This window comes from Mesorhizobium sp. B2-8-9 (genome assembly GCF_006439475.1).
GTDB lineage: Bacteria > Pseudomonadota > Alphaproteobacteria > Rhizobiales > Rhizobiaceae > Mesorhizobium.
In genome coordinates, this window is sequence record NZ_VFTQ01000009.1 from 53830 (window position 1) to 108492 (window position 54663).

At 64.4% G+C, this 54663-nt stretch carries 61 protein-coding genes (2 of these 61 cut by a window edge); 32 read left to right on the top strand and 29 right to left on the bottom strand.

Annotated elements, in window-relative coordinates; all coding sequences use genetic code 11:
- Together FJ423_RS13460 and FJ423_RS13465 are read right to left on the bottom strand one after the other, a co-directional pair.
- Nucleotides 1-233, bottom strand: the start of a protein-coding gene (locus FJ423_RS13460; protein WP_246680162.1) for an NAD(P)/FAD-dependent oxidoreductase. The gene continues 1030 nt to the left of window position 1, outside the view; only the first 233 of its 1263 coding nucleotides appear in the window; its start codon is at nt 231-233; its stop codon lies beyond the left edge, outside the window.
- Entirely contained in the window at nt 140-844 is a 705-nt protein-coding gene (locus FJ423_RS13465; protein ID WP_095767186.1) for a class I SAM-dependent methyltransferase, read from the bottom strand. The genes FJ423_RS13460 and FJ423_RS13465 overlap by 94 nt, the downstream gene beginning before the upstream one ends.
- A 335-nt stretch (nt 845-1179) precedes the next feature.
- On the opposite strand from FJ423_RS13465, the gene FJ423_RS13470 reads away from it, so the two are divergent.
- The 18 genes from FJ423_RS13470 (at nt 1180) to FJ423_RS13555 (ending at nt 18278) form a co-directional block, all read left to right on the top strand.
- The gene (locus tag FJ423_RS13470; protein WP_348642893.1) at nt 1180-2196 is read left to right on the top strand and encodes a type III polyketide synthase; all 1017 of its coding nucleotides are present in this window, start codon (nt 1180-1182) and stop codon (nt 2194-2196) included.
- On the top strand, nt 2196-3413 hold the full coding sequence (locus FJ423_RS13475; RefSeq protein ID WP_140842372.1) for a sulfotransferase: 1218 nt from the start codon (nt 2196-2198) through the stop codon (nt 3411-3413). Before FJ423_RS13470 ends, FJ423_RS13475 begins: the two co-directional genes overlap by 1 nt.
- Before the next feature lie 48 nt (nt 3414-3461).
- On the top strand, nt 3462-4037 hold the full coding sequence (locus FJ423_RS13480; protein WP_181174792.1) for an ABC transporter substrate-binding protein: 576 nt from the start codon (nt 3462-3464) through the stop codon (nt 4035-4037).
- Between the two features lie 16 nt (nt 4038-4053).
- Nucleotides 4054-4767, top strand: a complete 714-nt coding sequence (locus FJ423_RS13485) for an ABC transporter ATP-binding protein (protein ID WP_140842376.1) — start codon at nt 4054-4056, stop codon at nt 4765-4767.
- A gap of 3 nt (nt 4768-4770) precedes the next feature.
- Nucleotides 4771-5892, top strand: a complete 1122-nt coding sequence (locus FJ423_RS13490; RefSeq protein ID WP_140842378.1) for an ABC transporter permease — start codon at nt 4771-4773, stop codon at nt 5890-5892.
- A gap of 359 nt (nt 5893-6251) precedes the next feature.
- Nucleotides 6252-6737 (top strand): 30S ribosomal protein S6, encoded by a 486-nt coding sequence (gene rpsF / locus FJ423_RS13495; RefSeq protein ID WP_095767001.1) that lies wholly within the window; start codon nt 6252-6254, stop codon nt 6735-6737.
- A complete protein-coding gene (gene rpsR, locus FJ423_RS13500) occupies nt 6737-6985 on the top strand; it encodes a 30S ribosomal protein S18 (protein ID WP_006203718.1) in 249 nt (82 codons plus the stop codon). Before rpsF ends, rpsR begins: the two co-directional genes overlap by 1 nt.
- A 216-nt stretch (nt 6986-7201) precedes the next feature.
- Nucleotides 7202-7786: a 50S ribosomal protein L9 gene (rplI, locus tag FJ423_RS13505; RefSeq protein WP_140842380.1), complete on the top strand. Its 585-nt coding sequence runs from the start codon at nt 7202-7204 to the stop codon at nt 7784-7786.
- 245 nt (nt 7787-8031) lie between these two features.
- Nucleotides 8032-9318 (top strand): cyclopropane-fatty-acyl-phospholipid synthase family protein, encoded by a 1287-nt coding sequence (locus FJ423_RS13510; RefSeq protein ID WP_095766999.1) that lies wholly within the window; start codon nt 8032-8034, stop codon nt 9316-9318.
- A gap of 68 nt (nt 9319-9386) precedes the next feature.
- Nucleotides 9387-9710, top strand: a complete 324-nt coding sequence (locus FJ423_RS13515) for a YnfA family protein (protein WP_140842382.1) — start codon at nt 9387-9389, stop codon at nt 9708-9710.
- A gap of 1 nt (nt 9711) precedes the next feature.
- Entirely contained in the window at nt 9712-10677 is a 966-nt protein-coding gene (locus tag FJ423_RS13520; protein ID WP_140842384.1) for a small ribosomal subunit Rsm22 family protein, read from the top strand.
- A 638-nt stretch (nt 10678-11315) separates the two neighbouring features.
- Complete coding sequence (locus FJ423_RS13525; RefSeq protein ID WP_095766996.1) at nt 11316-12806, top strand: replicative DNA helicase; 1491 nt, start codon at nt 11316-11318, stop codon at nt 12804-12806.
- 22 nt (nt 12807-12828) lie between these two features.
- Nucleotides 12829-13434: a hypothetical protein gene (locus FJ423_RS13530; protein ID WP_140842386.1), complete on the top strand. Its 606-nt coding sequence runs from the start codon at nt 12829-12831 to the stop codon at nt 13432-13434.
- Nucleotides 13434-14837, top strand: a complete 1404-nt coding sequence (radA, locus tag FJ423_RS13535) for a DNA repair protein RadA (RefSeq protein ID WP_095766995.1) — start codon at nt 13434-13436, stop codon at nt 14835-14837. Before FJ423_RS13530 ends, radA begins: the two co-directional genes overlap by 1 nt.
- A gap of 42 nt (nt 14838-14879) precedes the next feature.
- Entirely contained in the window at nt 14880-15557 is a 678-nt protein-coding gene (locus tag FJ423_RS13540) for a CvpA family protein (RefSeq protein ID WP_140842388.1), read from the top strand.
- Between the two features lie 101 nt (nt 15558-15658).
- Nucleotides 15659-17140 (top strand): amidophosphoribosyltransferase, encoded by a 1482-nt coding sequence (purF, locus tag FJ423_RS13545; RefSeq protein WP_140842390.1) that lies wholly within the window; start codon nt 15659-15661, stop codon nt 17138-17140.
- Nucleotides 17141-17163: 23 nt separating this feature from the next.
- Complete coding sequence (locus FJ423_RS13550) at nt 17164-17907, top strand: SDR family NAD(P)-dependent oxidoreductase (protein WP_140842392.1); 744 nt, start codon at nt 17164-17166, stop codon at nt 17905-17907.
- Nucleotides 17908-18053: 146 nt separating this feature from the next.
- Nucleotides 18054-18278 carry a hypothetical protein gene (locus FJ423_RS13555; protein WP_027165524.1) on the top strand — a complete coding sequence of 75 codons (225 nt, stop codon included), beginning with the start codon at nt 18054-18056 and terminating at the stop codon, nt 18276-18278.
- Nucleotides 18279-18292: 14 nt separating this feature from the next.
- Here the strand turns inward: FJ423_RS13555 and FJ423_RS13560 are convergent, their stop codons facing one another.
- Nucleotides 18293-18799, bottom strand: a complete 507-nt coding sequence (locus FJ423_RS13560; protein ID WP_140842394.1) for an OsmC family protein — start codon at nt 18797-18799, stop codon at nt 18293-18295.
- 318 nt (nt 18800-19117) lie between these two features.
- Between FJ423_RS13560 and FJ423_RS13570 the strand changes: the two genes are divergently transcribed.
- Nucleotides 19118-20614, top strand: coding sequence for a peptidase S10 (locus tag FJ423_RS13570; RefSeq protein WP_140842396.1), 1497 nt, complete (start codon nt 19118-19120; stop codon nt 20612-20614).
- A gap of 30 nt (nt 20615-20644) precedes the next feature.
- Here the strand turns inward: FJ423_RS13570 and FJ423_RS34590 are convergent, their stop codons facing one another.
- Nucleotides 20645-20773: a hypothetical protein gene (locus FJ423_RS34590; protein WP_281408968.1), complete on the bottom strand. Its 129-nt coding sequence runs from the start codon at nt 20771-20773 to the stop codon at nt 20645-20647.
- A 9-nt stretch (nt 20774-20782) separates the two neighbouring features.
- The gene (locus FJ423_RS13575; protein ID WP_140842398.1) at nt 20783-21199 is read right to left on the bottom strand and encodes a hypothetical protein; all 417 of its coding nucleotides are present in this window, start codon (nt 21197-21199) and stop codon (nt 20783-20785) included.
- A 171-nt stretch (nt 21200-21370) separates the two neighbouring features.
- On the opposite strand from FJ423_RS13575, the gene FJ423_RS13580 reads away from it, so the two are divergent.
- Nucleotides 21371-22267, top strand: a complete 897-nt coding sequence (locus FJ423_RS13580) for a DMT family transporter (protein WP_140842400.1) — start codon at nt 21371-21373, stop codon at nt 22265-22267.
- A 37-nt stretch (nt 22268-22304) separates the two neighbouring features.
- Nucleotides 22305-23219, top strand: coding sequence for a DMT family transporter (locus FJ423_RS13585; protein ID WP_246680163.1), 915 nt, complete (start codon nt 22305-22307; stop codon nt 23217-23219).
- Between the two features lie 145 nt (nt 23220-23364).
- Here the strand turns inward: FJ423_RS13585 and FJ423_RS13590 are convergent, their stop codons facing one another.
- Nucleotides 23365-24219, bottom strand: a complete 855-nt coding sequence (locus FJ423_RS13590; RefSeq protein ID WP_140842402.1) for a LysR substrate-binding domain-containing protein — start codon at nt 24217-24219, stop codon at nt 23365-23367.
- Nucleotides 24220-24331: 112 nt separating this feature from the next.
- On the opposite strand from FJ423_RS13590, the gene FJ423_RS13595 reads away from it, so the two are divergent.
- Nucleotides 24332-24739 (top strand): 4-oxalocrotonate tautomerase family protein, encoded by a 408-nt coding sequence (locus FJ423_RS13595; protein ID WP_140842404.1) that lies wholly within the window; start codon nt 24332-24334, stop codon nt 24737-24739.
- 25 nt (nt 24740-24764) lie between these two features.
- On the opposite strand, the gene FJ423_RS13600 is transcribed toward FJ423_RS13595, so the two are convergent.
- Both FJ423_RS13600 and FJ423_RS13605 read right to left on the bottom strand, forming a co-directional pair.
- Nucleotides 24765-25271, bottom strand: a complete 507-nt coding sequence (locus FJ423_RS13600; RefSeq protein WP_140842406.1) for an RES domain-containing protein — start codon at nt 25269-25271, stop codon at nt 24765-24767.
- The gene (locus FJ423_RS13605; protein ID WP_140842408.1) at nt 25268-25753 is read right to left on the bottom strand and encodes an antitoxin Xre/MbcA/ParS toxin-binding domain-containing protein; all 486 of its coding nucleotides are present in this window, start codon (nt 25751-25753) and stop codon (nt 25268-25270) included. Before FJ423_RS13605 ends, FJ423_RS13600 begins: the two co-directional genes overlap by 4 nt.
- Before the next feature lie 171 nt (nt 25754-25924).
- Between FJ423_RS13605 and FJ423_RS13610 the strand changes: the two genes are divergently transcribed.
- A complete protein-coding gene (locus FJ423_RS13610; protein WP_140842410.1) occupies nt 25925-28147 on the top strand; it encodes an AMP-binding protein in 2223 nt (740 codons plus the stop codon).
- A 9-nt stretch (nt 28148-28156) separates the two neighbouring features.
- Here the strand turns inward: FJ423_RS13610 and FJ423_RS13615 are convergent, their stop codons facing one another.
- Together FJ423_RS13615 and FJ423_RS13620 are read right to left on the bottom strand one after the other, a co-directional pair.
- Nucleotides 28157-28900 (bottom strand): phosphatidylcholine/phosphatidylserine synthase, encoded by a 744-nt coding sequence (locus tag FJ423_RS13615; protein WP_224525202.1) that lies wholly within the window; start codon nt 28898-28900, stop codon nt 28157-28159.
- Between the two features lie 75 nt (nt 28901-28975).
- Nucleotides 28976-29674, bottom strand: a complete 699-nt coding sequence (locus tag FJ423_RS13620) for a phosphatidylserine decarboxylase (RefSeq protein WP_140700205.1) — start codon at nt 29672-29674, stop codon at nt 28976-28978.
- A 209-nt stretch (nt 29675-29883) separates the two neighbouring features.
- Between FJ423_RS13620 and FJ423_RS13625 the strand changes: the two genes are divergently transcribed.
- Entirely contained in the window at nt 29884-30756 is an 873-nt protein-coding gene (locus tag FJ423_RS13625) for an SMP-30/gluconolactonase/LRE family protein (RefSeq protein ID WP_140842593.1), read from the top strand.
- Here FJ423_RS13625 and FJ423_RS13630 read toward each other — a convergent pair.
- The 4 genes from FJ423_RS13630 to FJ423_RS13645 form a co-directional block, all read right to left on the bottom strand.
- The gene (locus FJ423_RS13630) at nt 30732-31073 is read right to left on the bottom strand and encodes an antibiotic biosynthesis monooxygenase (protein WP_140842412.1); all 342 of its coding nucleotides are present in this window, start codon (nt 31071-31073) and stop codon (nt 30732-30734) included. The two genes, FJ423_RS13625 and FJ423_RS13630, sit on opposite strands and share 25 nt — an antisense overlap.
- 294 nt (nt 31074-31367) lie before the next feature.
- Nucleotides 31368-33251 (bottom strand): ABC transporter ATP-binding protein/permease, encoded by a 1884-nt coding sequence (locus FJ423_RS13635; RefSeq protein ID WP_140842414.1) that lies wholly within the window; start codon nt 33249-33251, stop codon nt 31368-31370.
- Nucleotides 33251-33586 (bottom strand): metalloregulator ArsR/SmtB family transcription factor, encoded by a 336-nt coding sequence (locus FJ423_RS13640; RefSeq protein WP_140842416.1) that lies wholly within the window; start codon nt 33584-33586, stop codon nt 33251-33253. The genes FJ423_RS13635 and FJ423_RS13640 overlap by 1 nt, the downstream gene beginning before the upstream one ends.
- Before the next feature lie 300 nt (nt 33587-33886).
- Nucleotides 33887-35410 carry a LysM peptidoglycan-binding domain-containing protein gene (locus FJ423_RS13645; protein ID WP_140842418.1) on the bottom strand — a complete coding sequence of 508 codons (1524 nt, stop codon included), beginning with the start codon at nt 35408-35410 and terminating at the stop codon, nt 33887-33889.
- Between the two features lie 120 nt (nt 35411-35530).
- Here FJ423_RS13645 and FJ423_RS13650 point away from each other — a divergent pair, with 120 nt between their 5' ends.
- A complete protein-coding gene (locus tag FJ423_RS13650; RefSeq protein WP_095766979.1) occupies nt 35531-36142 on the top strand; it encodes a TIGR00730 family Rossman fold protein in 612 nt (203 codons plus the stop codon).
- Nucleotides 36143-36227: 85 nt separating this feature from the next.
- On the opposite strand, the gene FJ423_RS13655 is transcribed toward FJ423_RS13650, so the two are convergent.
- A complete protein-coding gene (locus FJ423_RS13655; RefSeq protein ID WP_140842420.1) occupies nt 36228-37124 on the bottom strand; it encodes a LysR family transcriptional regulator in 897 nt (298 codons plus the stop codon).
- Between the two features lie 115 nt (nt 37125-37239).
- Here FJ423_RS13655 and FJ423_RS13660 point away from each other — a divergent pair, with 115 nt between their 5' ends.
- Nucleotides 37240-37530, top strand: a complete 291-nt coding sequence (locus FJ423_RS13660) for a muconolactone Delta-isomerase family protein (protein ID WP_140842423.1) — start codon at nt 37240-37242, stop codon at nt 37528-37530.
- Here FJ423_RS13660 and FJ423_RS13665 read toward each other — a convergent pair.
- The 4 genes from FJ423_RS13665 to FJ423_RS13680 all read right to left on the bottom strand — a co-directional run bounded on the left by FJ423_RS13665 (nt 37503) and on the right by FJ423_RS13680 (nt 39314).
- Nucleotides 37503-37937, bottom strand: coding sequence for a hypothetical protein (locus FJ423_RS13665; RefSeq protein WP_140842425.1), 435 nt, complete (start codon nt 37935-37937; stop codon nt 37503-37505). The genes FJ423_RS13660 and FJ423_RS13665 overlap by 28 nt on opposite strands.
- Nucleotides 37938-38023: 86 nt before the next feature.
- On the bottom strand, nt 38024-38227 hold the full coding sequence (locus tag FJ423_RS13670) for a hypothetical protein (RefSeq protein WP_140842427.1): 204 nt from the start codon (nt 38225-38227) through the stop codon (nt 38024-38026).
- A 29-nt stretch (nt 38228-38256) separates the two neighbouring features.
- A complete protein-coding gene (locus FJ423_RS13675; protein WP_140842429.1) occupies nt 38257-38874 on the bottom strand; it encodes a hypothetical protein in 618 nt (205 codons plus the stop codon).
- A gap of 65 nt (nt 38875-38939) precedes the next feature.
- Nucleotides 38940-39314, bottom strand: coding sequence for a hypothetical protein (locus FJ423_RS13680; RefSeq protein ID WP_140842431.1), 375 nt, complete (start codon nt 39312-39314; stop codon nt 38940-38942).
- Between the two features lie 159 nt (nt 39315-39473).
- On the opposite strand from FJ423_RS13680, the gene FJ423_RS13685 reads away from it, so the two are divergent.
- Together FJ423_RS13685 and FJ423_RS13690 are read left to right on the top strand one after the other, a co-directional pair.
- On the top strand, nt 39474-40244 hold the full coding sequence (locus FJ423_RS13685) for a pyrroline-5-carboxylate reductase (RefSeq protein ID WP_140842433.1): 771 nt from the start codon (nt 39474-39476) through the stop codon (nt 40242-40244).
- 186 nt (nt 40245-40430) lie between these two features.
- On the top strand, nt 40431-41459 hold the full coding sequence (locus tag FJ423_RS13690; protein WP_140842435.1) for a 2OG-Fe(II) oxygenase family protein: 1029 nt from the start codon (nt 40431-40433) through the stop codon (nt 41457-41459).
- Here the strand turns inward: FJ423_RS13690 and FJ423_RS13695 are convergent.
- Nucleotides 41419-41808 (bottom strand): GntR family transcriptional regulator, encoded by a 390-nt coding sequence (locus tag FJ423_RS13695; protein ID WP_140842437.1) that lies wholly within the window; start codon nt 41806-41808, stop codon nt 41419-41421. The two genes, FJ423_RS13690 and FJ423_RS13695, sit on opposite strands and share 41 nt — an antisense overlap.
- 120 nt (nt 41809-41928) lie before the next feature.
- Here FJ423_RS13695 and FJ423_RS34595 point away from each other — a divergent pair, with 120 nt between their 5' ends.
- Together FJ423_RS34595 and FJ423_RS13700 are read left to right on the top strand one after the other, a co-directional pair.
- Nucleotides 41929-42060: a hypothetical protein gene (locus tag FJ423_RS34595; RefSeq protein WP_281408970.1), complete on the top strand. Its 132-nt coding sequence runs from the start codon at nt 41929-41931 to the stop codon at nt 42058-42060.
- The gene (locus tag FJ423_RS13700; protein ID WP_140842439.1) at nt 42047-42829 is read left to right on the top strand and encodes a glucose 1-dehydrogenase; all 783 of its coding nucleotides are present in this window, start codon (nt 42047-42049) and stop codon (nt 42827-42829) included. Before FJ423_RS34595 ends, FJ423_RS13700 begins: the two co-directional genes overlap by 14 nt.
- 31 nt (nt 42830-42860) lie before the next feature.
- On the opposite strand, the gene FJ423_RS13705 is transcribed toward FJ423_RS13700, so the two are convergent.
- The 4 genes from FJ423_RS13705 to FJ423_RS13720 all read right to left on the bottom strand — a co-directional run bounded on the left by FJ423_RS13705 (nt 42861) and on the right by FJ423_RS13720 (nt 45635).
- Nucleotides 42861-43343 (bottom strand): DoxX family protein, encoded by a 483-nt coding sequence (locus tag FJ423_RS13705; protein ID WP_140842441.1) that lies wholly within the window; start codon nt 43341-43343, stop codon nt 42861-42863.
- Between the two features lie 249 nt (nt 43344-43592).
- Complete coding sequence (locus FJ423_RS13710; RefSeq protein WP_140842443.1) at nt 43593-44054, bottom strand: tetratricopeptide repeat protein; 462 nt, start codon at nt 44052-44054, stop codon at nt 43593-43595.
- Nucleotides 44055-44090: 36 nt separating this feature from the next.
- On the bottom strand, nt 44091-45062 hold the full coding sequence (locus FJ423_RS13715; protein ID WP_140842445.1) for an MBL fold metallo-hydrolase: 972 nt from the start codon (nt 45060-45062) through the stop codon (nt 44091-44093).
- 351 nt (nt 45063-45413) lie between these two features.
- Nucleotides 45414-45635 carry a DUF680 domain-containing protein gene (locus FJ423_RS13720; protein WP_140842447.1) on the bottom strand — a complete coding sequence of 74 codons (222 nt, stop codon included), beginning with the start codon at nt 45633-45635 and terminating at the stop codon, nt 45414-45416.
- Between the two features lie 421 nt (nt 45636-46056).
- On the opposite strand from FJ423_RS13720, the gene FJ423_RS13725 reads away from it, so the two are divergent.
- On the top strand, nt 46057-48594 hold the full coding sequence (locus FJ423_RS13725) for an EAL domain-containing protein (protein WP_246680166.1): 2538 nt from the start codon (nt 46057-46059) through the stop codon (nt 48592-48594).
- A gap of 190 nt (nt 48595-48784) precedes the next feature.
- On the top strand, nt 48785-49780 hold the full coding sequence (locus tag FJ423_RS13730; RefSeq protein WP_140842451.1) for a transporter: 996 nt from the start codon (nt 48785-48787) through the stop codon (nt 49778-49780).
- A gap of 3 nt (nt 49781-49783) precedes the next feature.
- On the opposite strand, the gene FJ423_RS13735 is transcribed toward FJ423_RS13730, so the two are convergent.
- The 5 genes from FJ423_RS13735 to FJ423_RS13755 form a co-directional block, all read right to left on the bottom strand.
- Nucleotides 49784-50470 (bottom strand): glutathione S-transferase, encoded by a 687-nt coding sequence (locus FJ423_RS13735; protein ID WP_140842453.1) that lies wholly within the window; start codon nt 50468-50470, stop codon nt 49784-49786.
- A gap of 62 nt (nt 50471-50532) precedes the next feature.
- Nucleotides 50533-51462, bottom strand: a complete 930-nt coding sequence (rarD, locus tag FJ423_RS13740) for an EamA family transporter RarD (protein WP_140842455.1) — start codon at nt 51460-51462, stop codon at nt 50533-50535.
- Nucleotides 51463-51776: 314 nt separating this feature from the next.
- On the bottom strand, nt 51777-53393 hold the full coding sequence (gene cimA / locus FJ423_RS13745) for a citramalate synthase (RefSeq protein WP_140842457.1): 1617 nt from the start codon (nt 53391-53393) through the stop codon (nt 51777-51779).
- A gap of 52 nt (nt 53394-53445) precedes the next feature.
- Complete coding sequence (pip, locus tag FJ423_RS13750) at nt 53446-54411, bottom strand: prolyl aminopeptidase (RefSeq protein WP_246680164.1); 966 nt, start codon at nt 54409-54411, stop codon at nt 53446-53448.
- Nucleotides 54408-54663, bottom strand: the 3' portion of a protein-coding gene (locus FJ423_RS13755) for a GFA family protein (RefSeq protein WP_095767181.1). It continues 221 nt past the right edge of the window; 256 of the gene's 477 nt are visible here — the last part of the coding sequence; its start codon lies beyond the right edge, outside the window — the gene reads right to left on this strand; the stop codon is at nt 54408-54410. The genes pip and FJ423_RS13755 overlap by 4 nt, the downstream gene beginning before the upstream one ends.

A 54663-nucleotide genomic window follows, 5' to 3' on the forward strand; every position in this document is an offset into this window, starting at 1 on the left:
CCCGACATGAATTCGCCGCAGACCTTGCGGCGAGGAAATGCCACCTTCTCCACCATTGCCACCGACCAACCATGTTGGGCGAGTGCAATGGCGGTGGAACTTCCGGCAGGACCGGCACCGATGACAATTGCGTCGTGCATCATTTCGTGTCGAGCGTGCTCGCGCCAACAAAACCTTGCGTAAACAGGCCTCTGCGGCCCTCCATCACGGGCGTTCCACCTGACAGTTGCCACAATTGTGAAAGTTCCGTGCCGCGAAAACCGGCGCGCACACTTTGCGCTGCATCATTCAGCGTTACCGCGCAAGCGCCGATCAATCGCAGGAACCGCGTCGCCACAAGCGGCACCTTGGCTCTCAACGGCTCCGTGGCGACGAGCATCGGGGCCATCGTCATCATCCGAGAAAACAGCTCCTGCAGACGCATGTCGTCGAAGTGGTGGAGGATAAGGTTGGCGCAAACAAGGTCGAAGGGCCTGTCCTGGGTCCAATCGAACAGATCCGCAGTCACGGGCTGCGCCCGCCAGCCCAATTCAGCGAAAGAGCTGCGCAAGTCCTCGCCTATCAAGCCGATCCTGTCGACCATGACGATCTCGACGTCGGGCCAATGGCGCGCCATCAGCCGCGCCACCGCCAGCATGAACTTTCCGTCGCCGGCGCCTATTTCGAGGATGCGCAGCGGCGGCTTTTGCACGTTTTGCCGCATCAGCGATGCCATGATCCTGGCCTGGAACATCAATGCATTGATGCGAACGAGATCGCGACGGGATGCAATCGCACGGGGATCGTCAGCCGGGAGGCCGTCGAGGAGTTCTGGCTCCAGATGCCGGATGTCTATGTCGGTCATGCGATGGATCGGAAATCTAGGTTTCAGCCGGCAATCCGGCAAATAGAATTCGGGTCGTATCTTCATGGCCGCGCGCTGCTGGGCCGCGGAACCCGCACTTGAACCCAACCCGGATAGCGAAGTCGGTCCCCTTCATGCGAGATCGGAGGCTGATATCACAGTTTGCTAATGAGAAATATCGGCACCGCGCAATAAAATGCTCTATGCAGGCGTTTACCTTAGGAATGCTTCTCTAATTCGCAGACCTTATGAGCCCGATTGCGCTCATGCTCGGAGCTATTTTGTCCCCTCAAGCGTATCTGAACGGCATTGCCACGTGTGTCCCCGAACATGACGTGCATCGGTTCTTCCTCGGCTATGGAGCCTCGCTGCTTGAAAACGACGCGCAGCGCCTTGCGCTCTTCGAGCGAATGGTCGCTCTGGCCGGGATCGAACATCGCTATTCCTGCTTTGCGCCTGCCGACGATCCGCGCGGCGGGGCAATCGACCGCGACGGCACCTCGGTCAGAGGCTCGTTCGCCAGCACCGCAATGCGTATGCGGATGTACGAAGCCGCCGCACCGGAGCTCGCGCAAAGGGCCGTCGACAGACTTCTGGCCAACGACGACCGCTCGCTGATCACGCATTTGATCGTGACGAGCTGCACCGGCTTTTCGGCGCCCGGCATCGACCTCGAGCTGGTGCAGCGATGCGGCCTGTCGACGTCGGTCGAGCGCACCATCATCGGCTTCATGGGATGCTATGCCGCCATCAACGCCTTGAAGCTGTCGCGCCACATCGTGCGATCGGATCCGAAGGCCCGCGTGCTGGTCGTCAACATCGAATTGTGCACGCTGCATTTCAAGGAAGCCACGGAGCTCGAGAAGCTGATCTCGTTCTGTCTATGGGGCGACGGGTGCGCGGCCTCGCTGGTGACAGCCGAGCCGCACGGCATCCTGCTCGAAAGCTTCCACGCGATCGTGGCGGCGGAGCGCAAGGAGCTGATGAGCTGGAATATCCGCGACGACGGCTTTGACATGGTGCTGTCCGGGCAGGTTCCCGGTGCCGTCCGTGAGACGCTGCGCAACGAGCATCCGGCCATCCTCGGCGGCAGGCCCGCCAAGGAGATCGATTTGTGGGCGGTGCATCCCGGCGGCCGCTCGGTGCTCGACGCGGTCGAGCGGGCGCTCGAACTGAAGCCGGCCGCGCTCGCCGCATCGCGCGAAGTGCTCCGGCAATACGGCAACATGTCGTCGGCCACCGTAATGTTCGCGATGGCCGAAATGCTGAAGGAGCCGTCGGGCTTGCTCGGCTGCGGCATGGCGTTCGGGCCGGGATTGACCACCGAGACCATGATGTTCCGGACTGCCTGATGAAGTCGAATGCCATGCGGCACCGCGTCCGTGCTTTCGCAGCCCGTTGGCTGGTGCCCTACCTGCCGTATCCGCACTTCATGTGTGTGGCACCTCTTGACGCCGTGTTGCGGGTCCTATGGCGTGCGGAAGGCCGGCTGCCTCCCGTTTATTGGCCGCGCCTGATGCTCCTGTTCCTGATTTCGGGCATCAACACGATCGTCTCCCTGCCGGAGCGCGTGATCCTTGGGGCATGGCTGCGGCTGCGACCTCCCCGGATGGAACCGGATAACGCGCCTGTGTTCGTTCTTGGCTACTTCCGCTCCGGGACGACTTTTTTGCAGAACCTGCTGTCGGCGGACCCGGACCTGAGATCGCCGGGCTGGCCGCAGGTCCTGGCGCCTCAGACATTCGTCCTTGGCTGGGCCCTGCTGCGCTATCTTTTCGTGCCCTTGCTGCCTTTGACGCACCTCGACGCGGTCGTGCCGGTTGGCGCCAGGCTGCCGGCGGAGGACGACTTCGCATTGAACAATCTGGGTGGAATGTCGATCCTGGCGGGACGCGCCGTGCTTCCCCGCCGGCAAACCTTCTTCAATCGATATCAGGATCTCGACTCGCTTTCGGCGCAAGAGCTGAACCGCTGGCGCTCACATCAGCTCGCTTTCGTCCAGAAGCTCACGCTCGTTGCCGGAGGGCGGCGACTTCTGCTCAAGTCGCCGAGCCACACGGCGCGCGTCCGTCACCTTTTGGAGCTGTTCCCTGGCGCCAAGTTTGTCCACATCTCGCGTTCGCCGGAAGCGGTGTTCCGGTCCAACCTTGTTCTGACGCGCGAGTTGCAGCGTGCGTTCGCCCTGCAGCCGCCGCTGCCCGAGCACGAGCAGGAAGAGATCATCGCCTGCGAATATCTCGCGACGGAGATGCACTATCTGGCTGATAGAACCCGGATTCCAGCCGCCGACCTCGCCGAGGTGCGGCTGCAGGATCTCATTGCCGATCCGACGGGCGAGATGAAGCGGATCTACCGCGAACTGGGCCTGCCGTTCTCCCACGACTGCGAGGAGCGCATGCTGCAAGTCGCCGCGACGTTCGGCAAACAGCCGCGCAACCGCCATCCCGACCTGACGGAAGGGCAGAAAGCGCGCGTAGCCCGCCTCGAACCGCTCGCTTCCAATTTCGGGCATGTGCCTGCGCTGCCTCCCGGAACGGTCAATATTGACAGCCAACCGCGCATTGGATGACATGGCATCATGACGGCAGGCCTATTGTCATACGCAAGCTGGGCAGGTTTGGCCCGGCTGTTGCTCGTCCCTCTGTTGCTCAGCATCTGCGCCCCGCCGATCTCGGCGGTTGCCGACGAGCAAGGCGATGCGATCAAGCTGGTTGAGACCGTGCGCCAGGCGGCGCTCGTGCTCGGGCACGGCGGGGCCGCCGAGGCGCAGCTCCGCTCGATCTCAGCGGCCTTCGACGGAAAGGGAATTGCCCAAGCCGTGCTCGGGACGCGTTGGCGCAGCGCGAGCGCGGACGACCGCGCCGCGGTGGTCGATGCGCTTCTTTATGCCATCGCACACGGGCTGGCCGACAAGCTGGAACGGACGCAGGACAAGACTTTCACCGTGCTCGGCACAAAGGCTCTGGCCAATGGCGACATACTGGTGCGCAGCGAATTCCGCCGGCGGCTCCGCGGCCCAACGTCCGTGGACTGGCGTGTCCGCCGCTGCCGCGGGCAACTCTGTATCGGCGATGTCTTTGTCGACGGCGGGTCGGTGACCTTGCGGCAGCGGGACCGCATCGGCCAGATCCTCGCCGGCAATGGCGGCTCGATCCCTGCGCTTGTCGTCGATCTCAGGAAAGGCCGGGTATGACTCCTCGCCGGCGCCCATGTCCTCCCTCGTCGAATTGAGCAATGTCGGCCGCGATTTTGACGGCGGCCGCATCGTCGCCGTCGACGACGTGTCGCTCGCAATCGGGAATGACGAGACCGTCGCGATTGTCGGCCGCAGCGGCAGCGGCAAATCGACGATCCTGAACCTGGTCTGCGGGCTCGACCGGCCGACCCGCGGCGAAGTTCGGTTCGAAGGGCGGGCCGTCAATGGAAGCGCTGCGTGGGCAGCGGTCCGGGCCAGCAGGATCGGCATTGTCTTCCAGAATTTCTGCCTGCTCCCCTCTTTGTCGGCGCGCGAGAACATCGAGGTGGCCCTGCTGGGAAACCTCGGCGGAGCGCAGCAGCGTCGCGCTCGCGCGCTGGAACTTCTGGCGCATTTCGGTCTTGCCGATCGCGCTGCGCTGCGGCCCGCCGAGCTTTCCGGCGGCGAGCGCCAGCGCCTTGCAATTGCGCGGGCGCTAGCCAACCGTCCGAAGCTTCTTCTTGCCGACGAGCCGACAGGAAGCCTCGACGTGCAGACAAGCCAATCCGTCATGGACATCATCGGCAATGCGCATCGCGAGTTCGGGACCGCAGTAATCGTGGTGACCCATGACGAGGACGTGGCCGCATTGTGCGGACGGCGGGTCGAGATCTCGGATGGCCGCATCCGCTCGGACAGCCGGGCGGCGGCAATCTCAGCGCCCGCACCGGCATCGCGGATCGGCTAGCCCATGACGGAGCTGACCCTGCCCTTGCGCGGTCTCATCGCACGTCCGCTGCGCACTTTGCTCACGGTGCTCGGCATCGCCTTGGCGGTCGCCGGCTTCGTGGTGCTTACCGGCCTGACCGCCGGCGTCCAGCGCTCATTTGCGTCGGGAATCGATGAGAACGGCGCGGATCTGGTGGTTAGCCAGCGCAGCACTTTCAATTTGGTGAGCAGCACCGTGCCCAGAGCGCTCGGCCCGGCGCTTTCGGCGGTGCCGAATGTCGAGGCGGTGTCGGGCGTTCTCCTCAACATCACCACCGCCGACGAGGACGCCAATATCGTCATGGCCGGCTGGCCAAGCGGCAGCTTCCTGTGGAAAGACGTGCCGCTCGTGGCGGGGCGGCTCCCTGTGCCGGGGGACCAGTGGCCGGTGATCCTTGGCCAATCGATCGCCGGCGCATTGGACAAGCGGGTCGGCGATACCGTCGAGCTGCAGTTCCAGCCCTATCGGATCGTCGGCATCGCGTCGTTCTCGTCCATGCTGAACCAGAACAGCGCCATCGTTCCGCTCGAGGGGCTGCAGCAGCTCCTGTCGCGGGAGGACGCCTTTACCTTGTTCGAGGTAAGACTGAAGCGCCCGCTCGACGCCGACGGCATCGCCGCTGCCCGAACCCGGCTCGTTGCAGCCGCGCCGGGATTCGTGGTCGTCGACACCGAGCAGTTCGCCAACAGCATTCGCATCTTCGATCTGCTTCGGGCGATCGCCCGCACGATTTCGCTGGTCGTCATGGCGATGGCCTCGGTTGCGGTCGCCAACACGCTGCTGATGGCTGTGAACGAACGGACGTTCGAGATTGGTGTTCTGGCGGCGCTTGGCTGGGCGCCGCGGCGGATTCTTCGGCTCATCCTCATCGAAGGCGTCTTCATGAGCGCAGCCGGCGGCGTTATCGGCATCGTTCTCGGCGCCCTGACCATGGAAGCGGCGGCGAAGACAAGGGTCGCGGCGGGGCTGATCGTGCCCTATCTGTCAGGCTGGTCGATCGCCCAGGCGCTGATCTTCGTCTTCATCGCCGGTCCGCTCGGCGCACTCTACCCGGCTTGGCGCGCCACGCGCCTTCTCCCCGCTGAAGCGCTCCGCAGGATCTGACTTGCCGTGTCGGCCGGGCAGCGCTCCGGTGCCAGCAAAAGCATCGATCTGTCGTGTAAACGAAACGGCCGGTTCGCAGGTCCGCGGCATCGGCGACGCAGGCCGGGCCTTGCCTTCCTGGCGAATTGCTATATAGACCCGCGCAATCTGCCGGTCCTTGCTGGGGGCTGAACGGAGGGCCGTGGCCTTTTCGAAGGTCGCGACGCGAAGCCGGAAGGGCTTCCAGCCTCCCGTGTCTCCGCTCTCGACCGTCTCGTGATGCTCCTTTCTTCCCCGCTCTTTCGCGATCGGGTCAGACAAGTTGCAGAGGCTTAGCCGCGAGGGCCGGTGAGAGAAACGAAGAAAGGCACTTAAACATAATGGCTCTTTACGAACATGTGTTTCTTGCCCGGCAGGACCTGTCGCAGCAGCAGGTTGATGCGCTTGTCGAACAGTACAAGGGCGTCATCACGGCGAATGGCGGCTCGGTCGGCCGGATCGAGAACTGGGGACTGAAGTCCCTCACCTACCGGGTCAAGAAGAACCGGAAGGCTTACTACACGCTGATGGACATCACCTGCCCGCCGGCCGCGCTCAACGAAATGGAGCGCCAGATGGGCCTGTCGGAAGACGTCCTTCGCTTCCTCACCATCAAGGTGGAAGCGCATGAGGAAGGCGCCTCGGCGATGATGCAGAAGCGCGAAGAGCGCTCCGAGCGCGGCGGCTTCGGCGACCGCGACCGTGGCCCGCGTTCGTTCGGCGACCGCGACCGCGGTGACCGCGGCCCGCGTTCGTTCGGCGACCGTGACGGCGGCGACCGTGGCCCGCGCCGTCCGCGCGAAGGCGTTGAAGGAGGTGCAGAATAATGGTCGACATCAACCAGATCCCGACCCGGCGCCCCTTCCACCGCCGCCGCAAGACCTGCCCGTTCTCCGGCGCCAACGCGCCCAAGATCGACTACAAGGACGTGCGTCTCCTGCAGCGCTACATTTCCGAACGCGGCAAGATCGTGCCCTCGCGCATCACCGCCGTCAGCCAGAAGAAGCAGCGCGAGCTCGCCAAGGCGATCAAGCGCGCCCGCTTCCTCGGCCTGCTGCCCTATGTGGTTCGCTGAGGCCTGAAACTTCGATGCGGGCGCTTGGCGCCCGCATCCCCACCCACGGCGACTGCGCCGCGGTTCAAATCAAATCCCGAGTTGGGGCCGGATGGCCTCTAACTGCCAGGACAGGCAGGACAGCGACAAGAGCGGCGAGCGCCGCAAAGAGCTTCCTGAGCTGTTCCAGATCATTGCGCCAGCCTTCCGGCCGGCGCCAACCGAAGGAACGAAACCATGGAAGTCATTCTCCTCGAGCGCATTTCCCGCCTCGGCCAGATGGGCGAGACCGTCAAGGTCAAGGACGGGTTCGCCCGCAATTTCCTGCTGCCGCAGGGCAAGGCGCTGCGCGCCAACGAAGCCAACAAGAAGAAGTTCGAGGGCCAGCGCGCCCAGCTCGAAGCCCGCAATCTGGAGCGTAAGTCGGAGGCCATGCAGGTCGCTGAGAAGCTCGACGGCAAGAGCTTCATCGTGGTGCGCTCGGCCGGCGAAACCGGTCAGCTCTACGGCTCGGTGTCGACCCGCGACATCGCCGATCTGCTGATCGCCGAAGGCTTCACCGTCAACCGCAACCAGGTCGAGCTCAACCAGCCGATCAAGACCATCGGCCTCTCCAACGTGGCGATTGCGCTCCATCCGGAAGTCGAGGTCACCGTGACGCTCAACGTCGCCCGTTCGGCCGACGAGGCGGAGCGCCAGGCCAAGGGCGAGACGCTGACCACCGCCGAAGCCATTTATGGCGAGGACATCAACGACAACGCCCGGCCGGAGAATTTCTTCGACCCGAACGCCGAATTCGAAGGCGGCGAAGAAAACGCCTGATCTCTGGGCCTGATTTGGCATATCCTCCGAAGCCTCGCTTCGGTTCGCAGACGTCCAGGATTTCTGGACCAACGCCCGGGTCTTCGACCCGGGCTTTTTTGTGCCAAAAGGAACTTTTCGACACCCCATATCTTGTGCACATTACAGCGTGGCGCGTCGATTGGACGCGGGCGAGGCGCCGTGGCATTTTCGATCTGGCATTCCAGTCCGATTACCGGGTGATCCGACTGAGGGGACATTTGGTCATGAATATCCTGTTGAAACACGTTCTCGAACGCCTGGTGCGCGCCGGCGACCTCAAGGTGACCGGACCGAAGGGCGCGACGCACAAGTTCGGCGACGGCAGCGGCGAGCCGGTGCATATCCACATCAAGACCACGCATGCCGAGCGCGCCATCACCTTCGATCCGATGCTGGCGGTGCCCGAAGCCTATATGGACGGTGAGCTCGACGTGATCGAGGGCGGCGTTCTCGGCCTGATGCGCATCGCGTTCCAGAACATGGGATCGAGCGGCATCGACGTGACCTGGTCGAAGGCGATCGAGGGGCTGCGCCACGCCTTCCGCCGGCTGCAGCAGATCAACACCGCCGCGCGCTCGCGCCGCAACGTCGAACGCCACTACGATCTCTCGGGCGAGCTCTACAAGCTCTTCCTCGACGAGGACATGCAGTATTCCTGCGCCTATTTCGAACAGCCCGACATGACGCTCGACGAGGCGCAGCTTGCCAAGAAGCGCCACATCGCCGCCAAGCTGAGGCTCAAGGCCGGCCAGACGGTGCTCGACATCGGCTCCGGCTGGGGCGGGCTGGGCCTCTATCTCGCCAAGGTCTTCGACGTCGACGTGCAGGGCGTCACCCTCTCCACCGAACAGCATGGCGTCGCCACCGACCGCGCGCATGCGCAGGGCCTGCAGGACCGCGTGCATTTCGAACTCAAGGATTATCGCCACATCAACGAACGTTTCGACCGCATCGTCTCGGTCGGCATGTTCGAGCATGTCGGCGTCAATCACTACCGCACCTTCTTCGACAAGGCCGCGACGCTGCTCAAGCCCGACGGCGTGATGCTGCTCCATACCATCGGCCGTTCCGGCGTGCCGTGGGCGACCAGCGCCTTCGTCCGCAAATACATTTTCCCGGGCGGCTACATCCCTGCGATGTCGGAGGTGATGCCGGCGATCGAGAAGTCGGGCCTCGTCGTCACCGATATCGAAATCCTGCGGCTGCATTACGCCGACACGCTCAAGCATTGGGGCGAGCGCTTCGCCGCCAACCGCGACAAGGCGAAAGCGATCTATGACGAGCGCTTCTGCCGCATGTGGGAGTTCTATCTCGCCGCTTCCGAGGCCGCCTTCCGCTGGCAGGACCTGGTGATCTTCCAGTTCCAGATCGCCAAGAAGAACGACACGCTGCCGATGACGCGCGACTACATGGCCAAATGCGAGAAGGCGCTGGAGCTGCGCGATATCGGCCACCAGGAGCCGGCGGCGCCGGCGCCCTCCAAGCCGACCCGCCGCAAGAAGGTGGGGTAGCCGCGCAATGCCGCTTGCCATTGCGGCCTGACGCCACGAAAAAGGTCTCGTTCGCGAGACCTTTTTTCATGACCTACCTCATCTACACCGCAGCCGCTCTTGCCGAGATCGCCGGCTGCTTTTCGTTCTGGGCGTGGTGGCGGCTGGAGAAGTCGGCGCTCTGGCTTCTCCCCGGCCTCGTCTCGCTGGCGCTGTTTGCCTTGCTGCTGTCGCTGGTCGGCACGGATGCGGCGGGCCGCGCCTACGCCGCCTATGGCGGCATCTACATCGCCGCCTCGCTCGGCTGGCTGTGGCTGGTCGAAGGCGTGCGTCCCGACCGCTGGGATCTGGCCGGCGCTGCGCTCTGCATCGTCGGCGCCTCGGTCATCCTGCTCGCTCCAAGGGGAGCCTGAGATGGAACTGCCCGCCCCGCTCCGGCAAGGCGTCGACAGCCTCTTGGAGAAGGTACCATTGCCGGCGCTGAGGCAGGCGGCGCGGACGCTCTCGGAGCGCTACCGCGCCGAGCTGCGCGACGGCCGCCTGCATATGGGCGAGGACATGGCCGTCAAGGCCTATCTGGCGACGCGGCTGCCCGCCACCTATGCCGCCGTGCGCGCCAGCCTCGATGCCTTGATCGAGGCTCGCCCCGACTTCCGGCCGGCGAGCCTGCTCGATGTCGGCGCTGGACCTGGCACCATGCTTTGGGCCACGACCGACGCTTGGCCTGAGCTGGAACGGGCGGTGCTGGTCGAGGCAAGCGCTGCCGTGCGCAAGGTCGGCCAGGCGCTCGCGGAAGGGGCGATCACGGCCCGCGCCGACTGGATCGCCGGCGATGCGACCATCGATCTCGACGGCATCACGTCCGCCGACCTCGTCAGCGCCGCCTATGTGCTGGACGAGATCGTGCCTTTATCGCTGCCGAGGCTCATCGACGGCCTCTGGCGGCTCACGGCCGACACGCTGCTCATCGTCGAGCCCGGCACGCCCGCCGGCTGGCAGCGCATCCTCGCCGCGCGCCGGCAACTGATTGCGGCCGGCGCGCATGTTTCGGCGCCCTGTCCGCACGCGGCGCCCTGCCCGCTTGCGCCGCCCGACTGGTGCCATTTCGCGCGCCGCGTCGCCCGTTCGCGCCTGCATCGCCTGGTCAAGGAGGCCGAGGTGCCATGGGAGGACGAGAAGTTCATCTACTTGGCCGCCTCCCGGCAGCCGGCGCCCGCGCATCTGGCACGGGTGATCGCGCCACCAAAGGGCGGCTCCGGCAAGGTGGTGCTGAAACTCTGCCAACCGGACGGCAGCGTCGGCGAGCGCCTGCTCAGCAAGCGCGACGGCGCCGTCTTCAAGGTGGCGCGGCGGGCCGACTGGGGCGACACGCTGGACTGAGGGAGCGTAGGCCGATGACATCGGGAGAAGACGTATCGTCGATGCCCGTCGCTACTTTGGCGATCAGCCGACGCGCACGAACTTCGTCATCCACGGGCGGAGCGACGCGAAGCGGCGCGCGCAGACCCGAGGATCCATTCCGTGACGTTGCGCGAAGAATGAAGGCGGCGCAGAACGGAGCTCGTTCTGGCTCGCCGCGACGCTCACAGGTCACGGAATGGATCCTCGGGTCTGCGCGCGTCGCTTCGCTCCTTGCTCCGCCCGTGGATGACGACTTCACCAACGTTTCGGCTAATCTCGAAGGTGAACGCCCAAAAGAAGCAACTCGCTACTTTGGCGATCAGCCGAGGACGTCCGCGATTCTCTGCGCGAGCGGATGCGGCTGGTCGGTTGTGAGCGAGCGTCGGACGACAATCGGTCGCCCAAAATGTTCTTGCTTCGTTCCACAATTGCAAATAAGAATCGCCGCTTGCCGAGTCAACTGGAATCAGGCCCCCGGAATACTGTCCTGTGGATGGTTTGCCGATCCTGTGAACATTGGGGCGTCAAGCTGGTTGGACCGAGGGTGTTGCAGAAAGGTCAGCATCGAATCTTCCCGTTCTGATATCGAGGACAGCGGGATCGAAACCGGGGATATCATGGCAGAGGCGGCACTGAAATTCGGCGCGGCGGAAACGCCGCTCTATCGCGAAGCACCGAACAACATCGAGGCCGAGCAGGCGCTGCTCGGCGCCATCCTCGTCAACAACGACGCCTTCTATCGTGTCTCCGATTTCTTAAAGCCGGCGCATTTCTACGAGCCGCTGCACCGCCGCATCTTCGAGATCGCGGCCGAGCTCATCCGCATGGGCAAGATTGCGACGCCGATCACGCTCAAGACCTTCCTGCCGGCCGACGAGAAGGTCGGCGACATGACGGTGGCGCAATATGTCGTGCGCCTCGCCGTCGAGGCCGTCACCGTCGTCAACGCCACCGACTATGGCCGCGCCATCTACGACCTTGCGACGCGCCGCGCGCTGATCACCGTCGGCGAGGACATGGTCAACATCGCCTATGACGCGCCGGTCGACATGTCGCCCTCCGACCAAATCGAGGATGCCGAACGGCGGCTGTTCGAGCTTGCCGAAACGGGCCGCTATGACGGCGGCTTCGAGAGCTTCAACGATGCGGTCAAGACCGCCGTCGACATGGCCAACGCCGCCTATATGCGTGACGGCCACCTGTCGGGCATCGCCACCGGCTTGCGCGACCTCGATCGCCGCATGGGCGGCCTGCAGCCCTCCGACTTGATCGTGCTCGCGGGGCGCCCGGGCATGGGCAAGACCTCCTTGGCCACCAACATCGCCTTCAACATCGCCGAGGCTTACGTTCCGGCGCAGCAGGCCGATGGCAGCTTCAAGGCCGCCAACGGCGGCGTCGTCGGCTTCTTCTCGCTCGAAATGTCGTCGGAGCAGCTCGCCACCCGCATCATCTCCGAGCAGACCGAGATCTCGTCCTCGAAGATCCGCCGCGGCGAGATCACCGAGATGGATTTCGAAAAACTCGTCGCCTGCTCGCAGACGATGCAGAAGATCCCGCTGTTCATCGACCAGACCGGTGGTATCTCGATCGCGCAGCTTTCCGCCCGCGCGCGGCGTCTGAAGCGCCAGCGCGGCCTCGATCTCATCGTCATCGACTATATCCAGCTGATGCAGGGCTCCTCCGCGCGCGCCTCGCAGAACCGCGTGCAGGAAATCACCGAGATCACCACGGGCCTGAAGGCTTTGGCCAAGGAGCTCGGCGTGCCGATCATCGCGCTGTCGCAGCTGTCGCGTCAGGTCGAAAGCCGCGACGACAAGCGCCCGCAGCTCTCGGACCTGCGCGAATCCGGCTCGATCGAGCAGGACGCCGACGTGGTTCTGTTCGTCTATCGCGAGGAATATTACCTCAAGAACCGCGAGCCGAAGCTCGGCACCGAGGAATACATCAAGTGGGAAAACGAGATGAATGAAGCGCGCGGCAAGGCCGAGTGCATCATCGCCAAGCAGCGCCACGGGCCGACCGGCACCGTCAGCCTAGCCTTCCACGGCGAATTCACGCGGTTCTCGGATCTGGCGGAAGAGCATCATCTGCCGGAGAGGTTCGAGTAGCGTTTTGTTTGGGGGTAGCTGATTGGACTTCAGCGATATCTATCAACGGATGAAGTTTGAGGCGTACGAAATCTCTAAAGAGGAGCGCATTCAACTTACTGATTATCTGAAATCAGCTGGATCAACTTCTCAAGTGGAGTCGCACGCCGCTTTGCTGGTGTTCTGCTATTCGAGCGATCCGGTAGCCGAGAATGTGAAATTGGTGAGGAAATTCCTTGCCAAGCAAACTGACGACTACGCCCGCGCCGCGGCGGTGACCGGCCTATATCGGATCTGGCGCTTGGGAGCCCCCTCGGACATCGACGATCTACTAGGCGTTTTGGCGCTTTGGTCAGTGGAGTCTCGGTACGACACGTCTATCGCCGCGATCGGGTGTGCATTCCTTCTCATGCACCTGCTTCAGAATCAGCGTCTCTCCTTCGCACTTGGACGCTTGTTGGAAACACTGCACGAAGAAGTCAGGCGTGAGAACGATTTGGCGGTCGGTTTGTTCAGGTATGCATGTTTGTCGGCATACGACAATTGGGCTCAGAGCAACGGACAGCGCCGCACTCATTTCGACACGATTGAGGAGGCCTTGCCGGTTTATTGGGATCGCCAGAAATACTTGTTGGAATCGATGAATTAATGGCCAAATCGCGCGTTCAGTTCATCTGCCAGAATTGCGGCTCGGTGCATCAGCGCTGGGCCGGCAAATGCGATGCCTGCGGCGAGTGGAACACGCTGGTCGAGGAAGGCACGTCCGGCGGCATCGGCTCGGGGCCGGCCAACACGCGCAACGCCCGTAAAGGGCGTGCCGTGGTGCTGACCAGCCTGTCGGGCGACATCGAGGACGCGCCGCGCATCGTGTCGGGCATCGGCGAGCTCGACCGCGCCACCGGCGGCGGCTTCGTGCGCGGCTCGGCGCTGCTGGTCGGCGGCGATCCCGGCATCGGCAAGTCGACGCTGTTGACGCAGGCAGCCGCCGCGCTCGCCTCGAAAGGCCACCGCATCGTCTATGTCTCGGGCGAGGAAGCGGTGGCGCAGATCCGGCTGCGGGCACAACGCCTCGGCGTCGCCTCGACGCCGGTCGAGCTTGCGGCCGAAACCAATGTCGAGGACATCCTGGCGACCATCGCCGACGGCAAGCGGCCGGACCTCGTCATCCTCGATTCCATCCAGACGCTGTGGACCGACCTTGCCGATTCGGCGCCGGGCACCGTCACCCAGGTGCGCGCGGCCGCCCAGGCGATGATCCGCTACGCGAAATCCACAGGCGCGGCGATCGTGCTCGTCGGCCATGTCACCAAGGAAGGCCAGATCGCCGGCCCTCGCGTCGTCGAGCACATGGTCGACGGCGTGCTCTACTTCGAGGGCGAAGGCAATCACCACTTCCGCATCCTGCGCACAGTGAAGAACCGCTTTGGGCCGACCGACGAGATCGGCGTGTTCGAAATGTCGGACAAGGGGCTGCGCGAGGTTTCCAATCCATCCGAGCTTTTCCTCGGCGAGCGCCACGCGAAGTCCCCGGGCGCCGCGGTTTTCGCCGGCATGGAAGGCACGCGGCCGGTGCTGGTCGAGATCCAGGCGCTTGTCGCGCCTTCCTCGCTCGGCACGCCGCGCCGCGCCGTCGTCGGCTGGGACGGCGCGCGGCTGTCGATGGTGCTCGCCGTGCTGGAGGCGCATTGCGGCGTCCGCTTCGGCCAGCACGACGTCTATCTCAACGTCGCCGGCGGCTACCGCATCTCTGAGCCGGCGGCCGATCTCGCGGTCGCCGCGGCGCTGGTTTCGTCACTCACCGGTCTTGCCCTTCCCGCCGATTGCGTCTATTTCGGCGAAATCAGCCTATCGGGCGCTGTGAGGCCGGTTGCGCATGCGCAGCAGCGCCTCAAGGAAGCCGAAAAGCTGGGTTTTGGAAGCGCGGTGCTGCCGCTCGGCAGCGAGGAACTTGCCGGGGGGATCGGGGCCGGCGCTTTCCAGCCCACCGAGCTTGCCGACCTTGTGGCGCGCATAGCCGGCTCACGGCGCGGTCGTGCCGACGACGGGGAGTGATGCGGCTCGTCGGGCCGTAAGACAGGAAGTGGGGCGAGAACCATGCCGATTACGCTGCTTGACGGAATCCTCGTCGGCTTCACCCTGGTCTCAGCAATGCTCGCCATGGTGCGCGGCTTCTCGCGCGAAGTGCTGTCGGTGGTTTCCTGGGCAGCGGCCGCGGCTGCGGCGTTCTTCTTCTACAAGCCGGTGCTTCCCTATGTTCAGCCCTATGTCGACAACGACAAGATCGCGATGGCGGCCTCTGCCGGCATCGTCTTCCTCATCGCGCTGATCGTCGTCTCCGTCATCACCATGAAGCTCGCCGACTGGATCATCGATTCCCGCATCGGCGCGCTCGACCGCACGCTCGGCTTTCTCTATGGCGCGGCGCGCGGCATTCTGGTGGTCGCGGTGGCGCTGCTGTTCTTCAACTGGCTGGCCGGCGCCAAGGCGCCTGCCTGGATCGCCAACGCCAAGTCGCGGCCGTTGCTGGAGACGATCGGCGCCAAGCTCGAAAGCGTGCTGCCGGAAAACACCGAGGAACTGGTCAACAAATACACCCATAAGGGCACGCCGCAGGCCGGCGCACCGGCCACGACTGACCAGCCCGCGGCCGAGCCTCCAGCAGGCGACGACAACGCGCCGGCGCCAGACGACAGCGAGGGCGAGGCGCCTGCCGACGACGAGCCGGCGCCTGCCACGCCAGCGCCCGCCCCGGCTCCAGCGCCGGCAAACTGATTGCTGGCCGGCCTGGTGCCGGTTGTGAATGCAAGAAAGCGTGCGTTGCGTTCGGCGAGAGATCGCCTTATATGGCGGCTTTAGCGGAGCTTGAGCACCAGATGGCAGACTCAACGGCAGATGAAGGCAAGGTCCTTTCCGCCGAGGCCGACGATCATTTTCATGACGAATGCGGCGTGTTCGGCATCTTCGGCCGGCAGGACGCGGCGGCCATCGTCACACTCGGCCTTCATGCCCTGCAGCATCGCGGCCAGGAAGCGGCCGGCATCGTCTCCTATGACGGCACCCAGTTCCATGTCGAACGCCATGTCGGCCTGATCGGCGACACCTTCACCAAGCAGCGCGTCATCGACAGCCTGCAAGGCAACCGCGCTATCGGCCACACGCGCTACGCCACCACCGGCGGCGCCGGGCTGCGCAACATCCAGCCCTTCTTCGCCGAGCTCGCGGAAGGTGGTCTTGCCGTGGCCCACAACGGCAACCTCACCAACGCGCTCACCGTGCAGCGCGCGCTGCAGAAGCAGGGCTCGATCTTCTCCTCGACTTCCGACACAGAGACGCTGCTGCATCTGGTCGCGACCAGCAAGGAGCGCGATTTGAACTCGCGTTTCATCGATGCGGTACGCCAAGTCGAGGGCGCCTTCTCGCTGGTGGCGATGACCGCCAAGAAGATGATCGGCTGCCGCGATCCGCTGGGCATCCGCCCGCTGGTGCTTGGCGACCTCGACGGCGCCTGGATCCTCGCTTCCGAAACCTGCGCGCTCGACATCATCGGCGCCCGCTTCGTGCGCGACATCAAGCCCGGCGAGATGGTGGTGATCACCGCGAAGGGCATCGAGAGCATCTTCCCGTTCGAGCCGCAGAAGACGCGCTTCTGCATCTTCGAATATGTCTATTTCGCGCGGCCGGATTCCTCGGTCGAGGGCCGCAATGTCTACGAGGTGCGCAAGCGCATCGGCGCCGAGCTCGCGCAGGAAAGCCCGGTGGACGCCGACGTCGTCGTGCCGGTTCCGGATTCCGGCACGCCGGCCGCGATCGGTTTTTCCCAGGCCGCCGGCATTCCCTTCGAGCTCGGCATCATCCGCAACCACTATGTCGGGCGCACCTTCATTCAGCCGGGCGATTCGATCCGCCATATGGGCGTTAAGCTGAAGCACAACGCCAACCGCCGCATGATCGAGGGCAAGCGCGTGGTGCTGGTCGACGATTCGATCGTGCGCGGCACCACCAGCCAGAAGATCGTGCAGATGGTGCGCGACGCCGGCGCCAGGGAAGTGCATATGCGCATCGCTTCGCCGCCGACAAGCGCGTCCTGCTTCTATGGCGTCGACACGCCGGAGAAGTCGAAGCTCCTGGCATCGCGCATGTCGGTCGAGGAGATGGCGGAATTCATCCGCGTCGATTCGCTCGGTTTTCTCTCGATCGACGGACTCTACCGTGCCGTCGGCGAGGCCGGCCGCGACAACGACCAGCCGCAATTCTGCGACGCCTGCTTCACCGGCCAGTACCCCACCCGCCTGCTCGACTTCGAAGGCCACGATAATGTGCGCACGCTGTCGCTGCTGGCGAGTGGCGGGTCGTAATCGCACTTTACGGAAATTCCTGAATGACCCTCGACCTTTCCGGCCGCGTGGCGGTCGTAACCGGCGCCTCGCGCGGCATCGGCTATTTCCTCGCCAGGGAGCTGGCGGCAGCCGGCGCGCATGTGATCGCGGTGGCGCGCACCGTGGGCGGGCTGGAAGAACTCGACGACCAGATCAAGGCCGACGGCCGCGGCCAGGCGACGCTGGTGCCGCTCGATCTTGCCGACATGGCCGGCATCGACCGGCTGGGCGGCGCGATCCACGAGCGCTGGGGCAAGCTCGACATACTGGTTGCCAATGCCGGCGTGCTCGGCGTCATTTCGCCGATCGGCCATGTCGAGGCCAAGACCTTCGAGAAGGTGATGACCATCAACGTCACTTCGACCTGGCGTTTGGTCCGTTCGGTCGACCCGCTGCTCAGGCTCTCCGACGCGGGCCGCGCCATCATTCTCTCCTCCAACGCGGCGCATTCGGCGCGCGCCTTCTGGGCGCCCTATGCGGCTTCGAAAGCGGCGGTCGAAACGATGATGCGTTCCTGGGCCCATGAGACCGAGAGCCTGCCGCTGAGGGTGAACGCCGCCGATCCGGGGGCAACCCGCACGGCGATGCGCGCCCAGGCCATGCCCGGAGAGGATCCGGAGACGCTGCCGCATCCGTCCGAGATCGCCAGGCGCATCGTGCCCCTGGCAAGCCCGGAACTGAAGGAAACCGGCCTGATCTTCCAGGCCAAGCACAACCGCTTCGTCGCCTACCGGCAGCCGGAATAAAACCTGGGTGCCTGAGGCGTCGCGACCCCTCTATTCACGGGTCTGTGAACGGGGCGGCGAAAGCGTGTGCCGCCTCGCTGCTTTCGCTGCTCCATGGGAGTTGCTAGGATCGGCCCGACTCCGACATTTCAAAGCGAGGAATTCCCATGGCTGCTACTCCCAGCGTAGCGTTGGTCTGGTACCTGGTGATCGCCGGCCCGCAGGGCGGCATGGTGGTGCTGCCCAGCACCTTCGACACCCGCGAACAATGCACCAACGCCGTCACCGAATATCAGAAGCAGCCGACCCCTCAGGGCTGGGCCGTACAATGCGTGCCGAGCGCCTCGCCGTTTACCGATGAAGGGGATGCGGAAACGCCCTCGGCGCAGTAGCGCGAGGCGTCGCCTCAGCGCTGTGCGCTCACGCTCAACGCCGGCTTGCTGTTGATCGTCTGGAACACCACGCAGTAGCGCTCGGTGAGCTTGAGGAGCGAATCGATGCGCTCCTGCGGCTCGTCGGTGTCGAGATCGAATTTCAGCCTTATCTCGCGGAAGCCGACCGGCGCGTCGCGGGCGACGCCCAGCGTGCCGCGAAAATCGAGGTCTCCCTCGGCCTCGACGGTAGCGTTGCCGAGCTTGAACTCCAAGGCGGTCGCCACCGCTTTCAGCGTCACGCCGGCGCAGGCGACCAGCGCTTCCAGCAGCATGTCTCCCGAGCACAGCTCGAGGCCCGAGCCGCCGGTGGCCGGATGAAGCCCGGCGACAGCAAGCGCCCTACCGGTCTCCACCTTGCAGGCGATCGACTGGTCGTCGAGCGTGCCGCGGGCCTTCAGCGTGATCAGCGCTCGCGCGGCGTCTTCGCGATAGACGTCCTTCAACGGGGCCTGCATGGCCTTGAGTGCGGTTGCGTCCATTGTGTTGTCCTTCCGATCAGCCTTTGATGCCTTGATAGCACTGATATGCCGGCGGGACAGCGCCCCCCTCTGTCCTGCCGGACATCTCCCCCTCTTGGGGGGAGATTGGCAGCTTCTCCGGCGGCGCCCTTTCCGCAGCGTGGGAGATTAGCGAGCGTGGGAGAATGGCGAAGGCCGACGCGACATCTGATCTCCCCCCTCGAGGGGGAGATGCCCGGCAGGGCAGAGGGGGGCGCGAAGGATCGCAACGTTTGCGATTGTTGTTTTGACTTCACACGCCCAGGCCATACCTATTCCGAGACCATTTCCGGAGCCCACATGCGATCCAAGCTCGTCTCCCTCATCCTGCTGGCGGTCGCCGCCTTCGCTCAGCCCACCTTCGCCGAAGCACCCGAGCGTCCAGCCCCGACCGGCGGCGTGCTGTCGCTGTTGCCGCCTCCGCAGGTAACAGAGCATTCGATCACGCTCGGCGGGCGCAAGCTGGATTACCAGGCCAAGGCCGGCACGCTGTCCCTCCTATCCGGCAAGGGCGAGGTGACGGCCGAGATCTTCTATGTCGCCTACTCGCAGCAATCGCCCGCCCCGGCGAAGGAGCGGCCGATCACCTTCGTCTTCAACGGCGGGCCCGGTGCCGCGTCTGCTTACCTGCATCTCGGCGCGATCGGACCGCGCATCGTCGAGACCGCCGCCGACGGCGAGTTCCTGCGGCCGCCGCAGAAGCTCATCGACAACCCCGACAGCTGGCTCGACATGAGCGATCTCGTCTTCGTCGATCCGGTCGGCACCGGTTACAGCCGCGAAGCGCCTGGGCACGAGCCGAAGGAATTCTGGAGCGTCGATGCCGACGCCAGCTCGGTCGGCGCCTTCATCCGCCTCTATCTGGCGCAGAACGGCCGCACCGGATCGCCGCTGTTCCTCGCCGGCGAGAGCTATGGCGGCTTTCGCGCCGCGCTGCTTGCCCGCACGCTGCAGGAGGATGTCGGCCTCAGCCCCAGCGGCATCGTGCTGATCTCGCCTGCGCTGGAATTCATGCTGGTGCGCCCCGACCAATTCGACCAGCTGCACTGGGCGCTGGAGCTGCCTTCGCTGGCGGCAACGCGGCTGAAGGGCGACGGCGTGAGCGGCGACGTGTTGCGCGACAGGTTGGCCGAGGTCGAGCATTATGCGCTCGGCGATTACCTGACGGCGCTGAACAGCGGGCTGGAGCAAGGCGGCAAACTCGCCAGCGGGCGCGTTTCGGAGATCATCGGCCTGCCGCTGGAGCTCGTCCAGCGCAATTTCGCCCGCATCCCCATCGGGCTTTTCGCCAAGGAATTCCAGCGCGCCACGGGCAAGGTTCTGAGCCCCTACGACGCCACCATCGGCACTGCCGACATCGCGCCGCAAAGCGCCCGTGAGGCCGGCCCCGACCCGGTGCTCGACCGCAGCGTTCCGGTGCTGACCTCCGCCTTCGTCGCTTACGCCCGCGACGAGCTGAACTACCGCACCGACGTCAGCTACCGGCTGCTCAATGGCGAGGTCAGCCGCAGTTGGGATTACGGCACATCAGGCCAGGGCTATGCCGGTGTGATGAACGACCTGCAGCGCGCCCGCTCGCTCAACCCGGCGCTGGGTGTCGTCATCGTCAACGGCTATACCGATCTCGTCACGCCCTATCTCGCCTCGCGCTATCTGGTGAACCAGCTTCCTTCGCTATCGGACGCCAAGCCGATCCGCCTCGACGTCGTCGAGGGCGGCCATATGATGTATCTGCGGCCGGACGGACGGCGCGCGCTGAAGGACGCGGCATCGGAGCTCTATCAGGCGACGCAATAATGGCAGGTCACGCGCGCAGGTGACCCGCGCCTACATCAGGGCAAAGCCGGGCAGGTTCGTCGCGCGAATGCAGCGGATTGGCGGCGTTCTCGTCATGATGACCTCAGAAGAACAAAAAGCGCGGTCGAGATTTGGATCGGTAGGCTTGTCGTAGGTCATGCGAACACTTTATTTGCCGTTTGCCAGCGAGCGGCGCAGTTGCTCGTCCAGTTTCTGAAACTCATCGGCCAGCCTGTCGCAGACAGGGCTATCCGTCTCGCAGCGAAGTTCCCGGTTCGCAATCCAGTTGCCTTGCTGATCCTTGTCGAACCGCCTGCATGTCACGGCAGGATAGGCCTTCTCGGAGGGCTTTGTGAAAACCCACTGCGTCAGTCCATCATCCGAAACGAACAAGTCGAACCGCTCTGAAGCCGGGGCTTGATGGAGACTGCCCTGCGCCCGCACGTGCCTGAGAAAATCGCCGCTGTCGGCGCCGTGGATGCCGCACATCGTCGAGGGCCCGTGCTTGTAACGATAGACGGTTTCCGCTCCGGACGTCCCCGCGATCGCGATCAGGATCGCGCCCGCCATAACGACTGCCTTCACCCGACGCTCCTCCGCCTTGCTTTCCCACGCTACCACCCCGTGCCTCGATTGCCATCCCTGCGCCAACGCAAGCGCTGCGCTGGAGCAGCGCAGTGCAAGCTTTCGCCCCTATAGCTGGAGCAACGGTCCCGACCGGGGCGGGACCGCCTCACGCAAACACGCTGAGCCCTTATGGCCGATGTCGTCATCCTGGAAAGCCGCGAAAGGGTGCTGGCCGGCATCCTGTTCACGGCCGCCGCCTATTTCCTGTTTTCGGCGCAGGATGCCTCGATCAAGCTCCTGGTCGCCGGCATGACGGTCTGGCAGATCATGCTCGTCCGCTCGATCACCGTGCTCCTCGCCTGCGGCGCGGTCGGCGGCAGGCGGCTGTTCGCCGACACGATCGATTCGCCGATCGTCAGGCCGATGCTGTTGCGCAGCGCCTTCACGCTCGCCGCCTGGCTTTGCTACTACAACGCCGCGCGCTCGCTGCAGCTTGCCGAGCTCACCACCATCTATTACGCCGCGCCGATCATCGTCACCGTGCTGTCCGTGCTGATCCTGGGCGAGACGGTGCCGCTGCTGCGCTGGCTGGCGGTGTTCATCGGCTTCGTCGGCGTCTTCATCGCCTGCGATCCGACCCGGCTCGGCTTCTCCGTGCCGGTGCTCCTGGTGCTGGCAGCGGCCGTCCTTTGGGGGATCGCCGTGGTGCTGCTGCGCAAGACGGCGCTGCAGGAGCGCACGACGATCCAGCTCGTGCTCAACAATTTCTATTTCCTGCTCTTCTCGGCCGTGCCGGCGCTGATCTGGTGGCATATGCCCGACGGAACGCAGTTCCTCTTGCTCATCAGCGTCGGCGCGCTGGGCGGTGTGGCGCAATACATGCTGTTCGAGGGCATGAAGCGCGCGCCGGTGTCGATTGTGGCACCGTTCGAGTACACCTCGCTGGTCTGGGCCTTCGCGCTGGGCTACGCCATATGGGGCGACTTGCCGCGCACGGAAGTGTTCATGGGCGCGGCGCTGATCATCGGCGCCGGCCTGCTCATCGTCGGCAACGAGCATTTCCGCAGACGGGAGCAGGCCTCATGACGGAAGGCTGTCAGGAGCAACTGGGTAGGCTGGCGCCATGACGGACACGCTCGACATGCCGGAAAAGCTTGCGCCCGCCGCCGACGTCGCGGCCGAGCGCACGCTCGGCATCATCCTGGTGTCGGCATCGGCGATCGCCTTCGCGCTCACTGGCGTGCTGACCAAGTCGATCCATGCCGATCCGCTGACCATCACCTGCTGGCGCGGTTTTTTCGGCTCGATCCTGATCAGCTTCTACGTGCTGTGGCGACGGCGCCGCTCGGGCGGGCGCGAAAGCCTGAAACTCGGCTGGCGGGGCTGGCTGCTTGCGGTCGAGGGCGCCGCCGCCAGCATCGCCTTCATCTCGGCCTTCAAATTCACCTATGTCGCCAATGTCGCGGTCATCTACGCGATCTCGCCCTTCATCGCCGCACTGCTCGCCTTCCTTCTGGTGCGGGAAAAATTCCGGCTGCAGACGATGATCGCGGCGGCCGTATCGCTTTGCGGCGTCGCCATCATGGTGGGCGCCGGCCTCGGCAGTGGGCACCTGTTCGGCGACGCCCTGGCGCTGCTAATGACCGCCGGAAGCGCGCTCTACATGATCATGGTGCGCGCTTTTCGCGACTCGCCGGTCGTGTGGGCGGGCGCTGTCTCGGCCTTCCTGCTTTTCGTGCTCGGCTGGTTCATCACCGATCCGCTGGCCGTGTCCGCCCGCGACGTGGCGCTGCTTGCCACCTTCGGCTGCTCTTTCGCGCTCGCCTCGATCCTGTGGACGGAAGGCTCGCGGCTGATCCCGTCGGCGGAAGCCGGCCTGCTCGGTTCCGCAGAGGTGCCGTTCGCCATCCTGTTTGCCCTGCTGTTCCTCGGCGAAGTCCCACCGATGGCTAGCATCATCGGCGGCGCCATCGTGCTTTGCGCGGTCTTTGCGCATGCCGGACGCGACTGGCTGAAGGTGAAATCGGCGGGTTCATAAAAATATTTCGCCGGTCACGGAACCATCATCCCCGTGGAGCATTATTGGATCGACGGGTCACCCCCCAAGTCCCCCCAAACCCCTCGACCCGTCCGACTAGAAGCCGACCCTCAAAAAGGTCGGCTTTTTCTTTGGGCGACCGGCCTCAGGACGGAAGGGCCAGGCCGCCGGCAAGCAGCTCCGCCAGGTCCCGCGCCGGGCGGGCGGCTTCGCGGCCGAGCCGGATGGCGAAATCGGCCATCGGCAGCGGCGGGAGGTCGAAATCGTCAGGTACCTCGACGATGCCGGAATGGGCGAAACGCCGGGTGCGCGGCGTCAACGCGATGCCGGCGTTGACTGCGGCGCGCAGGCCGGCAAGGCTGGCGCTGCCGGCGGCGATGCGATAGCGGCGGCCGGCTGCATCGAGCGCATTGAGCGCTGCCTCCCTGAAGCCGCAATAGGAATCGAGCAGCGCCAGCGGCACCACCTCCTGTCGCGCCGCCAGGCCTTTTTCCGAGCAGAGCCACAGCATCGGCTCGCTGATCAGGGCCGCTTCATCCAGCGACGGGGCATGGCGCATGGTGATCGCGAGGTCGAGCTGGCCTGCCTGCAACGCCGACCCGAGCTCCAGGGAGCGGCCAACGCGCAGCTCGACCCTGACGCGCGGGTGGCTGGCAGCGAAGGCCCGGAGCAGGTCCGGGAGGCCCTGATCGGCGAAATCCTGCGTCGTGCCGATGGCGATGCGGCCGCCGGCGCGCGCGCCCTTCAGCGCCAGCCAGGCCTCGGTGTGGACGGCAAGGATGCGCCGCGCATGGCCGACAAGATCTTCGCCGGCCGGCGTCAGCCCGCGTCCCCTGCCCTGCGGAATGAGCAGCGGCTCGCCGACGATCTCCTCCAGCCGCTGCATCTGCGCAGTCACCGCTGACGGCGTGCGGCCGACGGTGGATGCGGCCTTGGCGAGCGAGCCGCCGTCGACAAAGGCAAGGAAGGTTTTCAGAAGATCCGGATCGAGCGTTTCCATACTTCAATGCTATCGAACTATTTATCAAAAACAATTCGATTTTATTGATGCTATGCCGATGGCATGGTTCCTCCATCGACGGCGCGAGGCGCCCAACTCGGAGGATAGAAAAATGCCGATCATCAATATCAGCATCACCGGCAAGCCGGATGCCAAGCTGTCCGCCGCAATCGCCAGGGAGGCCACCGATATCACCGCGAAACTGTTGCACAAGGATCCGACGATCACCGCGGTCGCCGTCAACTACATCGATCCGCAGCACTGGTTCGCCGGCGGCAAGTCGCTGACCGAGCACGGCACCAACACGTTCTGGCTCGACATCAAGGTCGTCGACGGCACCAACACAAAGCTCGAGCTCGAAGCCTATCTCAAGGCGATCTTCGAGACCTTCGGCCGGCTGCTGGGCGGCGTGCATGAGGAAAGCTACGCCTTCGTGCACGAAGTGCCGGCGGCGGCCTATGGCTATGGCGGCAAAAGCCAGGAGTTCCGCTTCATCAGCGGAAGGTTGAAGGCGGCGTGAGAGTATTGCTCACTCCCGCCGACAGCTATTTCACAGGAGGGTGAAGCCTCGTATCGAGCGCAAAATCCTCTTGGAGACGCAGCGTATAAAGGCCAGCCGCCCGACCGGGATCGAACACCAGGTTCCAGCTGTGCTGGGATACCGCGCTGGGGATCAGAAAGAAGGGATGCTTGGCCAGCAGAGCATCGCCAAACTGCTGCTGGCCGGCGCCTGGAATGCCGGGACGCAGCCAGTTTGCGTTCGGAATCTCGTCCATTTCCACCACATGAACGTTCAATGGATCGGTGATGTCGAATGCCGTCAGCCCGTGAGGAACGGTATCCAACGTACGAAATCCTTTGTGAACCGCCACCTCGAGAATGGCGGTCGATGGATCAATGGATGCGTAGACGGCTCTGACGCCTTTGCTGTTCCACCTTCCCCCGAGTTTGAAGGCTCCCTCACCGCTGTCCCAAGTTGCCTGGAAGCATTTATGATCAAGTCTCCAGCCGACGAAATCTCCTGTCCCAAGAGAACCCGGCAACGGCGTCACGCGTAGACACCGTAGTCGAGCCGTTCGAGAAATTCCTGCACAAGCATGGTACCCGCCGCTGTCGCCAGCAGATCGATCGGTCGCCGGTTGTCCAAGCCCATGGCGGGCTCAATCATCCATTTCTCGGCCGCTTCCTGGTTTCCGAAAACAGACGTGGCCTTGGTGAGAACCCTGGCGAAATTCCAGGTCCTTGAACCCTGCTCCCGATTGAGCGTCCGGGAGTGATCCGATTTGTGCCGCTGAAATGTCCGCTCGCTCATGCCGAATGCCGCCTCGAAGGCATCTGCTTCGATGACGGTCAGTTGCCTGACGAGGCTTTCCAGAGCCTGGCTTGGAATTCCATGCAGGATCATTTCATGCGCCTCAAGCGGGCTGGATACCGAGGATCCAAGAACCTTCGGCCCGCCGAACAGGTCGATCAGCCGTTCGAACTCCGACTCCATGTGTGGTGCTTCGGCGAACCCCGTCGGGAAAGTAGCCATCTTTACCTCTCCGTCACGTGTCATTTTATTTACGACATGTGTCAGAGCCTTTCAAGTGGAGATCGAGGCACTGCTTCAGTCCGCATTGACCTTGCCCGCACTTCCGCTACCCTCTGCCACCGAAGCGGTCGCTCAAGAGCCGCGCCCTGGAGGAGACTGGGAGAGAGCGGCATGATCCTGACCCTGGCGCTGCTGGCGGGCCTTGTCTTTGCCTGGCTGCTGATTGCCGTGATCGAGCGGTTCCGGCTCGACCTGCGCTTCACCCAGGCGCTGCTCTATGTGCCGTTCAAGCTCGCCTACCGCATCGCCGACAATCGCATGCGCATCGCCCGCAGCGCCAAGACGCCGGTCATCTATGTCGTCTGGCACCAGTCACGCATCGAGCCGGCGCTGATGCTGTCGCTGCTTCCCGACGACACGCTGCATATCCTGGACGAGGCTTCGGCGCGCTCGCCCTGGCTGGAGCCGTGGCGCGAGCTTGCGCGTACCATCGCCTTCAACGCCGAGCATATCTTCGTCAGCCGCCGGCTGGTGCGTGTGCTGAAGGGCAAGGGGCGGCTTGCCGTCTATCTGCCGGACAATGTCGAGCCGGACGTCAAGTCCTTCAGGCTATTTCGTGCCATCACCCGCATCGCCATGCAGGCCGACGCACGCATCGTGCCGATCTTCGTTGCCGGCACGCGTGACCTGCCGGTGTCGCTGACGCCGAAGGAAAAAGCGCCGCGCCACTGGTTCCCGCGGCTTTCGATGAGTGTGCTGGAGCCGATGACCATCGCCGAGCTGGTGGCGCGCAACCCCGACATGGCATCCAACACCAACGCGCTGTTCGACCGCTTCGCGGAGGCGCGGCTCTACGGCACCAATCTCGATCGCGGGCTCTTCCTCGCCATGCGCGACGCCGCCGACCGCATCGGACCTTCGCGCCCGATCATCGAGGATGTGATTTCCGGTTCGCTCAGCTACCGTAAGCTGTTCATCGGCGCTCGCGTGCTCGGCCGCCATTTCGAGGCGGTGACCGCGCCCGGCGAAGCAGTCGGCGTGCTGTTGCCCAACGCCAATGGCGTGGTGCTTACCTTCGTCGGCCTGGTCTCAGCTGCCCGCGTGGCGGCGATGATCAACTACACCGCCGGCCCGGCGAGCGTGACCGCGGCGATCCGCACTGCTGTCATCAGGACGGTGGTTTCCTCCCGCGCCTTCATCGAAAAGGCCGGCATCGACGACATCGTCGCCGCGGTCGAGGCGGGTGGCGCCAAGATGCTGTGGCTGGAGGATGTGCGCGCCAATGTGACGACCCTGGACAAGGTTGCCGCAGCGCTTCTGTGGCGTTTGCCGCTGCAGCGGCAGCAAGCCTCGAAACCCGCTGTCATCCTGTTCACCTCCGGCTCGGAAGGCACGCCAAAGGCGGTGGTGCTGTCGAACCGCAACCTGCTTGCCAATGTCATGCAGGCTGAGGCGCGCGTCTCCGTCTCGCCGGCCGACATCCTGCTCAACGTTCTGCCGGTGTTCCATTCCTTCGGATTGACCGGCGGCACCATCCTGCCGCTGGTGCTGGGCGTAAAGCTGTTCCTCTACCCCTCGCCGCTGCACTACAAGATCATCCCGGAGATCGCCCGCAAGGTGAAGCCGACCGTGATGTTCGGCACCGACACTTTTCTGGCCAACTACGCCCGCACCGCCAAGGACGGCGACTTCTCCAGCTTGCGCTTTGTCGTGGCCGGCGCCGAAGCGGTGAAGCCGGAAACGCGGCGCACCTACCGCGACCGTTTCCAGGCCTCGATCGTGGAAGGCTTCGGGCTGACCGAGGCCGCGCCCGTGGTGGCGGTGAACACCGCCATCCACAGCCGCGACGGCACAGTCGGGCGTCCGCTGCCGGCGATCCGCATGAAGCTGGAGCCGGTCGAAGGCATCGCCGAGGGCGGCCGGCTGTGGCTCGACGGACCGAACATGATGATGGGCTATATGACCGCCGAGCGTCCCGGCGAATTGCAGCGGCTGGAAGGCTGGCACGATACCGGCGATATCGTCTCGGTCGACCGCGAGGGCTTCATCACCATACGCGGGCGGGCCAAGCGCTTCGCCAAGATCGCCGGCGAGATGGTGTCGCTGGGCGCCGTCGAGATGCTGGTGCAGTCGCTATGGCCGGAAGAACGCCACGCAGCGGTGGCAGTGCCCGACAAGAGGCGCGGCGAGCGCATCGTGCTGGTCACCACCGCCGACGAAGCCAATGCCGAGGAGCTGCGCCAGTTCGGCAAGAAGGCCGGCGCGGCCGAGCTGATGGTGCCCAACGACATCATCAAGGTGGAAGAGATCCCGGTGCTGGGCTCGGGCAAGACGGATTACATCTCGGCGCGCAAGCTGGCGATCGACCGGCTGGGGCTGAGTGCGGCGGCCTAGGGCGCAGCGCTACCCGATATCCGACGGCGGCACCTTCTCGCCTTCGCGCATGGCCCGCTTGGAATAGGCGCGCACCGACAACGGCAGGAAAAGCAGGTACCCAGCGACGGAAGCCGTCAGCGTGTACCAGGGATAGGTCATCAGCAAGAGGATGTAGAGCACGACGCCGAGGATGACCGGCAGCACCCTGTCGCCCGGCACCTTGACGCTCTTGCCCGAGTAGACCGGCAGGCGGCTGACCAGAAGGAAGGCGACCAGCACGGTGAAGCCGGTGGCGACGAAGGCGGCCGGCCGGCTGGGCTCCAGACCTAGCCGCAGGAAATAAAGATAGAGCGGCAGCATGACCAGCACAGCACCCGCCGGGGCCGGCACGCCGACGAAATATTCGGTCTGCCAGGCCGGTTGCTCGGCGTCATCGGCCAGAACGTTGAAGCGGGCCAGCCGCATGCCGCAAGCGATGGTGAAGAGAAGTGCGGCGATCCAGCCTGGCGAGCCGGCGCGGTCGAGCAGGAAGGCATAGAGCACCAGGGCCGGCGCCACGCCGAAATTGACGATATCGGCCAGCGAATCCATCTGGGCGCCGAATTTCGAGGTCGCCTTCAGCATGCGCGCCAGTCGCCCGTCGATGCCGTCGAGGAAGGCGGCAAGCAACACCATGACCACAGCGATCTCGAAGCGGTTCTCGAAGGCGAAGCGGATGCCGGATAGGCCGGCGCAGATGGCAAGCACGGTGACCAGGTTGGGCAGCACCATGCGCATCGGGATCTCGCGGATGCGCGGACCGCCGCTGGCATGGGCTTCGAATTTCTTGAACGGCGCGCCCAACGCTCAGGAAACCCTGACCAAGGGCGTGACCGCGGTGCCGCCGAATTCGGCAAGCACGGTCTCGCCGCCGACCGCCGTCTGGCCGACCGCGACGCGCGGCACGGCGCCCGACGGCAGGAAGACGTCGACGCGCGAGCCGAAGCGGATCAGGCCGAAACGCTCGCCTATCGCGATCGTGCCGCCGGTCTCTGCCCAGCAGACGATGCGGCGCGCGACAAGGCCGGCGATCTGCACGGCGGCAATCGTGCCGTTCGGGCTGTCGATGACCAAGCCGTTGCGCTCGTTCTCGGCGCTTGCCTTGTCGAGCTCGGCATTGAGGAATTTGCCGGGCTTGTGCTCGATGCGCGTGATCCGGCCGCGCACCGGAGCGCGGTTGATGTGGCAGGAAAACACGTTCATGAACACCGAGATGCGGGTCATCTCGCCGGAGCCCAGCCCAAGCTCGCTCGGCGGCACGGCGGGGCCGACCGCGGAAATCACGCCATCGGCCGGGCTCACCACCAGCCGGTCGTCGACCGGGGTGACGCGCTCGGGGTCACGGTAGAAATAGATGCACCATGCGGTCAGGATCAGTCCGATCCAGAACAGGACCGAGGAGAAATAGCCGAGGAACAGCGTGGCCGCGGCGAAGGCGGCGATGAAGGGGTAGCCTTCGCGATGGATCGGAACGAACGTATTCTTGACCGAGTCGAGAAGCGTCATAGGGCTTGGGCGGTCCCTGTTTCAGGTTGCGCCTCAATAGCGGAAAGCCCCCCTCCCCGCAACGCAACAATGGGGAGGATAGGCGGGGCCTGGACGGCAGCGCCGGCAAGCCTCATTTTGCTCCTGTTGTCGGAAATCGGCTCCGTCACGCGTCCTTGGCGAGTGGACACCCAAGGAGCCCGCCAATGCCTTCGCCGAAACCGTCTGCAATGAGTGCCAAGGTCGTCACCGAAGGCCTAGCCTTCGGCGAGTCGCCGCGCTGGCATGACGGCCGGCTCTGGCTTTGCAACTGGGGCACCGGCGAGATCGTCGCGGTGAACGACAATGGCCGGTGCGAGGTGATGCTTATCGTGCCGGCCGTCCTGCCCTATTCGATCGACTGGTTGCCGGATGGCCGGCTTCTGGTGGTCTCGGGGCGGGAAGGCCTGCTGCTCCGGCAGGAAGCAAGCGGGACGCTCGTCACCCATGCCGATCTGAGGCATCTGTCGAAGAACCCCTGGAACGAAATCGTCGTCGATGGGCGCGGCAACATCTATGTCAATGGCGGTGGGCCGGCACCGGCGCCGGGCGAGCATTTCGGACCGGGCACGATCGTGCTGGTCGCAGCGGACGGCAGCGTGCGGCAGGTCGCCGAGGATATCGCCTTTGCCAACGGCATGGCGGTGACGCCGGACAACAAGACACTGATCGTCGCCGAATCCCACGCCAACCGATTGACCGCCTTCGACATCGCCGAAGATGGGAGCCTTTCCAACCGTCGCGTCTGGGCCGATCTCGGGAACAATTATCCCGACGGCATCTGCATCGATGCCGAGGGCTGCGTCTGGTATGCCGACGTGCCCAACCGGCACTGCGTGCGCGTGCAAGAGGGAGGCGAGAAAATCGACAGGGTCGAGGTCGATCGCGGCTGCTTTGCCTGCATGCTGGGCGGCTCCGACGGCAGGACGTTGTTCATCGCCGCCGCCGAATGGCGTGGGTTCGAAAACATGGTGAGCGACGCCCGCACCGGCCAGGTGCTGAGCGCCGCTGTTTCGGTGCCCGGAGCCGGGTGGCCTTCCTATAGTTCGGGCACGCGCCGATAGTTGGCTATGTCGGCCTTGACGCCGAGGCGGGCGATGGTTTCCTGCGCGCTGAAGGCGATGCGCTCATGTGCGGCCTTGACGATCGGCACCACCTTGTCGACGGCGGCCTGGCTTTCCCACTCGACCACGGTGACGAAGTTGAACTCGCCGGGGCCGGAGAACTGTTCGAGCAGGAAGTCCTGCACAAAACCCTCCTGCTGGCGCAGCAATTCATGCGTCATCCTGGCCTTGCTGAGGATTTCGTCGCGCGCTTGCGCCGGCACGACGAATTTGTCGACGCGGAAGACGCTGCCGGTGCGTTGATTGTTGGTGCTCATTTCGATCTGTCTCCACTCTTGTACGAGTTGCTTCGCAGGGGCTCAGAGACGGTTTGCAAGCTCAAGATAGGTTGAGGTCAAGGGGATTTTGCGCCTTTCCCTTCTCCCCTTGTGGGAGAAGGTGGATCGGCGCGAAGCGCCGAGACGGATGAGGGGTGCTCCAAGGAACGAGGCGAGAAAAGAATAGATGCTTCAAGCGCTTAGTCTTGTCGTGCGGCGATCCTTCCAACACCCCTCATCCGACCTCGCTTCGCGAGGCCACCTTCTCCCACAAGGGGAGAAGGGGAACAGGCGCTAGCTCACCTCCGACGTCCTTCTCCTCACAATCACCCCAAGCTCGTCGCCCTCGCGCGCGATGCGCAGGCGCTCTTCGGCTTCGGTTGCCTCGCGCTGGCGGTCCCACATCGAGGCGTAGAGGCCGTGCTTGGCAAGCAGCGCCGCATGGGTGCCGCGCTCGGCGATCTGGCCGTCCTTCAGCACGATGATCTCGTCGGCCGAAATCACCGTGGACAGCCGGTGGGCAATCACGATCGTGGTGCGGCCCTTGCTGACCAGGTCGAGGGCTGCCTGGATCTCCTGCTCGGTCTGGGTGTCCAGCGCCGAGGTCGCCTCGTCCAGCATCAGGATCGGCGGCGCCTTGAGGATGGTGCGGGCGATCGCCACGCGCTGCTTCTCGCCGCCCGACAATTTCAGCCCGCGCTCACCGACCATCGACTTGTAGCCCTCGGGCAGCTTCTGGATGAACGGGCCGATCTGGGCGAGCTCGGCCGCCTTGCGCACCTCCTCCTCGCCGGCGCCGACACGACCGTAGCGTATGTTGTAGGCGATGGTGTCGTTGAACAGCACGGTGTCCTGCGGCACCATGCCGAGCACCGCGCGCAGGCTCTCCTGCGTGACGTCGCGGATGTCTTGGCCGTCGATCAGCACCTGGCCGCCCTGAACGTCGTAGAAACGGAACAGCAGCCGGGAGATGGTCGACTTGCCGGCGCCAGACGGGCCGACGATCGCCACCGTCTTGCCGGCAGGCACCTCGAAGGAGACGCCTTTCAGGATCTTGCGGCTGGGATCATAGGAGAAATGGACGTCGCGGAATTCGACCTTGCCGGGCCCGACCTTCAACGGCCTGGCATCCGGCTTGTCGACGATCTCCTGGGGCACGTCGAGCAGGTCGAACATATGCTCGATATCGGTCAACCCTTGCCTTATTTCGCGGTAGATGAAGCCGATGAAGTTGAGTGGCACCGAAAGCTGGATCAGCATGGCGTTGATGAAGACGAAATCGCCAACCGTCTGCCTGCCGGCCTGCACCTCCAGCGCCGACATGCACATGACGATGACCGTGCCGAGGCCGAAGATGAGGCCCTGGCCGAAATTCAGCCAGCCGAGCGATGTCCAGGTTTTCGTCGCGGCGAGCTCGTAGCGTGCCATCGAGCGGTCGAAGCGCTCGGCCTCCATGCGCTCGTTGGTGAAATATTTGACCGTCTCGAAGTTGAGCAGCGAGTCGATCGCCTTGGTGTTGGCGTCAGTGTCGCTGTCGTTCATGTCGCGGCGGATCGAGATGCGCCAGTCGCTCGCCTTGACGGTGAACCAGACATAGAGGCTGACGGTGACGGCGACCACGGCGACGTATCTCCAGCCATAGGTGAAGGCAAATATGCCGGCCGTGAGCGCGAATTCGAGGATGGTCGGCGCCGTGTTCAGCATGATGAAGCGCACGATCGTCTCGATGCCCTTGGTGCCGCGCTCGATGATGCGCGACAGGCCGCCGGTGCGGCGCTCTAGATGGAAGCGCAGCGACAGCTGATGCATGTGGACGAAGGTGCGGAAGGCGAGCTGGCGCACCGCATACTGGCCGACACGGGCGAACAGCGCGTCGCGCAGCTGGTTGAAGCCGAGCTGGATCAGGCGCAGCACGTTATAGGCGATGACCAGCGCCACCGGCGCCAGCAGGAAGGATGGCAGCGGCGGCGGTGTTTTCGAGCCATGGGCCAGCGCATCGGTCGCCCATTTGAAGAAATAGGGGCCGGCGACCAATGTGATCTTGGCGACGACCAGAAGCAGCGTCGCCCAGGTGACGCGGGCTCTGAGATCGGCGCGGTCGGCCGGCCACATATAGGGCCACAGATTGCGCAAAGTGGTGAGGGTGCCGGCTTCGGCGGATACTGTCTTTTCGGCCACTAGTCTTGCCTTATGGGTGAGAGGCTGGGGCAGCAGGAGTTGACGAGCTGGGTGAGCGAAGCGGAGACGCCCGCAAGCGCGGCGTGGTCGACCGCGTAGCGCGAGCGCTGGCGGTCGGCCTCGAAACGGACGAGCCCGGCCTCGACCAGGATCTTCAGATGCTGCGAAACGGTCGACTGCGCGAGATCGAGGTGATCGACCACCTCACGGCAGGAACAGCAGCGGCTGGCCGAGAGATGTTTCAGGATCTCGATGCGCGCCGGATGCGACAGCGCCGCCAGCCGCGCGGCAATGGCGCGGTTTTCGGTGCAGCGGGTCTCGGGGGATTCGGACATCGTTCATCGGCGATAGACGATGAACGGTGAGAGGGCAAGCTAGGCGCATGGGTAGATTTGTTGAAGGAGATCGCAGCCCTCTCGTTCGTCATTCTAGGGCGTAGCGACGCGAAGCGTCGCGTAGACCCTAGAATCCATGCCGGGACGCGCGCGCGAGATGCCGCGATCGAGAATGGAACTCCGTAGGATGCCTGAAAAAGACAGGTCTGCACCGTGGCATCGCCTTTATGTCACGGCATGGATTCTAGGGTCTGCGCGCGTCGCTTTGCTCCTTGCTCCGCCCTAGAATGACGAAGTGCCCTACTCCGTCTTCGCCGGCGCGGCTGTTATCTGCTCGCCCATGGCCTTCATGTCGGCGGCCTCGCCTTCCTTCGAAGTCGACGGCACCTTGAACACCTGGCCCGGCCAGATGCGATCGGGATCGCGGATCTGGTCCTTGTTGGCCAGATAGATCGTCGAGAAGCGCGTGCCATGGCCGTAGACGCGGCGCGAGATGCGCCAGAGCGTGTCATTGCGGCGGATGATGACGGAGCTGTCGGCATGTTCGAGCTTTGGCGCGACCGTTTCGGGCACATCGGTCGAGGGCGTCGCCTCGGCAACCTTGGCAGCGCCCCCGGCGGCCGGGGCGGGCTTGGCCGCTTCGGCCGTTGCTGTGTCGGTCGTGGTTTCGGCGGTCTTGGTCTCGGCCGGCTTGGCCTCGGCTGGCTTTGTGTTGCTTGGGGCGACGGCGGCGACCGACGCGCCGGCCTCGCGCTCGAACGGGACGGCAGCGCGGGCGACGACCTTGACGCCATCATTGTCCAGGCCGTCGACATGGATAGTGTAGCTGCCGACCGGAATGTCGCGCGTCGCTTCGATCAGGAAATGCCCGTCGGCCGAAGTCTTGGCGTCGCCGAGCAGGATGGCGTCGGCATAGGCGCGCACCTTGCGGCCGGGATCGGCCGTGCCGGCGACGAAGATCTTGCTGCCGTCGATTTCGACTGCTTCGACCGCGATCTTGGGTTCCGCCGCGGCGGCCGCAGCCGGCGCGGTCGCCTGGTCTGTGGCGGCCGGCGCGGTCGCGGCCGGCGCCGAGGCCGTGCCCGATGCCGCCGGCGCGGTCGTTGCCGGAGCTTGGGTCGCAGGCGCCGCTGCCTGATCGGTCGCCGCCGGCGCCGCCGGCTTGCTCTCAGTCTCAGGAACGGTGATCAGTTGCGAGGCCTTGCCCGGCTCCTCGACCATGGCCAGCACCTGGCCGGTCGGGCTCTGCGGCACCGACACGACGGCGGTCTGGGCCGAGGCAACGGCAATGCCGCCAACCGTCTGGCGCAGCGTGATCGTATAGTCGCCGGGCTTCAGCGGATCGTCGAGCACGATGGCGAAGGCGCCGTCGGGTCCGGACTCGGTCGAGCCGAGCACCGTGCCGCCATTCAAGATCTCGACCTTGGCGTTGGGCGCGGCGCTGCCGGCGACGACGATCGAGCCATTGCCCTCGACCCGCACGACATCGAAGGTCGGCAATGTCGGGCCGGCGGCGGGCGCCTGGGCGGCCGGCGCCATGGCGTTGTTGGCCGGCGCCATCTTATTGGCGGGCGCCATGGTGTTGGCTGGCGCCATCGTGTTCGCCGGAGCCATTGTGTTTGCCGGAGCCTGGGGCACGCGCGCCTCTGTGCCGGTGCTCGAGGATTCAGCCGGTTTCGCATCGGTCTGCGGCAGCGTCGCGACCTGCGCCGGCTTCTGGTCGTTGATGTAAGGATCGAGCGCGCCCGAGCCGTAGGCGACCGCCGCGACGGCGACAACGCCACCCGCCGCGAACAAAAACGCCTTAGAAGGATTGATCGCCATAATTCCGTATTGCCCCCTTAGCCACCTAACGCCCGGTCTAGCGTGTTTTCCCGAGTCCGACAAGAAAAAGCCCGTCCGCGGGCTTGACCCGGCCGACCGTCCCCATCACCAATCATCGCCATGAACACGATTCGATCCGTCTGCGTCTATTGCGGCTCGTCTCCGGGCCGCGACGAGGCCTATATCAAGGCCGGCCACACACTTGGCCGCTCGCTTGCCAAATCCGGGTTGCGCCTCATCTATGGCGGCGGCACCAAGGGCATCATGGGCGCTGTCGCCGACGGCGCGCTCAAGGCCGGCGGTAAGGTCACCGGCATCATCCCGCGCTTCCTGATCAACAAGGAGGCGACCGAAACCGCGCTCGACAAGCTCGACGAACTCTTGATCACCGACAACATGCACGAGCGCAAGCATAGCATGTTCGAGAAATCCGACGCCTTTGTGGCGCTGCCGGGCGGCATCGGCACGGTGGAGGAGATCGTCGAGATCATGACCTGGGCGCAGCTCGGCCACCACCGCAAGCCGATCGTCTTTGCCAACGTCAAAGGTTTCTGGGACCCGATGCTGACACTGATCGAGCATATGTCCGAGGAAGGCTTCATCCACACCGCGCATAAGGTGAAGCCACTGGTGGTTGACGACCCGGAAGCGATCGTCGCCGCCATCATGGTGGCCGGCTCGTCGGTCGACGCGCCGACTGAAGGGGTGCAGTCGGTGATCGACAAGATGTAGATCTAGGGGAGTAAGGGAATAGGGGAGTAAGGGAGTATGTTAGGTTGCCGCAAAACGGCACCCCGGAAGTGACTCCCCTACTCCCCTACTCCCCTACTCCCCTACTTACCGCCTTCCTCAAATCCGCAATCGCCACCCTCCGATCATTGCGCCGCCAAGCAAGGTGGATCTCAACGCTGCGCTTGAACCAGAACAGGTCCCGGAAGACGATGCCGGGAGGCGCGGTCGAGCGCAGGCTTTCCTGTACCGTCGCCAGGCCCAGCCCGGCGCTGACAAGGCCAAGCGAAGTCAAAGGATCGGCCGTCTCATAGGCGATATCGGGCATGAAGCCGGATTCGGCGCAGGCCGCCAGGAACTGCGCGCGGTTGGTGTCGCCGGGCTGGCGCACGACTGTGATCCAAACGCGGCCGTCGAGATGGCCGGGCGCGATGTCGGCGACAGCGGCGAGCGTATCGCCTTCCGGTATTGCCAGCACCAGCGGTTCGCGCCGCACCAATATGCTCTCGATATCGGGATCGCCCCCAGGCGCCGGCGCATAGACGAAACCGAGGTCGAGGACGCGCTGCCTCAGATCTTCGAATTGCGCCGCCGTCCGCCGGCTGCGCAACTGCAGATGAAAATCCGGCCGCGCGCGGCGGAAATCCCGCAGCATGTCCGCGACCAATCCGGAATGCACCGCGCCCTCCACATAGCCGATGGCCAAGCTGCCTGTGGCGCCGCTGGCAAGGTTGCGGCCGAGCTCTTCCAGCCGCGCGGCATTCGCAAGCAGCGCTCGGGCTTCGGCAAGAAAGGCCCTGCCCTCGGCATTGAGGTGGACACGCTGCTTCGCCCGTTCGAACAAGGCGACACCGAGCTGTTCCTCGAGCTGGATGATCTGCCGGCTCAAGGGCGACTGCGAGATGTGCAACTGCTCGGCGGCACGGCCGACATTGCCGGCCTCAGCCACGGCCACGAAATATCTGATCTGGCGCAGGTCGAGCATTTTTGCCCCCCAACTCAAGTCCTCAAAGGTCTTGATTTTAGCCTAATCAGTCTTGGACAGTCTGACCAGTGGGCGCGATATCTCCCGGCATCAACCGGCCACCAAGGAGATCGCCATGCAGTTCTTTGCCCTGCTCACCCGCAACACCCAGAAGTTCGGCGACGCCGATTTCGCGCCGCTGCTGCCGCCCGAGTCCGAGCAGCGCAAGACGCTCTATGTCCAAGGCGCCGTGCGGCAGATCTGGAACCGCGGCGACGTTCCCGGCAGCGGCATGATGTTCGAGGCGGCCGACGAGAAGGAAGTGCGCGGCCATCTCGCCACGCTGCCGCTGATCGAGGCCGGCATGATGGACATCACGGCCATCGTGCCGCTCAACCCTTATCCGGGTTTCGGACCGAAGCGGTGAACCTCGGTTGATCGAGGCTGCCGTGTCTGCGACAGCCTCAAAACGGCCAGCCTTGGTTTCGTCGAAATCCATACGATCAACGGTATGGCGACCAGCAGCGCCAACTCCAGTCCGGCCCTTCTAGCTTTGCCGGCATTTTGCAGTTGCACCTGTCGCCACACCCGAAAGCCCGCGACAGGAACAAGCACGACGTAGACGACACCCAGTGCCCAATAGAGGACCGTGTCGGTCACCGGAATGCCCGCAAGTTTCAACACGCCGCCAATCAGGATCATCGGCACCGCGGCGGCGAGACCTGCCACCAGCCAGCCGGCAAAGCCGATCAGGATGCCCGGAAAAGGCGTCGCCGACAGCGCGACAAGCACTGCCAAAAAGATGAGCGAAGCGATAAAAGCGCGCTGGCCCACGGCCGCATTTTCCAATCGAATACAGCCGGAAGTACCAGGTCGGCCTTAATTGCAAGTAACGGCTGTCGGTACCTTCGTAGCAGCGCCTAACCGCGACCGAAAAGACGACTGAAAAGCCCCGGGCGCGCGCCGCTGTAGCGCTCGGGCAGAGGGCGGGTGAGCAGGAACTGTTCGTGGCCTTCGACGGTCTCGGTACCGCGGTAGCTGCATTGCAGCGACCTTGCCAGCGGAACGATTTCCTTCAGCACGGAGCCGAAACCCTCGCCGTCGATCGGCACCTCCTTCGCCATCCTTAGCTCACACGAGACTATCTCCAGACTCAAGAAGCGGTAGCCGCGCTTTTCAAGTTCGGCGCGCAGCTTCGCCAGGAAGGCTCGGCGCCCCAGAACTCGAAGCGTGTCGGCCGGATGCGGGCATCCGCGGCGATTTCCAGCCGGAGGTCGCCTATCGCCTCGGCGGGAAGGATGAGCGGCGCCAGCGCGGCAAGCGACTGCTGTTCCAGCGTGAGCGGAAAGGCCAGCGCCTCGGCGGCCTTGCCAGCTATCCGTTCGAAACCGGAGATGTCTTCGGTGGTAAAATAGAAATCGCGGCCGCCCGCGCCATGCTGTTCGGCGATATAACAGGCTGGGCAGTTTGCGGCAGCAAGATCCTGGCAAAGCTTTTCGAGGAAAGCGTAGCTTCGCTGCGATCCCTTGGGCGTCAGCAGAGCGTCTCGCGCCGTCAACTCGTCTGGGCGCGGCGCGAGCTTCAGGCGCAAGATCGGCAGCGAGGCGGCGGCCCGCAGCAGCGCCATGTTCACCCGCGTATGGATGAAGAGCTCGCCGCCATCGGGGCGGTAGCGTACCAGCGCGCGATGCGGTTCGGCCTCGCGGATGACCTCTTCCGTCTCATCGTTCGAGACCTGTTCGCCGGTGACCGGAAATTGAAGCAAAGTCATGCGATCGCCCCAAATCGCGTTGATCGAGCCATCCTGCCAGTTTGTTGCGACCCAGCCTAGATGCCTCACGGCCAGGCGTCCTGCATCGCGTTCACCGACAGCCACGCCATCGCGGGCAGCGCGACGAGCAGCGCCAGCCGCATCCCCGCGGATCGCGCTTGGTCCGGCTCGTGACGCTGAAGCCGGCGCCAGATCTGGAATGCCGCGGCGAGAATGAGCAGCGCATAAAAGCCGGCGAGCACCCACAGGGCTGTCTGGCCGGATATCGCAATCCCGTTTTTCTCGAGCACCTTGCCGATCAGCATCACCGGCCCGGCGACGAAGAAGGCAATGGCAATGCCGAACAGGAAGCCGATCATGGCGCCCAGGAACGATGTGGCCGATAGTGCCACAAGCACCGCCATCAGGATAAGCAGAGTGATGAACGCGCGCTGGCTCATGGCCGCACTCCCCGATCGAATGCCCCGGAATCTATCAGTCTGGCCTTAATTGCGCGTAACAGTTGGAATCCTTGCCAGCGCGGTCGGACGGGCCTCCCTTGCCGGCAACGGAACCGTCGCTATTGTCGGCGGCTATCCGAAACAGAGGCGAAAACTTCCATGAAACTTGGCTTTGTCGGCACGGGCGCGTTGAGCTCGGCCATTGTCGCCGGGCTGAAATCGCTGCCGGGGAAGACGACGCCGGTGGTGGTCTCGCCGCGCAACGAGGCGATCGCCGCCAAGCTTGCCGCGCGTTATCCGGACGTGCGCATCGCTACCGACAACCAGGCCGTGCTCGACGACTGCGACACCGTGATGCTGGCGGTGCGGCCGCAGATCGCGCGCGAGGTGCTGAAGGAACTGCGGTTCCGGCCGGACCATCACGTCGTCAGCCTGATCGCCACCGTGTCGCGCGAGGAGATCGCCGCGCTTGTCGCGCCAGCGGCACAGGTGACGAAAGCCCTGCCCATGCCGATGATCGCCCGGCTGCAGGGCGCGACGATCATCTGCCCGCCGGACCCGATGGCGGCGGCGTTCTTCGGCAGGCTGGGCGGGGTGATCGAGGTCGAGGACCAAAGCGAGTTCGATGCGCTGAGCGTCGTCACCGCGACCTATGCCAGCTATTTCAAATATCTCGACACGATCCACGCCTGGGTGCGCAGCCAGGGTGTTTCGGGCGGCAGGGCACGCGACTACATCACCAGCATCTTCAAGGCGCTGGCCAATGCGCCGGATACGGCGCCGGACGAAGATTTCATGCATCTTGCGCAGGACTATGCGACGCGCGGCGGCATCAACGAGCAGGTGCTGCGCGAGCTGACCGAGCGCGGAACATTCGATGCCTTCGCGGACAGCCTAGAGCGGGTTCATCGGCGCATTGCGGGGAAGTAGCCGGAGGACCCAAGCGGCGATTGCCGATCACTCAGCCGGCAGCATCCGCGGCGACGGCCTCGGCGCGCTGAGCCGGTCGCCAAGCCCGACCGCTCGAACAACGCCAACTCTGCCGCGGCTTGTCATCGCGCATGCGCTTCTCCACGATTGCGGCACACGGCTCCCAAGAACCGTTAGGATCATGAGATGAGTGACACTATCCCCGCCATCGACATCGCGCCGCTGTTCGGCCCGACTTCGCCCGCACGCGACGAGGCCGACCGCCAGATCTTCACTGCTGCCTGCGGCATCGGCTTCATGACCGCGCGCGGCTTTCCGGGCGCGGAGCTTCTGACGCGCGAGCGGCGCGGCGAGCTCCTGAAGATCTTCGATTTGCCCGATGCGGAAAAGCGGAAGCTGCTGCGCTGGAATTTCGACCCGTCGAAATCGAACTATTATCGCGGCTGGTTCCCGCTGCAGCCGACCGCGGTGTCCTACAAGGAAGGCATCGACATGGGGCCGGACATCGCCCATGCCGACGCCGGGTTCGCGCCCGACGATCCGCTGCTCGAGCGCACGCCGCTTCCCGCCGAGGCCGATGTTCCAGGATGGAAGGCGGCCGCCGCGCATTACTACCGCTCGATGGAGAAGGTCGGCGCGGCGCTGATGGGCTCGATCGCGCGCAGCCTCTGGCTTGAGGACGGTATTTTCGACGGCCATTTCCGGGGCGGCATCTCGACGCTCAGGCTGATCCGCTATCCGCTGCGCAGCGAGGACGGCGCGGTCGACCTGTCGAAGCCTGAATATTGGGTCATGCACAAGGGCGAGCGGCGGCTGGTCATCGGCCGTGAGCATGCCGATTCCGGCTTCGTGACACTTTTAGCGCAGGACGGCGTCGAAGGCCTGCAGGCCAGGAGCCATGCCGGCGAATGGATCGACGTGCCGCCCGCCGACGGCTCGCTGGCGGTGAATTTCGGCCAGCTGCTGGAACGCTGGACGGGCGGCGTGGTGCAGGCGACGCGCCACCGGGTGATCGCGCCGAAGACGGCGCGTTACTCCATTCCCTTCTTCTATGAGCCGCGCGTTGACGCCGAGATCGCGCCGCTGCCGATCAAAGGCGCCAGCGACTTCGCGCCGTTCCTCTATGGCGATTACCTGTGGGAGTCGGCGACCAACTTCGTCGAGATGGCCGGCGTCAAGACTTTGCGCAAGCCAAGGCGGCCGGCCGCCGCCTGAATGCCAATGCCTGCCGAGAGCGCGGCAGAAGCTCGATGATGAAATGGCGCGGGGTGGCACTGGCGCGCAACCAGCCCAGCACCGAAGGGTGGAGGAAATTCCAGTTCTTCAGCGGGCGGATGCGCGACCCGCGCCGGGGGCGGGTGAGCAGCAGGCCCTTGGCCGACAGGATCTTCACCGCTTCGCGCGCGGCACTTCGGCTGGCGCCGAAGCGGGCGCAGATCTCTTCCTCGCCAAGCAGCGTCGCGCCGGGCGGAAACAGCCCGCCGAGTATCTCGCCGCCGAGACTGTTTGTTATGTCATCCGTCACCGATGAGGTCTGGTTGCCCCGCCATTTGTCCCGGCCCATTCGAGTCTGCCGCCGAGTGTTACACGTGCGGGATCGATACCGCACCGACTAATTACCAGGGCGGCACGGCTCGCTTGTTAATCCGATTTATCAGATGAATCGGTTGAATGGAGCCGGGCTTTGCTGCTAGCTGTGCGAGGAAGAATTCCGGCGCCCCTGCTCAGCAGCACTTTGCCGCTCGCCGAGGCCCGCAAGGTCGAGCTGGCCAGCGACAAATCGAAATCGATGAAGGTGCAAATTGCGCTCGACTGATTATCTCGGCCGTCTCTTCGGCCTTGAAGGCCGGCATGCCTTCGTCACCGGCGCCAGTCGCGGGCTGGGCCTCGCCTTCGCGGAGGCGCTGGCTGCCGCGGGCGCACGCGTCACCATCGGTGGCCGCAAGGCCGACGAGTTGAAGGCCGCCGGCGACCGTTTGCGCGCCGAGGGCTACACGGTAGCGGAGTCATTGATCGACGTGACCGACACGCAGTCGGTCGACGCGGCGATCGCCGCTTCGGAAGCCGGCACCGGGCCGATCGACATCCTGGTCAACAATGCCGGCATCCAGCGCCGCGCGCCGCTCGAGACCTTTTCCGACGCCGACTGGGACGCGCTGATGGCGACCAATCTCGACGGCGTGTTCAAGGTGAGCCGGGCGACGGTCAAAGGGATGATTGCGCGCGGCAACGGCGTGATCATCAACGTGTCGTCGGTGCAGAGCGCGCTCGCCCGGCCCTCGATCGCGCCTTACGCGGCAAGCAAGGGCGCCATCACCATGCTGACCAAATCGATGGCCGGCGAATGGGGCCAGCATGGCGTGCGCGTCAACGCGATCGCGCCCGGCTATTTCAAGACCGAGCTGAATGCAGCATTGGTTGCCGACGAGAAATTCTCGACTTGGCTGACCGGCCGCACGCCGATGCGGCGCTGGGGCGACGTCGAAGAGTTGGCGGGCGCGGCGGTGTTCCTGGCGTCGGATGCGGCAAGCTTCGTGACGGGGCAGACGCTGCTGGTGGATGGCGGGATTACCAGCGTGTTGTAGAGGCCGCCCTCACATCACGCGGACCCGCGCCTCAAGCCGGCGGGCTCGTCTCCCCCACTGACAGATGCTGCTCGACGGGCGGATCAATCTCGGTGTCCTTCGCGAACCCGGCCAGCACCCTGTCCATCGACAGCCTACCCGAACCGGCGAGCGCCAGGATGAACATGCCGCCGGCAATGGCGAGGTCCTTCTCGAAATGCAGCAATTCGCTCTGGCTGGCAAAGTTGGTGTGGAAGAGGCCGGCCGTCATCAGGCAGAACAGGCCAAGGCCGATCGCGCCCAACCGCGCCAGGATGCCGAGCGCCAGCGACAGGCCGGCGCCAAGCTGCAACGCGATGGTGGCGAGAAGCAGCGGCGTGCCGACGCCGAGCGCGGCCATCGCCTTCTCAGCGCCCTCGAAATGGGTCGCCAGCTGCAGACCCTCATGCACGAAGATCAGCGACAGCAGCAGCCGGCCGGCAAGCAGGACGACGTCGCTGGCGTGAAGTTTTTCGGCAAGTTCGAACGGTGTCATGGTCTCCTCCAGTCTTTGGAAACAGGCAGTTTGGAAAATGGGCGGTCGCCCGCGACCACGCAGGTGCGCTTGAGGTTGAAAGGCCGGAGCCGACGCGAGGGAGAGGAACGCCGGCTCCGGTTTTCGGGCGCTACCGCCGTGGCGCCCAAAAGGTCGAGGCTTATGGGGGTGAGGTCAGTGCCAGGCCCCCTCTCCGGCCGCTTCGTGGCCACCTCTCCCCCACCTTGTGGGGGCGAGGAAAAGCGTCCTCTACTTCGTCACCTTGGTGTCGATCGCCTGCTTGAGGTCGGCAAGCTCCTCGCAGCCGGCAGGGCAGAGCTTTTGCAGCGAGGCGAGCTGCTCGCTGGCCTTGGCCATGTCGCCGGTCTCGACATAGAGCTCGCCCAGATATTCATGCGCCGCCTTGTGGTCGGGCTGAAGCTCCAGCGCCTTGGTGTAGTAGGTGAGCGAGGTCTGGTAGTCGCCGGTCTTGCGCAGCGTGAAGCCGAGCAGGTTGTAGACGTCGGCCTGCTGGGTGTCCTGCGCGAGGTCGCGCAGGTCGGCCAGCGCGCTTTGATAGTCCTTGGCCTCGATCTTGGCCTTCACCGCCGTCAGGTCCGGCGCGTCGGCGCCTTCGATGTCGTCCACGGCATAGGCCGGAACGGCGATGGCGATCGGGGCCGCCGTCAAGACCGCAATGGCACCGAGCACCGCGAAAAGTGCGTGTTTCATTGTAGTTGTCGCTTTCTGTTCAGGATCGGATTCAGATCAGATCTGGGTTGGGGTGAAGGCATAGGCATTGCCGTCCTTGACGAAGCTGCCAGTGCCGGGGAACGGGAAGTGGGAGCCGCAGATGCGGACATTGTCGGCAATCACCTGGTCGACGATCTTGTGGCGCGTGGCGATCGCCATCGGCCCGTCCTGATCGTAGGCGCCCTGCCATTCGGGATGCGGGGCGAGCAGCGCCGGCACGTACATGGTGTCGGCCGAGACGAGGAACTGCTCGGGGCCGGCATCGACATGGTAGACGGAATGGCCGGGCGTGTGGCCGGGCGCCGCCATGATGCGGATGCCGGGCACCACTTCAGTGCCGTCGTCGACCAGCTTCCAGTTCTTCCATTTCGGGAAGTTCTCGGCGATGCGCTTGCCCGCGGGCTTGCGACCCTCGGGCAGCTTGGCCAGCCGGCTCGGATCGGTCCACCAATTATACTCGGTGGCGTTGACGATCAGCTCGGCATTCGGGAACACCGGATCGTTGGTGCCCTTTTCCATCAGGCCCCAGACATGGTCCGGATGGAAATGCGAGATCAGAACAGTGTCGATCGCCTTGTAGTCGATGCCGGCCGCCTTCATGTTGGCCGGCAGATGCGTGGCGTTGGCCTGCCATTGGCCGACGCCGGAGCCGGCGTCCATCATGATGGTGCGGCCGTTCATCTTGAGCACCACGACGGTGAGCGGGATCGGCATGAACTCCGTGGTCAGCCCCGCCTTGGCGAGTGCCGCCTTGGTGTCGTCGACCGACACGTCCTTGATGAAGGCCGGGTCGTGCGGCTTGCGCCAGATGCCGTCATAGACCGCGGTGACCTCGAGCGAGCCGACCTTGTATTTGTAGAAGCCGACCAGCGGCTCGACCGGGATTTCGGCGTAAGCCGCGGGCGCGAATTCCAGCTTGCCGGCAATGCCGAAGGCGGCAGCGGCGGCGGCGGATCCCAGCACCATGCGACGCGTCATGTTGAACATCGGAAATCTCCTCTAATGGCTGCGGGTTGTTTCAGGTTTCAGGCGGTAGTCCATTGGTTTGCCGCATATCGTTGTCCCAAAACCGCTGCGCACTTTTGGGCGACATGCAGGGATGGCGGAGGGCCCGGTGCTGCCCTCCGCCCGACTGCGGAAACCGGCGCCGACCGGCCCGACTGAAGACCGACCGGCGCCGAGGAGATCAGGACTTCTGGTTTCCGACCCCGCGAGGCGTGCCTTCCCCGCCGCGATCAGAACCCTTCGCCCCGAGCTCCGGAGCGAGGACCTTCGGTCCCGGCTGGGATCAGAACCTGCGGTTCTGACTCCGGGCGAGGACCTTTCGGTCCCGCCGGCTTAGTGACCCCAAATGCCCTGGCCGGGCTCTTCCGCAGCAATCCTGGCCGCCGGCTTCATGGCGTGGCGGGCCATTTCGGGTCTCGCGATGGACCCGGTGGTGGTGGTGTCGACGGCGGCAGCCTGCTGGCCGCCATTCGTCCAGGAGAAGTGGTCGCTGCCAGCAAAGGCGCTGCCGGTGGCAACCAGGATGGCGACTGCGGCAAAGGCGGTTCTGTTCATTTGCGTATTCCTTCGGGTTGGTTGATGCGTGCCTTGGGAGGATGGCCTCGCTACAGCCAAGACCCGGAAGGCCCGGGCTTTATTCCCGAGGGCGGAAAGAATTCTTTTTGGAGGCAACGGAAGATCGCGATTTTTGCGCGATGAACGGCCCGGTTAGCCGGCGTTAATCATGGCTTGAGTTTGTTGGCTCAAGGCAAGCCTCCAGGCCGCGAATGGCGCAACTTGAGGCGGGCATGGAAGTTCTAATTTAAGCACTTTCCTTTAACTCCGATCGCTAACGCGTCGTCCTCCGATCGACGGAGCGTCGCCCAGGAAAGCTATTCGGGTTGAATTGACCGCGACAAATTTCAACATCGGTCGTATCAGGCAGGCCGTTTTCTCTTCCGCCAACGTGCCGGCGGCGATTGCCTTCGTCGTGCTCATGATCTGCGCGATCTTCGTCGACCAGCAGAACAAAACGGTTTCCGATCAACTCACGCGCGCCGACGTCCTCTACAAGGTCAACATCATCCGCGCCAAGCTGGAAGGAAACATCAACGGCAATCTCCAGCTGGTTCAGGGCCTCGTCTCGGCCATCGTCACCGAGCCCTATATGGGGCAGCAGAGATTTGCCTCCCTCGCTGCCAATCTCTTCAAGCAGAAATCGCAGCTGCGCAACATTGGCGGCGCGCCGGATCTCGTCATTTCGCTGATGTATCCGATGGAGGGCAACGAGAAGGCGATCGGGCTCGACTACCGCAAGAACGAGGCGCAACGCTTGGCGGCGCTTAGGGCGCGCGACCAGCGCATATCGGTGCTTGCGGGTCCCGTCGACCTCAGGCAGGGCGGGCGCGCCTTCATCGGCCGGATCCCTGTCTTCGTGCCGACCGCGGGGGGCGGCGATCGCTTCTGGGGCCTTGTCTCGGCGGCTATCGACATCGATCGGCTCTACGCCGCAAGCGGCCTCACCGATCCCGCTCTCGACATAGATGTGGCGCTTACCGGAAAGGATGCGCTTGGCGGTGGTGGCCAGCGCTTCTTCGGTGGCGCCGACATCGTCAAGAACAATCCGGTGACGGCAGAAGTGCAGCTGCCCTTCGGTTCCTGGCAGATATCGGCTATCCCCAAGGGCGGTTGGCCGACCGTGCCGAAGAACGAGCGGGTCTTGCAGGCGCTCATGGCGCTCGCCGCCGTGCTGGTGGTGCTGCCCATCCTGGTGGCCGGACGGCTGTTCGGCGAAAGGCAGAAAAACTATGCCGAATTGAGGCGCCTGTCCGGGAGGCTGGAACTGGCTCTGGAGGCTTCGGGCATCGGCGTGTGGGAGCAAGACCTCATCACCGACGAGCTGCTGTGGGACGATCGCGTCAATGAGATCTACAGCAAGCCCGCCGACGGGAAACCGCGCGGCTATGATGACTGGGCACTGGCGATCCACCCCGAGGATATCGCGCGGGCACAGCGCGAGTTCGACCTTGCCGTGGCTGCAAAAGGTCCCTACTCGTCGCAGTATCGACTGCTTCGCCCAGACGGCACCGTCCGCCATGTGCGCGCGCGTGCAAGCTACTTCCAGGACAGCGACGGCACGCCGAAGATGGTCGGGGCCGAATGGGACGTGACCAGCGACGTTCTGCTCAACGAGAATCTGGTGCGTGAACGGCAATTGTCGGAATCGAAGAATGCCGAACTCAAGACCGCCAAGGCGCGCATCGAGCATGTTGCGCTGCACGATTCATTAACAGGCCTGCCCAATCGCCGTTACCTCGACGAGATGCTGGCCAATTCGCCCGAGGATCGCACTGCGCTGCTGCATCTCGACCTCGACCGCTTCAAGCACATCAACGACACGCTCGGCCATGCGGCGGGCGACGCCATGCTCATGCATGCCTCGAAGGTCATCAAAGCCAACGTCCGGGTAGGCGACTTCGTGGCGCGCATCGGCGGAGACGAGTTCGTTGTGGTGTGCCAGGGGCGCGATGACAATGAACTCGCCGCGCTAGCGGACCGTATCATCGAAGAAATGCGCCAGCCCGTCGACTATAAAGGCCACCAATGCCGGTTCGGAGTCAGCATCGGGATTGCCGCGCTTAGCGGCGTCGATGCAAAGCAGCTGCTGGTCAACGCCGATCTCGCGCTCTATCGAGCCAAGAGCCGCGGTCGCAATCGTTCTGAGTTCTTCAACGAAGAGCTGCAGAGCGAGATCGTCAGGACCAAGCAGACCGCGGACGAGATCCTGGGCGGGCTGGAGCGCAACGAATTCATCGCTTACTATCAACCACAGTTCGATGCGAAGACCCTCGAGATCGTGGGCGTCGAGGCGCTGGCTCGCTGGCGCCATCCACGACGCGGCATCCTCGCCCCCGACATCTTCCTCAAAGTGGCCGAGGAATTGAATGTGGTCTCGCTGATCGACCGCACGATCCTCGAACAAACGCTGCAGAATTTCCAGCGCTGGTCGCGCGACGGTCTCAACATCCCGCGCTTTTCCGTCAACGTCTCGGCACGAAGGCTGGAGGACAAAGACCTGATCAACGGCCTGCGCAAGCTGCCGATCAAGGAGGGAACCGTCTCATTCGAGCTCGTGGAATCGATTTTCCTGGACGAAAATGACGAGCTTGTCGCCTGGAACATCGAGCACATCAAGGAACTCGGGATCGACATCGAGATCGACGATTTCGGCACGGGCCATGCATCCGTCGTCAGCCTGCTCAAACTGCAACCGAGCCGTCTCAAGATCGACCGGCAGCTCGTCACGCCGATAACCGGCTCGGCGGCGCAGCGGCGGCTGGTGTCGTCAATCATCGAGATCGGCAAATCGCTCGGCATCGGCGTCGTGGCGGAAGGCGTCGAGACGATGGAACATGCGCGCATCCTGAAGGACCTCGGCTGCGACATCCTGCAAGGCTACGCATTCGGGCGCCCGATGGACGCAAAATCCTTCAGGACCTTCGCCATATCGCGCAAATGGCTGGCCACGGCATAGCGGACGATGCGAGCCGCCGTTGACAGCACCGCCGCCGGCCGCGCGGGTTGTCCAGCAACGATAGGACAGCCTTGTCGAGAGTGACAGCAGCTCTAGTCATCGAACTGTCACACCAGGCGGCAACCTCCATGGTAGGTTTGCCGTGGCCGCCCCCGCGACCCCGACCGCATCAAGAGCCGGCGAACCCGCCATGAACATCGCCCTCTCCGCCGAAGGGACCGACCTCTCGCCCTATTTGCCGGACGAGCACGGGCTGTTCTTCGTCTACCATTTCAAGGCCGACGGTAGCCGCACCAAGGATCCCGCCGAGGCGCATTGGAGCTGGCGCAGCTACCAGATCACCGACATGCGCGCCCGCCAGGAGATCGGCGCCGAGCAGGCCCTGCCGGCGCCGGTGCGCGATGCCTTCCTGTCACCCAGCCATGGCTGCCAGATCGATTTCGAGGACGACTTCCTCTATGGCGACCTGCCCGACCTCAGGCACGATTTCGCCGAGGCGCGCGGGCTCACGCATTTCCGCTTCGCCTTCAACGACAGGATGCTGATCGGCGCCCGCAAGCAGCCGCTGGAATCGGTCGACAAGATCCGCAAGCTGGTGGAGAGCGGCACGCGAAAATTCCGCTCGCCGGCCGAGCTGATCGAGGCGGTGATGGGCCAGTCGCTCGACGGCATGGCGGCCGAGCTCGACAAGATGGGCGACACGCTCGACGGCATCGAGGACCGCATCGTGTGCGATGCATGGCACAATGAGCGCCAGGCGCTGGTCGACGCGCGCCGGCAGCTGGTGCTGATCCACCGGCAGATGGCGACGCTCACCAGTCTCTTTCGCCATCTCGACCATTCGCATCGCAACGAACTGCCCGATCCCATCAACGACATGGCGACCCGGCTTTCGCACCGGGCGCACACGCTGCATCACGACGGCGAGCAACTGCAGGCGCGCACGCGCCTGTTGCAGGACGAGCTGATGGCCAAGCTGACCGAGCAGTCGAACCAGCTGCTCTACATTCTCTCCGTCATGACGGCGGTGCTGTTGCCGATGACCATCATCTCCGGGCTGTTCGGCATGAATGTCGGCGGATTGCCGCTGGTCGGCACGCCGCTGGGATTCTGGGTGGTGACGGCGATCTCGGTCGTGATCGCCGGCATCATCTATATGTTCGTGCGACGGCTGGGGCGGGTCTGACGCTCAAGCTGTCGCCCGCAGATCCTCAACGATGACGCCGGCGGCCTGGACTTCGGCTTCGTGGCCGGTCTCGCGCCATGTCTCGGCAAGTCCGGCCGCGTACCATTCGCGCATGGCCGGCAGGTCGAGCAGCCGCCGCGGATAGTTAGCCGCTTCGCCTTCGAAAGTCAGGCCATAGGACTGCGCCCTGAATGCAATCGGAGCAAAGAAGGCATCGACGGCACCAAAACGGTCGCCGGCCAGGAAAGGTCCGCCGAAACGCGCAAGGCCGTCGTTCCACAAATCTCCCATACGGAAGATATCGTGCTTCAGCGCGCCGGACATGGGCGAAAGCTCGACGCGCACGCCGCAGCTCATCGGGCAGTCATTGCGCATCGCGGCGAAGCTCGAATGCATCTCGGCGGCGGCCGAGCGCGCCCAGGCGCGCGCCTTCGCCTCCGCCGGCCAGACGCCCTGATGGCGTTCGGCCAGATATTCGACGATCGAGAGCGAATCCCAGACCGCCCAGCCGTCATCGACCAGGCAGGGCACCCGGCCGTTAGGCGAGAATTGTCGGTAGAGATCGAAACTCGATCCGCTCGGGAACGGCGTCAGCCGCTCCTCGAAGGGAATGTCGAGGACGCGCATCAGCAGCCATGGCCGCAGCGACCAGGACGAATAGTTCTTGTTGCCGATATGCAGAACGTACATCAGTCCCCTGCCCTGTTTGATGCAACCCTAGACGGAAAACTGTCTCGAACTTTCCCTGGAAGCTACTTTATCGCGGGCTCCGGCTGGCGGACCTCGCGGCCCATGAACATCGACCATGAATACATCGCCAGCGCCGTCCAGATCAGCGCGAAGGCTATGGCCTGGGTGGTGCCGAACGGTTCATCGAAGATCAGCACGGCGATCAGGAAGACCATGGTCGGCGCGATATATTGCATGATGCCGATGGTGGACAGGCGCAGCAGCCTGGCGCCGAAGGCAAACAGCAGCAACGGCACTGCGGTGACCGGACCGCAGCCGATCAGCAAGGCCGCGTCGGCACCCGTGCTGGAGATGAAATGATCCTGGCCGGTGGCGATCAGGTAGACGATGTAGCAGAGCGCCGGCACCGACAGCAAAAGCACTTCGAGCAGGAAGCCCTGGCTCGGGCCGATCGGCAGCGTCTTGCGGAAAAAACCGTAGGCGGCAAAGGAGAAGGCGAGCGCCAGCGATACCCATGGCAATTTGCCGGCCTCGACTGTGAGCACCGTCACCGCGATCATGGCGAGCGCCACCGCGGCGATCTGCAACTTGTCGAGCCGCTCGCCGAGCAGCACGGCGCCGACGACGACGCTGACCAGCGGGTTGATGTAATAGCCGAGCGCCGTCTCGACGGTGCGGTCGACCGCGATCGCCCAGACATAGATGCCCCAGTTGATCGAGATCAGCACTGCTGTCAGCGCCGCCATGGCAAGGCTTTTCGGCGAGCGGATCGCCGCCTTGAAGTCGGCGGTGCGGCCGGCCCAGATGAGCACCGCCGCGGCGATTGGCACCGACCAGACGACGCGGTTGGCGATCACCTCGGCAAGCGGCAGATGCGCCACCGCCTTCATGTAGAACGGCAAGAGCCCCCAAAGGAAATAGGCGCCAAGCGCCAGGAGGAAGCCGCGGCGGGCCTTGGCATCCTGATCGAGATCGGCTGTCGCAGTGACCATGGCCTAACGCTATGGCCCAGCGGAGCGCCCAAGACCATCACAAAATTATGATGGATCAACGGAGTTTTGGTGATGGTTCAAACGGGCTGCGCAAGTTCCTCGCCCCACGGAGTGGGGAGAGGTGGCCCGGCGAAGCCGGGACGGAGAGGGGTCAGCGCCGCGGCTGACAATCACCGCTTCGGGTAAGCATTCTGGTGACCAACCTCGCGCCCTCTCTTGCATCGACTCTGGCTTCGCGAAGGTCGCCCCCTCTCCGTCCCGGCTGCGCCGGGACACCTCTCCCCCACGTTGTGGGGGCGAGGAAGGGCGGCGGCCTACTCCGCCGCCACCAGTCCCGCCATCTCGCGGTTCTTCATCAACTTGTAGACGATCGAATCCATCAGCGCCTGGAAGGAGGCGTCGATGATGTTTTCCGACACGCCGACCGTCCACCAGCGGGCTCCAGTGGAATCGTGCGATTCGACGAGAACGCGGGTGATGGCCTCGGTGCCGCCGTTAAGGATACGCACCTTGAAGTCGGCGAGCTCCAGGTCGACGATCTCGCTCTGGTACTTGCCTAAATCCTTGCGCAGCGCGATGTCGAGCGCGTTGACCGGGCCGTGGCCTTCGGCCACCGACATCTTCTCCTCGCCGTCGACCTCGACCTTCACGATCGCCTCGGAGACGGTCTTCAGATTGCCGTTGGCATCGAAGCGGCGCTCGACCATGCAACGGAAAGAGGTGACGTTGAAGAACTCCGGCAGGCCGTGCAGCATCTTGCGGGCAAGCAGCTCGAAGGAGGCGTCGGCGCCCTCATAGGCATAGCCCTCAGCCTCGCGCTCCTTGACCACTGCAATCAGCGCGTCGAGCCGGTGATCGTCCTTCGGCACGTCGATGCCGCGCCGCTTCAATTCGGCGAGGAAATTAGCCTTGCCGCCCTGGTCGGAGACCATGACGCGACGGCGGTTGCCGACGGCTTCCGGCGGCACATGCTCATAGGTCGCCGGCTCCTTGGCCAAAGCCGAGGCATGGATGCCGGCCTTGGTGGCGAAGGCGGAGGAGCCGACATAGGGCGCCTGGGCTTCCGGCGCGCGGTTGAGCAATTCGTCGAAGGCGCGGGAGAGCCTGGAGATTCCGGTCAACGCCTCGGCCGAAATGCCGGTTTCGAAACGATCGGCGAAGGCGGGCTTCAGCGAAAGCGTCGGGATGATGGAGATGAGATTGGCGTTGCCGCAGCGCTCGCCGATGCCGTTCAGCGTGCCCTGGATCTGACGCACGCCGGCTTCGACGGCGGCGAGGGAATTCGCCACCGCCTGGCCGGTGTCGTCATGGGCATGGATGCCGAGATGATCGCCCGGGATGCCGCCGGCGATGACCTTTTCGACGATGGCACGTACTTCCGAAGGCTGCGTGCCGCCATTGGTGTCGCACAGTACCACCCAGCGTGCGCCGGCATCGTAGGCGGTTTTGGCGCAGGCCAGCGCGTAATCGGGATTGGCCTTGAAGCCGTCGAAGAAATGCTCGCAGTCGACCATGGCCTCCTTGGCCGAAGCGACCGCCGCCTCGACCGAGGCCTTGATCGATTCCAGATTCTCCTCGTTGGTGCAGCCGAGCGCGACGCGCACATGATAGTCCCAGCTCTTGGCAACGAAGCAGATGGCATCCGACTTCGACTGCACCAGCGCCGCCAGCCCCGGGTCGTTGGAAGCCGAGACCCCCGGCCGCTTCGTCATGCCGAAGGCGACGAATTTCGCGCTCTCAGTGCGTTTCTTCTGGAAAAACGTCGTGTCGGTCGGGTTGGCGCCCGGATAGCCGCCCTCGACATAGTCGATGCCGAAGTCGTCGAGCAGCTTGGCGATCGCGATCTTGTCCTCGACGGAAAAGTCGATGCCTGGCGTCTGCTGGCCGTCGCGAAGAGTCGTGTCGAAGAGGTAAAGGCGTTGCTTGGTCATGGCTGTAGCTCGAAAGGCTGCGATCCTTCGCCGTGGAGAGCGACGTGCATCACTATTTCCCCGCGAACCGATCGGTCGCCCGGATCAGCCGGTCCAGTATCCCGGGCTCCGAATAGGCGTGGCCTGCCCCCTCGATGAGGTGGAAATCAGCCTTCGGCCAGGCCTTGTGCAGCGCCCAGGCATATTTCGCCGGGCACGGCATGTCATAGCGGCCGTGGACGATGGTGCCGGGGATGTCCTTCAGCTTCCAGGCGTCGCGCAGCAGCTGCCCCTCCTCCAGCCAGCCGGCATGGACGAAATAATGGTTCTCGATACGGGCGAAGGCGATCGCGTAGTCGTCCTGGGCGAACGGGTCGCTGGTCTCGGGCTCGGGAAGCAGCGTGATCGTCTCGCCTTCCCAGATGCTCCAGGCACGGGCGGCCTCAACTTGAGCCTTGCGGTCGGAGCCGACCAGCCGCTTGCGATAGGCGGCCATCATGTCGCCGCGCTCGGCCTCGGGGATCGGCGCCAGGAAGCGCTCCCATTTGTCAGGGAACATCTCGGAAACGCCGAACTGATAATACCATTCGAGCTCGGCGCGGGTCAGCGTGTAGATGCCGCGCACGACGAGCTCGCTGACACGCTCGGGATGCGTCTCGGCATAGGCGAGCGCCAGCGTCGAACCCCAGGAGCCGCCGAACACCAACCATTTGTCGAAGCCGGCCATCTCGCGCAGGCGCTCGATATCGGCGACGAGGTGCCAGGTGGTGTTCGCCTCCAGCGAGGCGTTGGGTGTCGACTTGCCGCAACCGCGCTGGTCGAACAGGATGACGTCATAGAGTTTCGGGTCGAACAGGCGTCGGTGTTTCGGCGAGATGGTGCCGCCCGGGCCGCCATGCAGGAACACGGCGGGTTTGGCGCCCTTGGTGCCGCAGCGCTCCCAATAGACGGTGTGGCCGTCGCCGACGTCGAGCATGCCGGAATCGAACGGCTCGATCTCGGGGTAGAGCGTACGCAAGGAACCGCTGTGGATCATCATAGTTTCAAGCCCTGCTGCGGCCAGTTGGCCGTCTCGTGGTCGGGATGCTGGAAGGAGATGATCTGCTCCTGCCGCCGATAGAAGTCGGGGTCGTCAAGGATCGGCGCCTCGAAGATCTTTTCCACCCAGGGCAGGCGAACCGCGTAATTCACCTGGATCTGCGGCGCGAGGTCGGAGCGGTCGTCGAAAGCGCCGATGGCGATCTCCAGCGAGCCGGGCTGGCGATAGGTCAGCGGCGTGCCGCAGCGGGCG

Coding starts and splice junctions, on each gene's coding strand:
- FJ423_RS13465 (WP_095767186.1), bottom strand. CDS start 844: ATGACCGACATAGACATCCGGCATCTGGAGCCAGAACTCCTCGACGGC.
- FJ423_RS13475 (WP_140842372.1), top strand. CDS start 2,196: ATGAAGTCGAATGCCATGCGGCACCGCGTCCGTGCTTTCGCAGCCCGT.
- FJ423_RS13485 (WP_140842376.1), top strand. CDS start 4,054: ATGTCCTCCCTCGTCGAATTGAGCAATGTCGGCCGCGATTTTGACGGC.
- FJ423_RS13490 (WP_140842378.1), top strand. CDS start 4,771: ATGACGGAGCTGACCCTGCCCTTGCGCGGTCTCATCGCACGTCCGCTG.
- rpsF (WP_095767001.1), top strand. CDS start 6,252: ATGGCTCTTTACGAACATGTGTTTCTTGCCCGGCAGGACCTGTCGCAG.
- rpsR (WP_006203718.1), top strand. CDS start 6,737: ATGGTCGACATCAACCAGATCCCGACCCGGCGCCCCTTCCACCGCCGC.
- rplI (WP_140842380.1), top strand. CDS start 7,202: ATGGAAGTCATTCTCCTCGAGCGCATTTCCCGCCTCGGCCAGATGGGC.
- FJ423_RS13510 (WP_095766999.1), top strand. CDS start 8,032: ATGAATATCCTGTTGAAACACGTTCTCGAACGCCTGGTGCGCGCCGGC.
- FJ423_RS13515 (WP_140842382.1), top strand. CDS start 9,387: ATGACCTACCTCATCTACACCGCAGCCGCTCTTGCCGAGATCGCCGGC.
- FJ423_RS13520 (WP_140842384.1), top strand. CDS start 9,712: ATGGAACTGCCCGCCCCGCTCCGGCAAGGCGTCGACAGCCTCTTGGAG.
- FJ423_RS13525 (WP_095766996.1), top strand. CDS start 11,316: ATGGCAGAGGCGGCACTGAAATTCGGCGCGGCGGAAACGCCGCTCTAT.
- radA (WP_095766995.1), top strand. CDS start 13,434: ATGGCCAAATCGCGCGTTCAGTTCATCTGCCAGAATTGCGGCTCGGTG.
- FJ423_RS13540 (WP_140842388.1), top strand. CDS start 14,880: ATGCCGATTACGCTGCTTGACGGAATCCTCGTCGGCTTCACCCTGGTC.
- purF (WP_140842390.1), top strand. CDS start 15,659: ATGGCAGACTCAACGGCAGATGAAGGCAAGGTCCTTTCCGCCGAGGCC.
- FJ423_RS13550 (WP_140842392.1), top strand. CDS start 17,164: ATGACCCTCGACCTTTCCGGCCGCGTGGCGGTCGTAACCGGCGCCTCG.
- FJ423_RS13555 (WP_027165524.1), top strand. CDS start 18,054: ATGGCTGCTACTCCCAGCGTAGCGTTGGTCTGGTACCTGGTGATCGCC.
- FJ423_RS13560 (WP_140842394.1), bottom strand. CDS start 18,799: ATGGACGCAACCGCACTCAAGGCCATGCAGGCCCCGTTGAAGGACGTC.
- FJ423_RS13570 (WP_140842396.1), top strand. CDS start 19,118: ATGCGATCCAAGCTCGTCTCCCTCATCCTGCTGGCGGTCGCCGCCTTC.
- FJ423_RS34590 (WP_281408968.1), bottom strand. CDS start 20,773: ATGACCTACGACAAGCCTACCGATCCAAATCTCGACCGCGCTTTTTGT.
- FJ423_RS13580 (WP_140842400.1), top strand. CDS start 21,371: ATGGCCGATGTCGTCATCCTGGAAAGCCGCGAAAGGGTGCTGGCCGGC.
- FJ423_RS13585 (WP_246680163.1), top strand. CDS start 22,305: ATGACGGACACGCTCGACATGCCGGAAAAGCTTGCGCCCGCCGCCGAC.
- FJ423_RS13590 (WP_140842402.1), bottom strand. CDS start 24,219: ATGGAAACGCTCGATCCGGATCTTCTGAAAACCTTCCTTGCCTTTGTC.
- FJ423_RS13595 (WP_140842404.1), top strand. CDS start 24,332: ATGCCGATCATCAATATCAGCATCACCGGCAAGCCGGATGCCAAGCTG.
- FJ423_RS13605 (WP_140842408.1), bottom strand. CDS start 25,753: ATGGCTACTTTCCCGACGGGGTTCGCCGAAGCACCACACATGGAGTCG.
- FJ423_RS13610 (WP_140842410.1), top strand. CDS start 25,925: ATGATCCTGACCCTGGCGCTGCTGGCGGGCCTTGTCTTTGCCTGGCTG.
- FJ423_RS13615 (WP_224525202.1), bottom strand. CDS start 28,900: ATGGTGCTGCCCAACCTGGTCACCGTGCTTGCCATCTGCGCCGGCCTA.
- FJ423_RS13620 (WP_140700205.1), bottom strand. CDS start 29,674: ATGACGCTTCTCGACTCGGTCAAGAATACGTTCGTTCCGATCCATCGC.
- FJ423_RS13625 (WP_140842593.1), top strand. CDS start 29,884: ATGAGTGCCAAGGTCGTCACCGAAGGCCTAGCCTTCGGCGAGTCGCCG.
- FJ423_RS13630 (WP_140842412.1), bottom strand. CDS start 31,073: ATGAGCACCAACAATCAACGCACCGGCAGCGTCTTCCGCGTCGACAAA.
- FJ423_RS13640 (WP_140842416.1), bottom strand. CDS start 33,586: ATGTCCGAATCCCCCGAGACCCGCTGCACCGAAAACCGCGCCATTGCC.
- FJ423_RS13645 (WP_140842418.1), bottom strand. CDS start 35,410: ATGGCGATCAATCCTTCTAAGGCGTTTTTGTTCGCGGCGGGTGGCGTT.
- FJ423_RS13650 (WP_095766979.1), top strand. CDS start 35,531: ATGAACACGATTCGATCCGTCTGCGTCTATTGCGGCTCGTCTCCGGGC.
- FJ423_RS13655 (WP_140842420.1), bottom strand. CDS start 37,124: ATGCTCGACCTGCGCCAGATCAGATATTTCGTGGCCGTGGCTGAGGCC.
- FJ423_RS13660 (WP_140842423.1), top strand. CDS start 37,240: ATGCAGTTCTTTGCCCTGCTCACCCGCAACACCCAGAAGTTCGGCGAC.
- FJ423_RS13670 (WP_140842427.1), bottom strand. CDS start 38,227: ATGGCGAAGGAGGTGCCGATCGACGGCGAGGGTTTCGGCTCCGTGCTG.
- FJ423_RS13675 (WP_140842429.1), bottom strand. CDS start 38,874: ATGACTTTGCTTCAATTTCCGGTCACCGGCGAACAGGTCTCGAACGAT.
- FJ423_RS13680 (WP_140842431.1), bottom strand. CDS start 39,314: ATGAGCCAGCGCGCGTTCATCACTCTGCTTATCCTGATGGCGGTGCTT.
- FJ423_RS13685 (WP_140842433.1), top strand. CDS start 39,474: ATGAAACTTGGCTTTGTCGGCACGGGCGCGTTGAGCTCGGCCATTGTC.
- FJ423_RS13690 (WP_140842435.1), top strand. CDS start 40,431: ATGAGTGACACTATCCCCGCCATCGACATCGCGCCGCTGTTCGGCCCG.
- FJ423_RS13695 (WP_140842437.1), bottom strand. CDS start 41,808: ATGGGCCGGGACAAATGGCGGGGCAACCAGACCTCATCGGTGACGGAT.
- FJ423_RS13705 (WP_140842441.1), bottom strand. CDS start 43,343: ATGACACCGTTCGAACTTGCCGAAAAACTTCACGCCAGCGACGTCGTC.
- FJ423_RS13710 (WP_140842443.1), bottom strand. CDS start 44,054: ATGAAACACGCACTTTTCGCGGTGCTCGGTGCCATTGCGGTCTTGACG.
- FJ423_RS13715 (WP_140842445.1), bottom strand. CDS start 45,062: ATGTTCAACATGACGCGTCGCATGGTGCTGGGATCCGCCGCCGCCGCT.
- FJ423_RS13720 (WP_140842447.1), bottom strand. CDS start 45,635: ATGAACAGAACCGCCTTTGCCGCAGTCGCCATCCTGGTTGCCACCGGC.
- FJ423_RS13725 (WP_246680166.1), top strand. CDS start 46,057: ATGATCTGCGCGATCTTCGTCGACCAGCAGAACAAAACGGTTTCCGAT.
- FJ423_RS13730 (WP_140842451.1), top strand. CDS start 48,785: ATGAACATCGCCCTCTCCGCCGAAGGGACCGACCTCTCGCCCTATTTG.
- FJ423_RS13735 (WP_140842453.1), bottom strand. CDS start 50,470: ATGTACGTTCTGCATATCGGCAACAAGAACTATTCGTCCTGGTCGCTG.
- rarD (WP_140842455.1), bottom strand. CDS start 51,462: ATGGTCACTGCGACAGCCGATCTCGATCAGGATGCCAAGGCCCGCCGC.
- cimA (WP_140842457.1), bottom strand. CDS start 53,393: ATGACCAAGCAACGCCTTTACCTCTTCGACACGACTCTTCGCGACGGC.
- pip (WP_246680164.1), bottom strand. CDS start 54,411: ATGATGATCCACAGCGGTTCCTTGCGTACGCTCTACCCCGAGATCGAG.